Origin of the sequence: Promicromonospora sukumoe 327MFSha3.1 (genome assembly GCF_000385135.1) — a bacterium.
GTDB lineage: Bacteria > Actinomycetota > Actinomycetes > Actinomycetales > Cellulomonadaceae > Promicromonospora > Promicromonospora sukumoe_B.
Window position 1 is genome coordinate 690,327 of sequence record NZ_ARQM01000011.1, and the last position, 55,537, is coordinate 745,863.

Annotated in this window: 52 protein-coding genes (1 of these 52 running past the window's edge); 23 read left to right on the forward strand and 29 right to left on the reverse strand. The window is 72.4% G+C overall.

What is annotated here, in order from left to right; translation table 11 throughout:
• Positions 1–259, reverse strand: partial view of a hypothetical protein gene (locus H291_RS0116815; protein ID WP_020016173.1) — the 5' end (the start) only. 464 nt of this gene lie to the left of the window's left edge; the window shows 259 of its 723 coding nt (coding positions 1–259); the start codon lies at positions 257–259; its stop codon lies off the left edge, out of view.
• A 103-nt stretch (positions 260–362) separates the two neighbouring features.
• Entirely contained in the window at positions 363–1,406 is a 1,044-nt protein-coding gene (tsaD, locus tag H291_RS0116820) for a tRNA (adenosine(37)-N6)-threonylcarbamoyltransferase complex transferase subunit TsaD (RefSeq protein WP_026365843.1), read from the reverse strand.
• Between the two features lie 122 nt (positions 1,407–1,528).
• On the opposite strand from tsaD, the gene H291_RS0116825 reads away from it, so the two are divergent.
• Entirely contained in the window at positions 1,529–2,146 is a 618-nt protein-coding gene (locus H291_RS0116825) for a malonic semialdehyde reductase (RefSeq protein WP_020016175.1), read from the forward strand.
• Between the two features lie 22 nt (positions 2,147–2,168).
• Here H291_RS0116825 and H291_RS0116830 read toward each other — a convergent pair whose 3' ends face one another.
• Positions 2,169–3,344 (reverse strand): glutamate--cysteine ligase, encoded by a 1,176-nt coding sequence (locus H291_RS0116830; RefSeq protein ID WP_020016176.1) that lies wholly within the window; start codon positions 3,342–3,344, stop codon positions 2,169–2,171.
• Positions 3,341–4,606, reverse strand: coding sequence for a class I SAM-dependent methyltransferase (locus H291_RS0116835; protein WP_026365844.1), 1,266 nt, complete (start codon positions 4,604–4,606; stop codon positions 3,341–3,343). Before H291_RS0116835 ends, H291_RS0116830 begins: the two co-directional genes overlap by 4 nt.
• A 333-nt stretch (positions 4,607–4,939) precedes the next feature.
• Between H291_RS0116835 and groES the strand changes: the two genes are divergently transcribed.
• On the forward strand, positions 4,940–5,236 hold the full coding sequence (groES, locus tag H291_RS0116840; RefSeq protein ID WP_020016178.1) for a co-chaperone GroES: 297 nt from the start codon (positions 4,940–4,942) through the stop codon (positions 5,234–5,236).
• A gap of 248 nt (positions 5,237–5,484) precedes the next feature.
• On the opposite strand, the gene H291_RS0116845 is transcribed toward groES, so the two are convergent.
• Positions 5,485–5,772 (reverse strand): WhiB family transcriptional regulator, encoded by a 288-nt coding sequence (locus tag H291_RS0116845; protein WP_020016179.1) that lies wholly within the window; start codon positions 5,770–5,772, stop codon positions 5,485–5,487.
• A 191-nt stretch (positions 5,773–5,963) separates the two neighbouring features.
• Here H291_RS0116845 and H291_RS0116850 point away from each other — a divergent pair, with 191 nt between their 5' ends.
• Positions 5,964–7,247: a MerR family transcriptional regulator gene (locus tag H291_RS0116850; RefSeq protein ID WP_026365845.1), complete on the forward strand. Its 1,284-nt coding sequence runs from the start codon at positions 5,964–5,966 to the stop codon at positions 7,245–7,247.
• A 67-nt stretch (positions 7,248–7,314) separates the two neighbouring features.
• On the forward strand, positions 7,315–8,829 hold the full coding sequence (guaB, locus tag H291_RS0116855; protein ID WP_020016180.1) for an IMP dehydrogenase: 1,515 nt from the start codon (positions 7,315–7,317) through the stop codon (positions 8,827–8,829).
• An 87-nt stretch (positions 8,830–8,916) separates the two neighbouring features.
• On the opposite strand, the gene H291_RS0116860 is transcribed toward guaB, so the two are convergent.
• Complete coding sequence (locus tag H291_RS0116860; protein ID WP_020016181.1) at positions 8,917–10,530, reverse strand: flavin monoamine oxidase family protein; 1,614 nt, start codon at positions 10,528–10,530, stop codon at positions 8,917–8,919.
• A gap of 351 nt (positions 10,531–10,881) precedes the next feature.
• Here H291_RS0116860 and H291_RS0116865 point away from each other — a divergent pair, with 351 nt between their 5' ends.
• On the forward strand, positions 10,882–11,520 hold the full coding sequence (locus H291_RS0116865) for a Rid family hydrolase (RefSeq protein ID WP_020016182.1): 639 nt from the start codon (positions 10,882–10,884) through the stop codon (positions 11,518–11,520).
• A gap of 60 nt (positions 11,521–11,580) precedes the next feature.
• Here H291_RS0116865 and H291_RS0116870 read toward each other — a convergent pair whose 3' ends face one another.
• Entirely contained in the window at positions 11,581–12,303 is a 723-nt protein-coding gene (locus H291_RS0116870) for an exonuclease domain-containing protein (protein WP_020016183.1), read from the reverse strand.
• Positions 12,304–12,443: 140 nt separating this feature from the next.
• Here H291_RS0116870 and H291_RS0116875 point away from each other — a divergent pair, with 140 nt between their 5' ends.
• The 4 genes from H291_RS0116875 to H291_RS0116890 all read left to right on the forward strand — a co-directional run bounded on the left by H291_RS0116875 (position 12,444) and on the right by H291_RS0116890 (position 16,349).
• Complete coding sequence (locus tag H291_RS0116875; RefSeq protein WP_020016184.1) at positions 12,444–13,568, forward strand: GuaB3 family IMP dehydrogenase-related protein; 1,125 nt, start codon at positions 12,444–12,446, stop codon at positions 13,566–13,568.
• Positions 13,565–14,044 carry a GNAT family acetyltransferase gene (locus tag H291_RS0116880; protein WP_020016185.1) on the forward strand — a complete coding sequence of 160 codons (480 nt, stop codon included), beginning with the start codon at positions 13,565–13,567 and terminating at the stop codon, positions 14,042–14,044. The genes H291_RS0116875 and H291_RS0116880 overlap by 4 nt, the downstream gene beginning before the upstream one ends.
• Positions 14,045–14,159: 115 nt before the next feature.
• On the forward strand, positions 14,160–15,794 hold the full coding sequence (locus H291_RS0116885) for a succinic semialdehyde dehydrogenase (RefSeq protein ID WP_020016186.1): 1,635 nt from the start codon (positions 14,160–14,162) through the stop codon (positions 15,792–15,794).
• Between the two features lie 72 nt (positions 15,795–15,866).
• Positions 15,867–16,349 (forward strand): hotdog fold domain-containing protein, encoded by a 483-nt coding sequence (locus tag H291_RS0116890; protein WP_020016187.1) that lies wholly within the window; start codon positions 15,867–15,869, stop codon positions 16,347–16,349.
• Position 16,350: 1 nt separating this feature from the next.
• Here the strand turns inward: H291_RS0116890 and H291_RS30515 are convergent, their stop codons facing one another.
• Together H291_RS30515 and H291_RS0116900 are read right to left on the reverse strand one after the other, a co-directional pair.
• On the reverse strand, positions 16,351–16,974 hold the full coding sequence (locus H291_RS30515) for a SanA/YdcF family protein (protein WP_020016188.1): 624 nt from the start codon (positions 16,972–16,974) through the stop codon (positions 16,351–16,353).
• A 155-nt stretch (positions 16,975–17,129) separates the two neighbouring features.
• The gene (locus tag H291_RS0116900) at positions 17,130–18,041 is read right to left on the reverse strand and encodes a DUF4031 domain-containing protein (RefSeq protein WP_020016189.1); all 912 of its coding nucleotides are present in this window, start codon (positions 18,039–18,041) and stop codon (positions 17,130–17,132) included.
• Between the two features lie 336 nt (positions 18,042–18,377).
• On the opposite strand from H291_RS0116900, the gene H291_RS0116905 reads away from it, so the two are divergent.
• Positions 18,378–18,755: a hypothetical protein gene (locus tag H291_RS0116905; protein ID WP_157237108.1), complete on the forward strand. Its 378-nt coding sequence runs from the start codon at positions 18,378–18,380 to the stop codon at positions 18,753–18,755.
• A 149-nt stretch (positions 18,756–18,904) separates the two neighbouring features.
• On the opposite strand, the gene H291_RS0116910 is transcribed toward H291_RS0116905, so the two are convergent.
• The 3 genes from H291_RS0116910 to H291_RS0116920 are packed head-to-tail and all read right to left on the reverse strand — an operon-like array spanning position 18,905 to position 21,113.
• A complete protein-coding gene (locus H291_RS0116910) occupies positions 18,905–19,357 on the reverse strand; it encodes a GNAT family N-acetyltransferase (protein WP_020016191.1) in 453 nt (150 codons plus the stop codon).
• Positions 19,354–20,019, reverse strand: coding sequence for an NADPH-dependent F420 reductase (locus H291_RS0116915; protein WP_020016192.1), 666 nt, complete (start codon positions 20,017–20,019; stop codon positions 19,354–19,356). The genes H291_RS0116910 and H291_RS0116915 overlap by 4 nt, the downstream gene beginning before the upstream one ends.
• Positions 20,016–21,113, reverse strand: coding sequence for an LLM class flavin-dependent oxidoreductase (locus H291_RS0116920; protein WP_020016193.1), 1,098 nt, complete (start codon positions 21,111–21,113; stop codon positions 20,016–20,018). Before H291_RS0116920 ends, H291_RS0116915 begins: the two co-directional genes overlap by 4 nt.
• Before the next feature lie 65 nt (positions 21,114–21,178).
• Between H291_RS0116920 and H291_RS30520 the strand changes: the two genes are divergently transcribed.
• A complete protein-coding gene (locus H291_RS30520) occupies positions 21,179–21,685 on the forward strand; it encodes a MarR family winged helix-turn-helix transcriptional regulator (protein ID WP_020016194.1) in 507 nt (168 codons plus the stop codon).
• Here the strand turns inward: H291_RS30520 and H291_RS0116930 are convergent.
• The 3 genes from H291_RS0116930 to H291_RS0116940 are packed head-to-tail and all read right to left on the reverse strand — an operon-like array spanning position 21,682 to position 27,636.
• On the reverse strand, positions 21,682–22,941 hold the full coding sequence (locus H291_RS0116930) for an acetate/propionate family kinase (RefSeq protein WP_020016195.1): 1,260 nt from the start codon (positions 22,939–22,941) through the stop codon (positions 21,682–21,684). The two genes, H291_RS30520 and H291_RS0116930, sit on opposite strands and share 4 nt — an antisense overlap.
• Positions 22,938–25,112 carry a phosphate acetyltransferase gene (pta, locus tag H291_RS0116935; RefSeq protein ID WP_157237109.1) on the reverse strand — a complete coding sequence of 725 codons (2,175 nt, stop codon included), beginning with the start codon at positions 25,110–25,112 and terminating at the stop codon, positions 22,938–22,940. The genes H291_RS0116930 and pta overlap by 4 nt, the downstream gene beginning before the upstream one ends.
• Positions 25,113–25,146: 34 nt before the next feature.
• Positions 25,147–27,636, reverse strand: a complete 2,490-nt coding sequence (locus tag H291_RS0116940) for a phosphoketolase family protein (RefSeq protein ID WP_020016197.1) — start codon at positions 27,634–27,636, stop codon at positions 25,147–25,149.
• A 198-nt stretch (positions 27,637–27,834) separates the two neighbouring features.
• Between H291_RS0116940 and H291_RS0116945 the strand changes: the two genes are divergently transcribed.
• Positions 27,835–28,737, forward strand: coding sequence for an SURF1 family protein (locus H291_RS0116945; protein WP_157237111.1), 903 nt, complete (start codon positions 27,835–27,837; stop codon positions 28,735–28,737).
• A gap of 79 nt (positions 28,738–28,816) precedes the next feature.
• On the opposite strand, the gene H291_RS0116950 is transcribed toward H291_RS0116945, so the two are convergent.
• The 3 genes from H291_RS0116950 to H291_RS0116960 all read right to left on the reverse strand — a co-directional run bounded on the left by H291_RS0116950 (position 28,817) and on the right by H291_RS0116960 (position 31,206).
• Complete coding sequence (locus tag H291_RS0116950; protein WP_020016199.1) at positions 28,817–29,983, reverse strand: MalY/PatB family protein; 1,167 nt, start codon at positions 29,981–29,983, stop codon at positions 28,817–28,819.
• 93 nt (positions 29,984–30,076) lie between these two features.
• Positions 30,077–30,757 (reverse strand): YceI family protein, encoded by a 681-nt coding sequence (locus H291_RS0116955; RefSeq protein WP_020016200.1) that lies wholly within the window; start codon positions 30,755–30,757, stop codon positions 30,077–30,079.
• 35 nt (positions 30,758–30,792) lie between these two features.
• Positions 30,793–31,206 carry a DUF3817 domain-containing protein gene (locus tag H291_RS0116960; protein WP_033326968.1) on the reverse strand — a complete coding sequence of 138 codons (414 nt, stop codon included), beginning with the start codon at positions 31,204–31,206 and terminating at the stop codon, positions 30,793–30,795.
• A 55-nt stretch (positions 31,207–31,261) separates the two neighbouring features.
• On the opposite strand from H291_RS0116960, the gene H291_RS0116965 reads away from it, so the two are divergent.
• Positions 31,262–33,121 carry an ABC transporter ATP-binding protein gene (locus tag H291_RS0116965; RefSeq protein WP_033326970.1) on the forward strand — a complete coding sequence of 620 codons (1,860 nt, stop codon included), beginning with the start codon at positions 31,262–31,264 and terminating at the stop codon, positions 33,119–33,121.
• Positions 33,118–34,863, forward strand: a complete 1,746-nt coding sequence (locus H291_RS0116970; RefSeq protein WP_020016203.1) for an ABC transporter ATP-binding protein — start codon at positions 33,118–33,120, stop codon at positions 34,861–34,863. The genes H291_RS0116965 and H291_RS0116970 overlap by 4 nt, the downstream gene beginning before the upstream one ends.
• Before the next feature lie 188 nt (positions 34,864–35,051).
• On the opposite strand, the gene H291_RS0116975 is transcribed toward H291_RS0116970, so the two are convergent.
• Positions 35,052–35,825, reverse strand: coding sequence for an IclR family transcriptional regulator (locus tag H291_RS0116975; RefSeq protein ID WP_020016204.1), 774 nt, complete (start codon positions 35,823–35,825; stop codon positions 35,052–35,054).
• A gap of 68 nt (positions 35,826–35,893) precedes the next feature.
• On the opposite strand from H291_RS0116975, the gene H291_RS0116980 reads away from it, so the two are divergent.
• The 4 genes from H291_RS0116980 to guaA are packed head-to-tail and all read left to right on the forward strand — an operon-like array spanning position 35,894 to position 40,356.
• Positions 35,894–36,919, forward strand: coding sequence for a 2-dehydro-3-deoxygalactonokinase (locus H291_RS0116980; RefSeq protein WP_020016205.1), 1,026 nt, complete (start codon positions 35,894–35,896; stop codon positions 36,917–36,919).
• Positions 36,916–37,542: a 2-dehydro-3-deoxy-6-phosphogalactonate aldolase gene (locus H291_RS0116985; RefSeq protein WP_020016206.1), complete on the forward strand. Its 627-nt coding sequence runs from the start codon at positions 36,916–36,918 to the stop codon at positions 37,540–37,542. Before H291_RS0116980 ends, H291_RS0116985 begins: the two co-directional genes overlap by 4 nt.
• Before the next feature lie 34 nt (positions 37,543–37,576).
• Positions 37,577–38,710, forward strand: a complete 1,134-nt coding sequence (gene dgoD, locus H291_RS0116990; RefSeq protein WP_232216090.1) for a galactonate dehydratase — start codon at positions 37,577–37,579, stop codon at positions 38,708–38,710.
• A gap of 53 nt (positions 38,711–38,763) precedes the next feature.
• On the forward strand, positions 38,764–40,356 hold the full coding sequence (guaA, locus tag H291_RS0116995) for a glutamine-hydrolyzing GMP synthase (RefSeq protein WP_020016208.1): 1,593 nt from the start codon (positions 38,764–38,766) through the stop codon (positions 40,354–40,356).
• A gap of 68 nt (positions 40,357–40,424) precedes the next feature.
• On the opposite strand, the gene H291_RS0117000 is transcribed toward guaA, so the two are convergent.
• From H291_RS0117000 to H291_RS0117010, 3 genes are all read right to left on the reverse strand, one after another.
• Complete coding sequence (locus H291_RS0117000) at positions 40,425–40,988, reverse strand: hypothetical protein (protein WP_157237115.1); 564 nt, start codon at positions 40,986–40,988, stop codon at positions 40,425–40,427.
• 174 nt (positions 40,989–41,162) lie between these two features.
• A complete protein-coding gene (locus H291_RS30525) occupies positions 41,163–41,786 on the reverse strand; it encodes a prepilin peptidase (protein ID WP_020016210.1) in 624 nt (207 codons plus the stop codon).
• A 319-nt stretch (positions 41,787–42,105) separates the two neighbouring features.
• Positions 42,106–43,272 carry a glycosyltransferase family 4 protein gene (locus H291_RS0117010; protein WP_020016211.1) on the reverse strand — a complete coding sequence of 389 codons (1,167 nt, stop codon included), beginning with the start codon at positions 43,270–43,272 and terminating at the stop codon, positions 42,106–42,108.
• On the opposite strand from H291_RS0117010, the gene H291_RS30530 reads away from it, so the two are divergent.
• Positions 43,258–43,479 carry a hypothetical protein gene (locus H291_RS30530; protein WP_020016212.1) on the forward strand — a complete coding sequence of 74 codons (222 nt, stop codon included), beginning with the start codon at positions 43,258–43,260 and terminating at the stop codon, positions 43,477–43,479. The genes H291_RS0117010 and H291_RS30530 overlap by 15 nt on opposite strands.
• Here H291_RS30530 and H291_RS0117020 read toward each other — a convergent pair.
• Positions 43,476–44,150 (reverse strand): MFS transporter, encoded by a 675-nt coding sequence (locus H291_RS0117020; RefSeq protein WP_026365847.1) that lies wholly within the window; start codon positions 44,148–44,150, stop codon positions 43,476–43,478. The two genes, H291_RS30530 and H291_RS0117020, sit on opposite strands and share 4 nt — an antisense overlap.
• Positions 44,151–44,161: 11 nt before the next feature.
• On the reverse strand, positions 44,162–45,808 hold the full coding sequence (locus H291_RS32690; protein WP_020016213.1) for a PspC domain-containing protein: 1,647 nt from the start codon (positions 45,806–45,808) through the stop codon (positions 44,162–44,164).
• Positions 45,809–45,944: 136 nt separating this feature from the next.
• On the opposite strand from H291_RS32690, the gene H291_RS0117030 reads away from it, so the two are divergent.
• Complete coding sequence (locus tag H291_RS0117030; protein WP_020016214.1) at positions 45,945–47,426, forward strand: ATP-binding protein; 1,482 nt, start codon at positions 45,945–45,947, stop codon at positions 47,424–47,426.
• Positions 47,423–48,118: a LuxR C-terminal-related transcriptional regulator gene (locus H291_RS0117035; RefSeq protein WP_020016215.1), complete on the forward strand. Its 696-nt coding sequence runs from the start codon at positions 47,423–47,425 to the stop codon at positions 48,116–48,118. Before H291_RS0117030 ends, H291_RS0117035 begins: the two co-directional genes overlap by 4 nt.
• Positions 48,119–48,294: 176 nt before the next feature.
• Here H291_RS0117035 and cobA read toward each other — a convergent pair whose 3' ends face one another.
• Genes cobA through H291_RS0117050 form a run of 3 tightly spaced genes read right to left on the reverse strand, consistent with a single transcriptional unit; the run spans position 48,295 to position 52,251 of the window.
• Positions 48,295–49,656 (reverse strand): uroporphyrinogen-III C-methyltransferase, encoded by a 1,362-nt coding sequence (cobA, locus tag H291_RS0117040; RefSeq protein WP_020016216.1) that lies wholly within the window; start codon positions 49,654–49,656, stop codon positions 48,295–48,297.
• Entirely contained in the window at positions 49,649–50,509 is an 861-nt protein-coding gene (locus H291_RS0117045; RefSeq protein ID WP_020016217.1) for a phosphoadenylyl-sulfate reductase, read from the reverse strand. The genes cobA and H291_RS0117045 overlap by 8 nt, the downstream gene beginning before the upstream one ends.
• Positions 50,506–52,251: a nitrite/sulfite reductase gene (locus H291_RS0117050; protein ID WP_020016218.1), complete on the reverse strand. Its 1,746-nt coding sequence runs from the start codon at positions 52,249–52,251 to the stop codon at positions 50,506–50,508. The genes H291_RS0117045 and H291_RS0117050 overlap by 4 nt, the downstream gene beginning before the upstream one ends.
• 797 nt (positions 52,252–53,048) lie before the next feature.
• On the opposite strand from H291_RS0117050, the gene H291_RS0117060 reads away from it, so the two are divergent.
• Positions 53,049–53,402, forward strand: a complete 354-nt coding sequence (locus tag H291_RS0117060; protein ID WP_020016220.1) for a hypothetical protein — start codon at positions 53,049–53,051, stop codon at positions 53,400–53,402.
• Positions 53,403–53,412: 10 nt separating this feature from the next.
• Here H291_RS0117060 and H291_RS30540 read toward each other — a convergent pair whose 3' ends face one another.
• Positions 53,413–54,264 carry an arylamine N-acetyltransferase family protein gene (locus H291_RS30540; RefSeq protein ID WP_020016221.1) on the reverse strand — a complete coding sequence of 284 codons (852 nt, stop codon included), beginning with the start codon at positions 54,262–54,264 and terminating at the stop codon, positions 53,413–53,415.
• A gap of 61 nt (positions 54,265–54,325) precedes the next feature.
• Here H291_RS30540 and H291_RS0117070 point away from each other — a divergent pair, with 61 nt between their 5' ends.
• Complete coding sequence (locus H291_RS0117070; protein WP_020016222.1) at positions 54,326–54,808, forward strand: DUF456 domain-containing protein; 483 nt, start codon at positions 54,326–54,328, stop codon at positions 54,806–54,808.
• A 160-nt stretch (positions 54,809–54,968) separates the two neighbouring features.
• On the opposite strand, the gene H291_RS0117075 is transcribed toward H291_RS0117070, so the two are convergent.
• Positions 54,969–55,517, reverse strand: coding sequence for a PaaI family thioesterase (locus H291_RS0117075; RefSeq protein ID WP_020016223.1), 549 nt, complete (start codon positions 55,515–55,517; stop codon positions 54,969–54,971).
• Positions 55,518–55,537: the final 20 nt, after the last annotated feature.

Genomic DNA, 55,537 nt, shown 5'->3' on the forward strand with positions numbered 1-55,537 from the left:
CCTCCACGGCGAAGCCGAACGCGACCAGGGCGACGAGCACCACGAGGGCGATCAGGATGCGCGAGCCGGCCTGCACCAGACGGCTACGACGCCGGGTCCCGGCGGAGGTGTCCGCGACCTGCTCGGTGAGGGCCACGAGCTCCTGGGCCACGAGGTGGATGCCGCGGTCGGGGAACCGCGCGCCGATGCGGTCGCGCAGCCGCCGGGCAGTGTCGATGACAGGGACGGGCTCGAGCTTCTCCAGTGTTCTGACCCACACGGAAGGCAGCGTAGAGCCCCTGGCCCTCGCTGAGTGCGGGATATCCGCCCTTTTCGGCGGGGCATTAGGGGCGAATTCCCGCACTCGGCGGGCGTTGCCGGGCTCAGACCGTGATGGTCGTGAGCGGCATCGACGAGTCCACCGGGATGTCCAGGTTGCTCGGTGCCACCCCGGCCCGCACGACGGCGGAGCCGAGCGCCGCGATCATCGCGCCGTTGTCCGTGCAGTAGCGGATGGGCGGGATGCGCAGGTCGATCCCGGCCTCGGCGCACCGCTTGGCCGCCATCTCGCGCAGCTGGCTGTTGGCGGAGAACCCGCCGCCCACCACCAGCGTGTCGACGCCGTGCTTGTGGCACGCGGCGATGGTCTTGGCCGTGAGCACGTCGGCGACGGCCTCGGCGAACGACGCCGCGACGTCGTGCACGGGGATCTCCTGCCCGGCGTCCGTGCGGGCCTCGACCCAGCGGGCCACCGCCGTCTTGAGACCCGAGAAGGAGAAGTCGTAGGCGTGCTTGGCCTGGTCCTTCGCGGCGGTGAGGCCGCGGGGGAACCGGATGGCCGTCGGGTCGCCCTCGCGTGCGAGCCGGTCGATGTGCGGCCCGCCGGGGTAGGGGAGGCCGAGCAGGCGGCCGACCTTGTCGAAGGCCTCGCCCGCGGCGTCGTCCAGGGTGGAGCCGAGCTCGGTGACGTTCGTGGCGATGTCGTCGACCAGCAGCAGCGAGCTGTGCCCGCCGCTGACCACGAGCGCCATCGCCCGCTCCGGCAGGGGCCCGTCCACGAGCTGGTCCACGCAGGCGTGCCCGATCACGTGGTTCACGCCGTACAGCGGCTTGTTCAGGCCGATGGACAGGGCCTTCGCGGCGGACGCGCCGATCGTGAGCGGCCCGACGAGGCCAGGGCCGGCGGTGACCGCGATCGCGTCGACCTGCGACAGGTCGACGTCCGCCTCGCCCAGCGCCTTCTGGATGGTGGGGATCATCGCCTCGAGGTGGGCGCGGCTGGCGACCTCGGGGATGATGCCGCCGTAGCGGGCGTGCTCCTCCATCGAGCTGGCGACGGCGTCGACCAGCAGGTCGTTTCCGCGGACCAGCGCGACGCCGGTCTCGTCGCAGGAGGTCTCGATACCGAGCACCAGTGGATCTGCCATGTGCTCCAGCCTAGTTCCCCGGCGGCGGTGAGCGTGGAACCGGCTGGGATGTGACACGCGGACGTGCGGGACGTCACGGTTGAATCTGGAACTATCGCTCGGAGCAACTTGTTCCACTGCGCATGACACAAGCACTTGAGGCCACCGCACCGCTCGCCATCGACGACGCGACCGCGGACCGCCTGTTCCGTACCGCGCGCACCGTGACGACCTTCGCGGAGTCGGAGGTCACCGACGAGCAGCTCACCGCCGTCTACGACCTCATCAAGTGGGGCCCGACGATGATGAACACGAGCCCGCTGCGGATGCTCGTCGTCCGCACGCCGGAGGCCCGGCAGCGGCTCGTCGGCCACATGCCCGAGAACAACAAGGAGCGCGTGGCCAAGGCCCCCGTCACGCTCGTGCTCGCCTCCGACCCCGACTTCCACGAGCGGCTCGACGTGCTGATCCCGCACAACCCCGGTGCCCGCGAGATGTTCGCCGGCGACGCCGCGATGCGCGCCGGGGCGGCGCGTACCAGCGCCCTGCTCCAGGCCGGGTACCTGCTCGTGGGCCTGCGCGCCGCGGGACTCGCTGTCGGCCCGATGAACGGCGACTACGCCGGGATCGACGCGGAGTTCTTCGCCGAGAGCGGCTGGAAGGGCTTCCTCGTGGTCAACGTCAGCGCGGCCGACGGCGCCGACACCACCCGCCCCCGCGCCCCGCGCCTGAGCTTCGACGACGCCGCGCAGGTCGTCTGACCCCGGCGCGGCGCCGTCGTCGTCAGCCGGCCAGCGGCCGGCCGGCGCGCATCTCCGCGATCATGGCGCGCACCACAGGCACCAGGTCGCCGTCGTGCGCCGCGGCCACCTCCTGCTGGCGCCGGTAGGACGGGCCCGTGCGGATGATGTCCCGCACGCCCGCCAGCTCCGCGGCGCAGCCCAGGCGGTGTGCCACGGGCTCGAGCTCGACCAGCAGCTTGCCGATCGCGTCGACGACGTGGCCCTGGTTGCCGTGCGCGTCCAGGATCACCGTGGCGTCCAGCCCGTACCGGGCCGAGCGGAACTTGTTCTCGGTCACGTACCAGGGCGGCAGCTCGACCAGGTCCCGGCCCTGGTCGAGCTGCGTGGACAGGTGCTCGACCAGGCAGTGCACCAGCGCGGACAGCGCCAGGGCCTCCGTGAGGTTGGTCGGGCCGTCGCAGACCCGCACCTCGAGCGTGCCGAACGTCGGCGACGGACGGATGTCCCAGTGCACCTCGTTGAACACCTCGACCGCGCCCACGTGCATCATGTCGCCCGCGTACGCCTCCAGCTCCTGCCAGGTCCGGAACGCGAACGGCAGGCCCGAGCTCGGGATCTGCTGGAACAGCAGCGACCGGTTCGACGCGTAGCCCGAGTGCTCACCCGCCCAGTACGGCGAGGCGGCCGACAGCGCCTGCAGGTGCGGGAAGTACTTCAGCATCCCCCGCATCAGCGGCAGCGCCTTCTCCCGGTCCTCGATGCCGACGTGGACGTGCAGCCCCCAGATGATCAGCTGCGTGCCCCACACCCCAGTGCGCTCACGGATCCGGGCGTAGCGCTCCTTGTCGCCGATCTCCTGGTCGGCGCCCCGGGCGAACGGGTGGGTGCCGCCGCCCATGAGCTCCAGGCCCATCGGGTCGGTCACCGTGCGCACGCGCTCGAGCGTGCGGGTGAGGTCGGCCCCGGCGTCGGCCACGGTCCTGCCCACGCCCGAGACCAGCTCGATCGTGTTCTTCATGTACTCGCCCGTGACGTGCGGGGCCAGCCCGTAGGGGCCGTGCTGCCGGTTGCCGCCGTCGCGCGCGAGGGCCTCGAGCACCTCCGGACCTGCCTGACACAGGTCGGCGGTGCCGGGCTCCACGAGCCCGATCTCCCACTCGATCCCCACGGTCGACCGCGGGGACTCACCGAAACCGAGCTGGGCCGGCGAGCTCATACGGCTCCCAGGGGTTCGACGAGCAGTATCTGTTGGTTGCCTGCAACACGGGTGAGCACGATCGTCGCCTCCTCGGTTCCGGTGAGCACGAGCTGCTTGCGAAGTTGTTCAGGCACCACGGCGGTGCCCCGCTTCTTGATCGTGACGCGCCCGACGTTCCGGTCGCGCAGGTAGGACTTGAGCCGCTTCAGGCCGAACGGCATGGTGTCGAGCACGCGGTATCCGGTCGCGACCGGGGCCTGCGCCCCGGCAGGGTCGGCGGGTCGGGCCGGCGGCAGAGCGGCGGGCTCGTCCGTGGTCACGTACGCGATGGTCGGGTCGACGAGGCGCCCGCCCAGCTCGGCGGCGGCCTGACCCACCAGCCCCGCGCGGATGACGGCGCCGTCGGGTTCGTAGAGGAACTGGCCGACGCCGCCGACGTCCGGCTCGACGTCGTCGCCGCGCACCGTGCGGCTGAGGGTGTGCTCCTTGCCGTCGTCGGTGAAGGTGCGCAGCACGAGGGCCGAGCGGCCGGGGCCGTCGGGCGCGAGCGGGCCGAACCACAGCCCGGCCTCGACCACGTCGCCGTTCACGGAGACCCACTGGGTCTCGGCGTCGGCGGGCAGTCCCTCGTGCGCGATGCCCGGGCCCACCTTGATGCCGACGGCCGGCACGGTCTCGCGCAGCGACCAGACCGAGTCGAGCGGGGGCTCGTAGGCGTGCGGGTCGAAGATGCGGCGGCTGCGGCCACCCGACCCGCCGCGCACGCGCCGGGCGGGGTCGGCGTAGACGCCCTCGATGCCCTCGGCGCGCAGGTCGAGCGTCAGGCCGTCGGCGTGCCGCACCTCCGCCTCGGGGAAGTGGCGCAGGTTCCACTGCGCGATGGCGGCCGTGCACTCGTCGAGATCGGTCGCGACGACGCGCAGGCCGGTACCGGCGAACGCGAGGGAGTCGGCGCCGATCCCGCAGGTGAGGTCGGCGAGCGCGGTGATGTCCGCGTCGAGGTACCGCCGGGCGTGCAGCGCCGCGACGACGAGCCGCGTGGCCTGCTCCAGGCCGTCCGCGGTGAACAGCATGCCGTCGGCGAAGTCGCCGAACTTGGCCCTGGCCCGCGTGCGGAGCCGGGACTGGGTGACCACGGCGGCGGCGAGGTCCGCCGCGACCCCCTGGGAGCGCAGGGCGGAGACGGTGCGCATCGCGTCGCGCTCGTCGTACGGCGGTAGTGCCGCAAGCAGGGCCCAGCCGTCAGGGCTGAGGAGTTTGCTCAGAATCGCCGCATCCATGGGAAGATCTTTCCACGTTTGTCCTGGTCATGACGAGTAGCCGGGCGCAACCTTTTGGTGGAGATGACGAGATTTCGACGTCCTGGCGGCGAGTCGGCCCCCGGGCGTGTGAGCGACTCCACGCGATTGGCACTCGCCTTGACCGAGTGCTAGCGCCGACCTAGATTTGGGGTTGTTCACCGCCGCGGAACCCGTTAGCGGGCCTCGCGGCGGAGGACCCAGACGTTCGTGCCCGCCGGCACCCGCGACGACGGCGGACCGTCGAACGTTCGAGCCCCTTAAGTCAACCACGCAGCTGATCACCCGATCCGCTCACGAAAGAGGAGGTCCGACGTGTCGGTCCCCATCAAGCCGCTCGAGGACCGGATCGTCGTCAAGGCTCTCGAAGCCGAGACCACGACCGCTTCCGGCCTGGTCATCCCGGACACCGCCAAGGAGAAGCCCCAGGAGGGCGAGGTGCTGGCCGTGGGCCAGGGCCGCATCGACGACAACGGCAACCGTGTGCCGCTGGACGTCGCCGTCGGTGACAAGGTGATCTACTCCAAGTACGGCGGCACCGAGGTCAAGTACGCGGGCGAGGAGTACCTGGTGCTCTCGACCCGCGACGTCCTCGCGGTGGTCGTGGGCTGATCCCAGCCCGCGACAGCTAGACGGACGAAGGCCCCGCACCGGTCGGTGCGGGGCCTTCGTCGTGGCGGAGCGTCGGTGCTGTCTGTCCGTGGTGCCGTTCCTGGTGCGCGTGCTGCGTGCCTGGTGCGCGGCCGGGGTGCTTCGGCGCACACCGACCCCGGCGGGGTGCTGCTTCCTCAGGCGTGGTGCCTCAGGTGCCGCGCGACGTCGTGCGGCAAAAGTTGTTCGGCCTGGTCGGGCAGGCTTCGTCAGGCGGAGACGGACTTGCCGGCGAGGATCGCCGACCGCTCGTCCTCGCTGAGCCCGCCCCACACGCCGTACGGCTCGCGCACGCGGAGCGACTGCTCGCGGCACTGCATCATCACCGGGCAGGAGCGGCAGATCGCCTTCGCGGCCTCGGCGCGACGCCGGCGGGTCGATCCGCGCTCACCCTCGGGGTGAAAGAAGAGGGTGTCGTCCGCGTCGCGGCACGCGCCCTGGTACTGCCATTCCCACAGTTCCATCACCGGACCGGGAAGCCTCGAGATCTCCGTCATGGCGAACAACCTACAAGTTGTGCAGAAGTTGTTCAAGGGGCAATTTCGCTTCATCTCGATCGAATCGAGCCAGCCCGAAGCGGTTCGGCCCTGACCGGATTTGTTCCAATCTGGACTGGAATCCACCGAGATCGGCGGCACGCCGGGTTTCGCAGTGGCGCGGAGAGGGTCCGGTCGGCAGAATCGAGTCCATGACTTCTTCGCGACCCGCCCAGAACTCGGGCGGGTCACGTACATCCAGCCCCGGACTGGCTGTCGCCGCGGTAGCCCGGCGCCTCGGGGTCGCTCCCGCGACCCTGCGTACGTGGGACCGCCGCTACGGCCTCGGCCCGTCGGGTCGCACCGCTGGATCGCACCGCCGCTACACGCCGGACGACGTCGCCCGGCTCCTCGTCATGCGCCGGCTGACCCTCGAGGGCGTGGCGCCGGTCGACGCTGCCCGCGCCGCGGTCGAGGCGGGGGACGCGGAGCTCCAGGTGGCCACCAAGACCGCCCCCGCGCTGCCCGCGGTGCAGGTCGAGGGTGACCTGGAGGCCGACGAGACCGACGACGTCGACGACGCCGAGTTCGCCGAGAAGTTCGTCGGCACCGTCGAGGCGCCGGACGAGGACGACGAGCCGGAGCCCGAGGACGAGCCGCAGCTCGAGGACGAGACCGGCGACCCCGCGCCGGCGTCGGACGGCGAGCGTGCCGAGGAGCCGCGCGGCCGCGCGCACCTGCGGGCGCTGCCCGGCGGGGCGTCCGGCGGCGGCGGAGCGGGCGGGGCCGTGGCCCCGGTACCGGCCGGCGGGCCGCGGTCGGCCGCGTCCCCCGCGCCGACGTCGGGCCGGGTGTCCGCGCTGGTCGACGCCGCTCTGGCCTACAGCCGGACCGCCTGCGACAACCTCCTGGTGCTGGGCCCGGACGGCGACCCGGCCACCTGGTGGACCGAGCTCGTGGAGCCGGCCTGGCTCCGGCTGTCCGAGCGCACGGTCCTCGCGGGCCCGGGCGAGATGCCCGAGGTGGTGCTCGCGACGGCGGCCCTGCGCGCGCTGCGTAACTACATCGAGGAGTTCGAGCGCGTCATGGTCGAGGCGGGCGGCCCGCCGGCCAACCACCCGAGCCGGATGCGCAAGATCGTCCTGGTGTTCGCCGCCCCTGACGAGGTGGTCCCGCTCTCGGCGCACGCGCTCGCCGCGGCGCTGGCCGCGCAGGGCTCGATGGCGCGCATCGTCACCGGCCCCGCGAGCACGCACCGCTCGGTCGAGCTGGTCACCATGGTCCGGCCGACGGCGGTGGTCCTGGCCACCACGCAGAACAAGCCGGACCTCGACGTCGTGCACGCGGTGAACGAGAGCTACCCGGAGCTGCCGATCTTCGTGGGCCTGCGGGCCGACGCGGCCGCCACCGAGCTGCCGTTCGGGCCCACGGTGCAGCGGGTGCGCTCGTTCACCGGCCTGCTCCACGAGGTGCTGGCCGTCATCAAGGCGAGGTGACGCACGCCTCTGGCCGGTACCACGGCCCGGCCGAGATTCGTGGTCGCGGCGGTCGTAGACTTGCTGCATGACGGACCAGACCTCGCCGGGCGACCCGTTCGGTTTCCTCGGGCTCACCTATGACGACGTCCTGCTGCTGCCGGGTTACTCCGACCTGGCGCCGTCGGACATCGACACGACGTCTCGCCTGACGCGCGAGATCTCGCTCAAGATCCCGCTGATGTCAGCGGCGATGGACACGGTCACCGAGTCGGCCATGGCGATCGCCATGGCGCGCCAGGGTGGCCTCGGCGTACTGCACCGCAACCTCTCCATCGAGGACCAGGCCTACCAGGTCGACCTCGTGAAGCGGACGCAGACCGGCATCATCACGAACCCGGTCACGATCGGCCCGGACGCCACGCTCGAGGAGCTCGACACCCTCGCGGGCCAGTTCCGGATCTCCGGCTTCCCGGTGGTCGACGCCGAGAACAAGCTGATCGGCATGGTCACCAACCGCGACCTGCGCTTCACGCCCGTCGCCGAGTGGGCCACCACCAAGGTGGACGAGGTGATGACGCCGCAGCCGCTGATCACCGGCCCGGCCGGCATCTCGCGGGACGACGCCACGAAGCTGCTGCGCAAGCACAAGCTGGAGCGGCTCCCGCTGATCGACCCCGACGGCCGCATCACGGGGCTCATCACCGTCAAGGACTTCGTGAAGTCGGAGCAGTTCCCGGACTCGTCCAAGGACGGCCAGGGCCGCCTCATGGTGGGCGCCGCGATCGGCTACTTCGGCGACGCGTGGCAGCGCGCCACCGCCCTGATCGACGCCGGCGTCGACGTGCTCGTGGCTGATACGGCGCACGGCAACGTCCGCATGCTGATCGACATGGTCAAGCGCCTCAAGACCGACCCGGCCACCAAGGACGTCCAGGTGATCGGCGGCAACGTCGCGACCCGCCAGGGCGCGCAGGCGTTCGTCGACGCCGGGGCCGACGCCGTGAAGGTCGGCGTCGGGCCGGGCTCCATCTGCACCACCCGCGTCGTGACCGGCGTGGGCGTGCCCCAGATCACCGCCGTCTACGAGGCGTCGCTGGCCTGCAAGCCGGCGGGCGTCCCGGTGATCGCCGACGGTGGCCTCAAGCACTCCGGCGAGATCGGCAAGGCCATCGTGGCCGGCGCCGACACCGTGATGCTGGGCTCGCTGTTCGCGGGCTGCGAGGAGACCCCGGGCGACCTGGTGCTCGTCAACGGCAAGCAGTTCAAGACCTACCGCGGCATGGGCTCCATGGGCGCCATGTCCTCGCGCGGCAAGAAGTCCTACTCCAAGGACCGGTACTTCCAGGCCGAGGTCACCAGCGACGACAAGATCGTGCCCGAGGGCATCGAGGGTCAGGTGGCCTACAAGGGTCCGCTGGCCACCGTCGCGCACCAGCTCATCGGCGGTCTGCACCAGACGATGTTCTACACCGGTTCGCGGACCGTCCCGGAGCTGCAGGCCGAGGGCAAGTTCATCCGCATCACGTCGGCCTCCCTCAAGGAGAGCCACCCGCACGACGTGCAGATGACGGTCGAGTCGCCGAACTACAGCGGCTTCTGACCTCTTCGCCGGTCGAGCTTCCTCTCCGCCGGTCGAGCTTGTCGAGACCTCGCCAGGTCTCGACAAGCTCGACCGACGGGTGGCCCGTCAGCTCGCCATGACGCGGGCGTGCAGGGCCTGCACCGCGTAGCGGGCCGACCAGAACGCGCCGTGCTGCCACGCGGAGACCTCGGACATCCAGTCGCCCGCGAAGTACACGTTGCCCGCCCCCTGCTGCAGGAGCCGGAAGCCGGCGGAGCTGGTGTTCGGGTAGGCCCAGGCGCCCTCGATGTAGGGCACCTTGTGCCAGGCGATCGAGAACGACGTGTCCAGCTCACTGCGGTACTTCTGCCCGTGGATCTTCACGCCCTGCTCGACGGCGCGCAGCTCCCGCTGCTTCGGGGTCATGTCGGCGTACGTGCGGGCGTTGGTGCCGGTGTTGTAGTACCCGACGACCAGGCCCTTGCGCTCCCCGTACCCGTAGGACGGGTACCAGATGTGGGCGAGGTCCATGTCGGTCTCGGTGATCCCGCCGAAGATCCGGTGGTCGTCCTCCCAGAACCGGGACCGGTACTGGAGGCCGATCTTGCCGGCGGGGGAGCCCACCGCGAACTCGCCGAGCGCCGCGTCGACCTGCGGCCCCCAGTTGGTGTCCCACCGCCGCATCAGGCCGGCCGGCGCCGCGACGACCGCGAAGTCCGCCTCGATCTGCCGCTCCCGCCCGTTCGCGGGCGTGTAGGTGACCTTGACCCCGCGGCTCGTGTTCTCCACGCCCGTGACGGGGGAGCGGAAGTGCACGTTCTGGCTGCCGATGGCCCGCACCAGGTACTGGTAGGTCGTGTCCATGCCGCCCTTGGGCTGGAACATGAGCATCGACTGCTCCCAGTTGATCTCGAACGGGAAGTACTGGCCCACCTTCGAGGCCAGCACCTCGGAGACCGTGCCGGGTCCGGACAGCGGCGTGCCGTGCTCGTTCCAGGCCGACGGGTAGACCTCGAAGCCGCGGTTGCTGCCGCCGGCGTAGGTGCCGTCCGGCTTGAGCGAACCCCAGCTGCGCAGGAACGTGCGCAGGTTGTCCTTGTCCTCCGCGGTCAGCTTCTGGTCCAGGGCGCCCTGGTCGGTGGCGTGGTGCAGCAGCTCGGACGTGTAGCCGAAGACGTCTGCCTTGGCGGTGCGGTAGCGCACCGGGTTGCCCGGCGTCGCGCCGGTCCGCTCGTTGTAGAGGTAGGCGTCGGCGTTCGCGTTGGTGAAGACCTCGTACGGCACGCCCAGCTCGCGGATGTAGTCCATGGTGACCATCCACTGCGCGATGCGGCCCGCCCCGGCGTTCATGTAGATGCCGTCGGCGAACCGCGCGGTCTGCTTGACGCCGTTGACGTCGGTCTCGCTGTCGCCGCCGCGGATCGTCAGGGTCCGCCCGCCGGGCCGGTGCCGCGCCTCGAGCACGGTCACGCGGTAGCCGGCCTTCTGCAGCTCGTACGCGGTCGCGAGACCGGCGGGACCCGCGCCGACGACGACGACCTTCTTCGTGGACCGGCCGGTCAGCGTGAAGTCGCCGGCCTTCGGGGGGACCCAGGACTCGGCCCTCGGCTGCGCCGCGGCGCTGGGGGCCAGACCCATCGCGCCCATCGTCGCGAACATGACACCGGCGCTGGAGCCGGCGCCGACGGCCTGCAGGAAGTTACGGCGGGAGACACCTGGGGTGCTCTTCTCGGTGACCACGGTCCCTACCTCTCGTGTCGACAGGCCTGACGCACGCGAACCTCGGCCGGGAAGCCGGGGGCCGCCGTCAGCACCGCGCCGGACGCTATGGACCGCAGGTCACCGCTGCGAGTCTCCGCCGTTACTGCGCAGTTGCGCGTAGTAACCATGTTGTTTCCGGATTCTGCCGCAGGTCAGCGTTTCCGCAGGAACGATTCGAACCGGGCGCTGGAGCCGTTCCCGACGCGACCCAAAGCGGACATCCCACTGAAACTCCCCGTGGCTAGCGTCCGCGCCACCCGGTGCCGTCCGCCGGGCCACACCGCATCCGGGCGCCCACGCGGCCCCGGCCCGGCCAGATGGAGGAGCACCATGAAGAACCGTGCCGCGCTGATCACCGCCGTCGTCGTCACCGCGGCGATCGCGGTCCCCGGGACCGCCTTCGCCGCCGCCCACGCCTTCCGGCCCGACCCCACACGCGCCCACTCGTTCATCACCGGGGACACCCCGCTCATCGCCGACGGCGTGGCCATCGGCAAGAACGTGTCCTGGTACAAGTCCTCCGGCCTCGGCCCGGCTGCCCGGAACACCACGCCCGGGGCGAGCGCCGAGGAGCGGTACATCCCCACCGACGTGTTCCCCGGCGGGGAGCTGCCCGCGGGCGTCAGCCTCACCGAGGCCCAGGGCATCAACGCTCTCATGCGGATCGGCGAGAACCTGGAGAAGGCGGGGCTGTCGTACGACGACGTCGTCTCGATGCGCGTGTTCCTGCAGAACCCCAGGGGTGCCGAGAAGATGGACTTCGCCGGGTGGAACCGTGCCTACCGCCAGTTCTTCGCGAACACGAACCTGGCCACCGGTGAGGTGCTGGACGTGCAGCTCGGTTCGGCGACGACCGAGCCCATGGTCGTGAACGAGGCGCGGCCGTCGCGCTTCGCGCTGGAGGTCGAGAACCTGCCGGTGGACGGCTGGCTCGTCGAGGTGGAGGTCGACGCGGTGTACTCGCGCTGAGCGGTGCCGAGCAGGGCCGCGCTCCCGGATACCCCCGGGGCGCGGCCACCCGCCGCCCGGTCAGGCGCTCGTCGCGTGCTGCACCGGCCAGGCGCCCGACGCGTCGGGGCCGGTCAGGCCCTGCTCGCGGCGCCACTCGTTGAAGCTGACCGCCCACTGGCGGTGCGCGCCGATCTGCTGCTGGTGCAGGTCGGCCAGCGACATGCGGGACAGCTGCGGGAACCGCCGCGCCAGGGCCTCCAGCACGTCGAGCGTCGCCAGCACGTCGACCTCGGCGGTGTGCAGGTCGCCGTCGGAGGTGACGCCGTACCACTGCGACAGGTCGCCCAGGCGGCGCTTGCCCGGCCGGTACCGGTCCAGCCAGCGGTCGATGACCAGCGGGTCGACGACCGGCTCGACGGGCCGGCCCAGGCGCTGGGGCAGGGTCTTGAGCCCGTGGCGCTGCAGCTCGGAGTCGAGCAGCGAGAGGTCGAAGGCCGCGTTGTAGGCGACCACGGGCACGCCCTCGGCGAGCTGCTCGGCGAGGGCGGCGGCGATCTCCTCCAGCGCCTCCCGGGGCGCCACGCCGTGGGCGCGGGCGTGCTCGGTGGAGATGCCGTGGATGGCGGCGGCCTCCTGCGGGATCTCCACACCCGGGTCCATCAGCCAGGTGCGCACCTCGGTGCCGGCGCCGGGCGTACGCAGCACGAGGGCCGCGGTGACGATGCGGTCGCCCGTGACGTCCACCCCCGTGGTCTCCGTGTCGAAGCCCAGCAGCGGCCTGTGGATCCAGGTCTCGTTCATGATGTCCTCCCTGCTCGTCCGGGTTCACCGGTGCGTCCAGGGAGAACCCTGCCACCGCTCACTGACACTGTGGTTCGTGCCACCCCGCACATCACCGAGACACTGCGCGCCGGGTCAGCAGCGATGGGTAGGCTTGGCGGGTGAGCAACGAGATCGAGATCGGACGCGGCAAGCGTGGGCGGCGCGCCTATTCCTTCGACGACATCGCGGTGGTGCCCTCCCGGCGCACACGCGACCCGAAGGACGTCTCGGTCGGCTGGCAGATCGACGCGTACCACTTCGACCTGCCGATCGTCGCGGCCCCGATGGACTCGGTGATGACCCCGGACAGCGCGGTCGCGCTGGGCCGGTTCGGGGGCCTTGGCGTGCTCGACCTCGAGGGCCTCTGGACCCGCTACGAGTCGCCCGAGCCGCTGCTCGCGGAGATCGCGGCCCTGCCCGTCGGCGAGGCGACGCACCGCATGCAGGAGATCTACTCCGAGCCGATCAAGCCGGAGCTCATCACGCAGCGCCTCAAGGAGATCCGCTCGGCCGGCGTCACCGTCGCCGGCGCGCTGACCCCGCAGCGCACCCAGGAGTTCTACAAGACGGTGGTCGACGCCGGCGTCGACCTGTTCGTCATCCGCGGCACCACGGTCTCGGCCGAGCACGTCTCGGGCAACGCCGAGCCGCTCAACCTCAAGCGCTTCATCTACGAGCTCGACGTGCCCGTCGTCGTCGGCGGGGCCTCGACCTACACGGCCGCGCTGCACCTGATGCGCACGGGCGCCGCCGGAGTGCTCGTCGGTTTCGGCGGCGGCGCCGCCCACACCACGCGCGTCAGCCTGGGCATCCACGCGCCCATGGCCACCTCCGTCGCCGACGTCGCCGCGGCCCGCCGCGACTACCTCGACGAGTCGGGCGGCCGGTACGTGCACGTCATCGCCGACGGCGGGGTGGGCCACTCGGGCGACATCGTCAAGGCCGTGGCCTGCGGCGCGGACGCCGTCATGCTCGGCGCCGCGCTCGCACGGGCCGGCGAGGCCCCCGGCAAGGGCTTCCACTGGGGCCCCGAGGCGCACCACCCGCAGCTGCCGCGCGGCGAGCGCGTCGAGGTGGGCACGGTCGGCACGCTGGAGGAGATCCTCTTCGGGCCGGGCAAGCAGGCCGACGGCACCCTCAACCTCGTGGGTGCCCTCCGCCGTGCGATGGCGACCACCGGCTACTCCGACCTCAAGGAGTTCCAGCGGGTCGAGGTCGTCGTCTCCCCGTACCAGCCTCGGTGACCGCCGCGCCGAGCGGTGAGTCGCTCGCCCCTGTCCTGGCCGCGGCGCCCGCGGCCGACGGCGAGTTCGTCGAGATCACGGACACCGACGTCGACCAGGTGGTCGAGCTGTGGCGGGAGTGCGGCCTGACCCGGCCGTGGAACGACCCGCACCTCGACATCGCCGACGCCCGCGCGGGCAGCACCTCGACGGTGCTGGTCGCCCGGGCCGACGGCCGCGTGGCGGCGTCCGCCATGGCCGGGCTCGACGGGCATCGTGGCTGGCTGTACTACGTGGCGGTCGCGCCCGGGCTGCAGGGCACGGGCCTGGGCCGGGCCGCCGTCGTCGCGGCCGAGGCGTGGCTGGTGGCGCGCGGCGCGCGCAAGATCCAGCTCATGGTGCGCACCACCAACGACGCCGTGATCGGCTTCTACGAGCGGCTCGGCTACGCCGACCAGGAGACCACCGTGCTCGGCCGCTGGGTCGAGCCGAGCTGACCCTGCGCCGTCCCGCCTGAGGCGAGATCGCGGCCGTTACCACGAAGCGATACGAAAGTCAGTTTCACACATCTATCAATACGTGGTGCAGGGTTTTGCGCGTAGGGTGGCCGCCATGATCGACGACACAGCAGCCGACGCAGCCGCGAGTGGTGCCGTCGGCGGGGTGCTCGACCCCGAGCATCCGCAGGGAACCTTCGTTCTCGAGCCCGGCGTGATGGCGCCGCTCGTGGCTCGGATCGCGACCTCCGAGGCTTCCGGCACGCACCGCTCGATGTGTCCGTTCACGGGTGCTCCCCTCGTGACCTTCCCGGTCTCCTCCGCCGACGACGTGGCCGCCAGCGTGGTCCGCGCGCGGGTGGCGCAGCGCGGCTGGGCGCGCCTCCCGGTGCGTGACCGCGCCGGGGTGCTCCAGCGGCTCGGCCGGATCGTCCTGGAGAGACAGTCCGAGGCGCTCGACCTGATCCAGCTCGAGACCGGCAAGTCGCGGCGCGCCGCGTTCGAGGAGATCGCGGACATCGCGCAGGTCGCGCGGCACTACGCCGTGCGCGGTGAGCGCTACCTGGCCTCGCGTCGCGTGCGCGGCATGGTCCCGCTGCTGGCCGGTGTGCAGGTGCACCGCCGGCCCGTCGGCGTCGTCGGCGCGATCGCGCCCTGGAACTTCCCGCTGGTGCTCGCGCTGTCCGAGGCCCTGCCCGCGCTGCTGGCCGGCAACGCCGTGGTGCTCAAGCCGGACCCGCAGACCACCCTCACCGCCCTGTGGGCCGCCGAGGCCCTGGACGACGCCGGCCTGCCGGCGGGCCTGTTCCAGGTGGTCGCGGGCGGCCCGGACGTGGGCGAGGCGCTGATCGAGCACGTCGACCATGTCGCGTTCACGGGCTCGACCGCCACGGGCCGCAAGGTCGCCGCCCGCGCGGGGGAGCGCCTCATCGGGGCGACGCTCGAGCTCGGCGGCAAGAACGCGCTGTACGTCGCGGAGGACGTCGACGTCGACGCGGCCGTCCCGGGCATCGTTCGGGCCTGCTTCTCGAACGCCGGGCAGCTGTGCGTGTCCGTCGAACGACTGGTGGTGCACGAGGCGATCGCCGACGAGTTCGTGGCCAAGTTCGTGCGTGCCGTGCGCAACCTGCGGCTCAGCCCGGCGCTGGACTACTCGGCCGACATCGGCTCGCTCACCTCCGCCGCGCAGCTCGACAAGGTGACCGCGCACGTGGACGACGCGCTGGCGCGCGGCGCCCGGGTGCTCGCCGGTGGCGTGCACCGCGCCGACGTCGGCCCCTACTTCTACGCGCCGACCGTGCTCGACGACGTGCCGGCCCAGGCCGTCGTGGCGCGCGAGGAGACGTTCGGGCCCGTCGTCACGATCACCCGGGTCGACTGCGACGAGGACGCCGTCACCGTCATCAACGACACCGAGTACGGGCTGCACTCCGCCGTCTGGACCCGGGACGTCGCGCGGGCGCGGCGCCTGGCCGCGCGCCTGGAGTGCGGGTCGGTCGCGATCAACGACGGGTACACGCTGACCTGGGGCTCGGTCTCCGCGCCGCTCGGCGGCTGGAAGTCGTCGGGGCTCGGCGGGCGGCACGGGGCGGCGTCGATCACCGGCCTGACCCGGCAGCAGACCGTGGTGACGTCGCGCGGCGCCCGGATCGGGGCGACGCTCGACAGCCTCTACGGCCTCGGCGGGGACACCCCGAGCCGGGTGCTGACCACGGCCCTGGGAGCGATGCGCAAGCTGCGCCTGTCCTGAGGTGCGGGGCCGCGGCCGAACTGGTCGTCGAAGGAGTGAACGGTCGTCACCGGGGCGAGTACGCTCACCCGCATGACGACGCAGCTCCATGCCTTCTGGAAGTCCGCCAACTCGCTGCCGGTGGTCGGCGGCCTGCTCGGGAAGCGGATCTTCAGCCTGGCGTACAGCCTCAAGGCCCCGTACTTCGGCACCATCGCCCCGCGCGTGGTCGACATGCGACCGAACTACGGCGAGGTCGTCGTGCCCAACCGGTGGCGCAACCGCAACCACATCGGCACGGTGCACGCGATCGCCGTCTGCAACGGGCTCGAGATGGCCATGGGCTCGCTCGCCGAGGCCACCGTGCCGGACGACAAGCGGTGGCTGCCCAAGGGCATGGAGGTCTCCTACCTCGCGAAGTCGACCGGTGACGTCACCTGCGTCGCCGAGACCGACCAGGCGCAGTGGGACGGCGACGACAAGGACCTGCCCGTGCGCGTGCGCGGCGTGCTGGCCGACGGCACCGTGGTGGTCGAGGGCACGATCCACCTGTGGGTCACGCCGAAGAAGAAGTGAGTCAGCGGGGGCGGCGCCTCGCGAGGGAGCGGACCGCGGCCTTCCAGCTCGCCGGCAGCTCGCGCACGTGCCACCAGGCCCACTGCGCCGGCTGGACGCTCGCGGCGCTGACGCCGACACCCACGGCGTCGAGCCCGGCCTCTACGCAGGAGTAGAGGGTGCGGCGCAGGTGGTAGTCCTGCGTGACGACGACGGCGGTGCGCACGCCGTACAGGTCGTACGCGCGGCGGCACGTGGCCGTGGTGTTGAAGCCCTCGCGGTCCAGCACGATCGCGTCGTCGGGGACGCCGAGGTCGTTGTCCAGGAGCCAGGCGCGCATCGAGCCGGGCTCGTCGTAGCGGGTGCCGTCGGGGTTGTCGTGGGCGTCGCCGCTCAGGATCACCGTGGGCGCCACGCCTGCGCGGTACAGCTCGGCGCCGCCCTCGACGCGGCGGCGCAGGTAGGTCGACGGGGTTCCGTCGCTGCGGAGCCCGGCGCCCAGGACGATGACGGCGTCGGCCTTCTCGATCTCGCTCGCGCCGTTGCGCACGCGGGCGTTGCCGGTGGCCTGAACTGCGACGACGGGGACGGTGAAGGCGACGGCGAGCGCGCCCGCGACGATGGCGGAGACCTTGAGGGGAGTCACGACGGGAACGCTACCGCGTGCGGGGCGGTGGGCTGTCGCTTGGCTCGGCTGGGCGCGGCCGCGGGTGGGTGGTCGGCAGAATGTCAGGTGGTCGGCATTCTGAGGAACCGACCACCTGACATTCTGCCGACCACCCGACGTCCTGCCGACCGGGCTCAGGCCGCCAGCAGGGTTAGCTCGGCGCGCAGGTTGGCTACTGCGGCGTCCTGCCAGCGGGCGGTGCCCGGGGTGGTGCGGAACAGCGGGCCGCCCGCCAGCAGGGTGCGGAGCACCTCGGAGCGGCCGGCCCGGAACAGGGGGTCGGGGACCTCGCAGTACTCGGCGCGAACCTGGTGCGTGTACCGCGTGTAGACGGCGGGGCTGCCGCCGAGCACGGCCAGGTCGGCGTCGCTGACCAGGCCGCCGACGACATCGTCGGGCGCCGGGTCGTGGGCGGCCGTGACCATGACGAGGCGTGCGGTCTCGTCGATGTCCTCGGGGGTGACGCCGGCGTTTGTCAGCGGACCGAGCAGCTCGGCGACGAGGTCGGCGGACCGCTCCTCGTCCTGCTGGGCGACGCCGTCGTGCACCGCGTCGTGGAACCAGAGCGCGAGGCGGGCGTGCCAGAGACCGCGGTCGTCGATGCGGCTCTCGTCCGCGACGACGTCGAGGGCGTCCAGGGCCGCTGCCAGGTGGAACGTCGTGTGGTAGACCCGGTGCGGTTCGCGCCAGCGGTCGACCAGGTCCGTGCCGGCGTCGCGGGCCAGGCTCGGGTCGGCCCACAGCTCGTCCCACCGGCTCAGGAGCGCGGCGCGCTTGGCGCGGTTCCGCTCGGCACCGGAGACGCGCAACCCTGAGCCCGCCAGCCGCCGGGCCAGGTCGCCGCCGTCGACGGGCACGGCGCCCGCCGCGACCAGGTCGTCGTACCGCTCGGCGGGGACGTCGTAGTGGTCGAGGTCGAGCGCGCGGTCGGGGACACCGGCGGCGCGGGCGAAGAGGCGGAGCTCGTGCAGCGACCCGTCCGAGACCAGGTGGGAGAAGAGCGTCCCGTGCGCGGGCCAGGCCGGCGGGTCGATGAAGAGGGTCACGGGGTGAGGCTAGCGCTCCTGGCAGGGTCGGACGGTCGGTCGGTGCGGGCGTGGGCTCGTCGACCGGCTGGCGTCTGGCTGCTGACGGCGCTCCGAAGATCACCCGCTCGCGCGGCAGAAGTAGTCAACGGGTCCGCTTTTCGTCCCCTAGATTTCTGGTCGGCCGAGCAGCGTCGCCCGGCCGGCTCCAACTGGGCGTGAGGACACCGTGGTGAAGGCGCCGATGGCGCATGAACAAGCCAGTCACGCCCGCTCACCAGCGTCAAAGGAACAGGTATGTCAGAAGAGCGCGTTGTATTTCTTACCATTGTCATCAGTATTGTCCTCGCCGGCTTCGTGGCGCGGTGGCTCTTCGGCCGGGCGGCGGTCAAGCGGTCCGGCTCCGGCGTCGTGCAGGTCATCGTCTGGGCGCGCTCCGGGAAGGTCCCTGGCCTGGCGCGGCAGAAGAAGTGGGTCAAGGCCAAGGTCAGTGCCGACGAGGTCGGGCGCCTGGTGTGGGTCAAGCCCGCCGGAGAGCCCGTGGAGCTGACGCTGCGGAGCCGGGAGCCCCGGCCGCGCAACAAGTCCGATCTCTTCTTCCTGGACCCGGGCACTCCCGTCTGGGAAGCGACCACTCCGGACGGCCAGGAGATCGGGATCGTCATCCCGCAGGCGCGAGAGCACTCGTTCGTCGAGCAGCTTCCGGTAGCGGAGCACGCGGAACCTCAGGCCTAGTTGAAGGGTGGGCGTCGAACACGCCCGCTGATTGCAGCGTTCCGCTGCCTCCACCTCGTCGCCGCAATTGCGGCGACGAGGCCGGCGCGTTTCACGTGGATCTGGGTCTGCGTCCGCGGCGCGAAGCCGAGATGTCCGCCGCGAACGGCCTACTCGCCCGCCCGCCGAGCCTCCCGAGCCGCCGCCCGCTGCGCCTTCACGGCCTCGGTGACCTGCGCGATGTCGTCCCTGGTCGGCTGGCGGATCGCCCCGCCCGCCGCCACGTACTCGTCCCCGTGCTTCGCCAGGTGCGCCGCGAACAGTGGGCACACCGGCACGACCACGATGTTCTTGCGGATGCTGTCGGCGAGGGCCTCGCGCACCAGGATGCCCGCGAGCCCGCGACCGCCGTACTCCTCGTCGACCTCGGTGTGGAAGAAGACCCGGTCGCCACCGCCCGCGGCGTCGTCATCACCGGCAGAGCCACCGGAAACACCCGAAGCCCCGTCCACGAAGTCGGCCCGCCCGACCACGGGCGAGTCGTCGACCTGCACGGCGTACGCCCCGATCGGGCGACCCGTGTTCAGCGTGACGGTGACGGGCGCACCGGTCCGGTCCTTCATGAGGCCTCCAGAACGATCGTGGGCGCGGGCGTATCGGTCAGCGTACGGAGTTCGTCGAGGCCCACGTTCGCGCCGAACGCCGGGGTGCCGGGTTCGAGCCGGACACCTTCGGCGAGGTCGCCGATCACCAGCGGGTCGAACCCGAGAGCGTCGACGACTCCAGCGACAAGGGAGACGTCGTCGGGGGAGTCCCCGGCCAGCGCGATCGACTTCCGCCCGACGGCGCCCGCGGGGCGGGCACCGTCCTCGAGGTCGTGGTACCCCATGTGGTTGAAGGCCTTTACGACGCGTGCGCCCGGCAGCAGCCGCGCCACGAACTCGCTCGACGAGAGGTCGCCCGGGAGGATCCCCTCGCGCGGGCCGTCGATCTCCCACCAGTGGTTCATCGCGTCGACGACGAGCCTGCCCGTCAGCTCCGCGACCGGCAGCCCCTGGTGCTTGCCGAGCGGCAGGGCCAGCACGACGACGTCGGCGGACGCGGCCTCGGCGGGCCACACCGCCGTCGCGCCGGGGGTGAGCACCTCGATGGTCAGCGCGATCTTCTCCGGGTCGCCCGACCCAGAGATCAGCACGCGGTAGCCGGCGGCGACGGCCAGTCGCGCCAGGACGGTGCCGACCTTGCCTGCGCCGAGGATCCCGATGGTCGTCCCAGCGGGGATCAAAGAGCCACCGCCCCGGCCTTGCTGGGCTGTTCGGCGAGCAGCTCGCGCACCCGCGGGATCACCTGGGTGCCGTACAGCTCGACCGAGCGCAGCCGCGCGTCGGCCGACACCGCGCCGGCCGAGGAGTAGATCATGTCGAACCGGCCGACGTCGAGGACGCGGATCGCCCGCGCCATCTTGCGCGCGACCGTGTCGACCGACCCGACGTACAGCGAGCCCTGCTCGACGTCGGCCTCGAACTCGTCCCGGCGCAGGGGCGGCCAGCCGCGCAGCGCGCCGATACGGTCGCGGATCTCGCGGTAACCCGGGTAGAACAGCTCCTTCGCCTCCTCGTCGGTGGCGGCGACGAAGCCCGGCGAGTGCATGCCCACGGGCCCAGGCGTGGTGCCGAGCTTCTCGTGCGCGCGCCGGTAGAGCTCCACGTACTGCGCGAACCGGTCGGGCGGGCCGCCGATGATGGCGAGCATGAGACCGAACCCGTAGTAGGCGGTGCGGAGCACCGACTGCGGCGTCCCGCCCACGCCGACCCAGGTCGTGAGCCGCCCGGACTCGGTCTTCGGGAAGACGTCGGCCTCGTGGAGCGAGGCGCGCATGGTGCCCTCCCACGTGACCGGCTTCTCGTCGAGGAGGTGGCTGAAGAGGTCGATCTTCTCCTCGAACAGCGTGTCGTAGTCCTTCAGGTCGTACCCGAACAGCGGGAACGACTCCGTGAAGGACCCACGGCCGAGGATCACCTCGGCGCGCCCGTTCGAGAGCGCGTCGACGGTCGCGAACCGCTGGAAGACCCGGACCGGGTCGTCCGACGACAGCACCGTCACGCCCGACGCGAGCTTGATGCGCTTCGTCGCCGTCGCGATGCCCGCGAGGACGGTCTCCGGGCTCGAGATCGCGTACTCGGGGCGGTGGTGCTCGCCCAGCGCGATGACGTCGATGCCCACCTGGTCCGCCAGGACCGCCTCGGCGACGACGGCCCGGATCGCCTCCGGGTGCGAGACGACGTCGCCGTCCGCGTTGCGCGGCAGGTCGCCGAAGCTGTCGATACCGAACTCGATCTGCGAGACATCCACCATGACCAGCCCCTTCTGGGTGCCCATTTGATTGACACGTGAATCATCGCTCCATATAGTTCACATGTCAATAACCCACGGAGGAGGGGACGATGGCGACGTCGAAGCGCCGGAGCATGCCTACGCGACGCGAGCTCGCGATCTGGCGGGGGTACATCGAGACCTACGACATCCTCCGCAACCGCCTCGAGGCACGGCTGCACCAGGACTCGGAGCTCTCCAACGGCGACTACCGGGTGCTGCTGGCGCTCAGCGAGGCGGAGGAGCACACGCTCCGCTCGTCGGCCCTGGCCGCGCACATCGAGTGGGAGCGCAGCAGGCTCTCGGGCCACCTGGGCCGGATGGAGAAGCGCGGGCTGGTGCGCCGCGAGCCGTGTGCCGAGGACGCCCGCGGGTCGCAGGTGGTGCTCACCGAGGATGGGGCGCGCGCGTTTCGCGCGAGCACCGTGCCGCACCTCCAGGCGATCAAGGAGACCTTCCTCGACGCGTTCACCGACGAGCAGCTCGACGTGCTGGGCGAGGCGACGACGGCGTTGCGCGCGCACCTCGGGCTTCCTCCGGTCACTGCTGCCGGGGGAAGCCCGAGGGCTGGGGTCTAGCCGGCGGCGACCAGCGCGGCCGCCTGCCGGGCGATCGCCAGCTCCTCGTTGGTGGGGACGACCATGACGAGGGGGGTCTCGACGGGCTCGGCCTGCGAGGTCTCGACAGGCTCGACCACCGGGTTGGGCTGCACCGAGATCACTCGTGCCTCGCCCGACGGCGCTTCGTTGGCAGCCGGGTCGATCGTGAGCCCCAGGAACTTGAGCTCCCGCACCACGCCCGACCGGACGGTGTGGTCGTTCTCGCCCACGCCCGCGGTGAACGTCAGCACGTCGATGCCGCCGAGCACCGCCGCGTACGCGCCCACGTACTTGCGCAGCCGGTGCAGGTAGACGTCCCGCGCGAGGCGCGCGTCGGCGTCACCCTCGGCCACGAGGCGGCGCAGCTCGCGCATGTCGCTGACGCCGGACAGCCCGAGCACGCCGGACTGCTTGTTCAGCAGGGTGTCGACGTCGGCGCCGGACAGCCCGCCGCGCATGAGGTGGAAGACGACGCCCGGGTCGATGTCGCCCGAGCGCGTTCCCATGACCAGGCCTTCGAGCGGCGTCAGGCCCATCGAGGTGTCCATGGGCCGCCCGCCCAGGACGGCCGACGCCGACGCGCCGTTGCCCAGGTGCAGCACCACCTGCCGCAGCGTCTCCGGGCCGCGGCCCTCGGCCGCCAGCTTGGCGACGACGGCGGGGTGCGCGGCGACGGCGTCCGACACGAACTGGTGCGACGTGCCGTGGAAGCCGTACCGGCGCACGCCGTACTCCGCGGCGACCTTGCGGTCCAGGGCGTACGTCGACGCGGCGGCCGGCAGGTCCGCGAAGAACGCGGTGTCGAACACGGCGACGTGCGGCACGTGCAGCAGCTCGCGCGCCACCTCGATGCCCGTCACGTTGGCCGGGTTGTGCAGCGGCGCCAGGGGGATGAGGTCGCGGATGCCGGCCACGACGTCGTCGTCGACCAGGGTGGGGGCGGAGAAGATCTCGCCGCCGTGCACCACCCGGTGGCCGACGGCGATCACGTCGGCGTCCGCGAGCGTGGGCCCCACCTCGTCGAACATGCCCTTGACGACGCGCAGCGCCTCCGCGTGGTCCGGCACGTCGAGGTCACGGACGACCTTCTCGCCGCCCGTCTCGTGCTTGACCGTGCCCGAGGTCTGGCCGATGCGGTCGACGATTCCGCCCGCGACGGACTCGCCCGACTCGGGGTCGACGAGCTGGTACTTCAGCGACGAGGAGCCGGAGTTGAGGACGAGGACGGTGCTCATTCGGACTCCTTGGTCTCGACAGGCTCGACCCGCGGGGTGGTCTCGACAGGCTCGACCCGCGGGGCATCAGGCTCGACCTGCGACGTCTGCGCCTGGATGGCCGTGATCGCCACGGTGTTCACGATGTCCTGCACCAGCGCCCCGCGCGACAGGTCGTTGACGGGCTTGTTCAGGCCTTGCAGCACCGGGCCCACCGCCACGGCACCGGCCGACCGCTGCACCGCCTTGTAGGTGTTGTTACCCGTGTTCAGGTCGGGGAAGACGAACACGGTGGCGCGCCCGGCGACGTCGGACCCGGGGAGCTTGGACGCCGCGACCGAGGCGTCCACGGCGGCGTCGTACTGGATGGGGCCCTCGACGTCGAGCTCCGGGGTGCGCTCGCGCACCAGGCCCGTCGCGGTGCGCACCTTGTCGACGTCGGCGCCCGTGCCGGACTCGCCCGTCGAGTAGGACAGCATCGCGATGCGCGGCTCGACGCCGAACTGGCGGGCCGTCGCGGCCGAGGAGACGGCGATGTCGGCGAGCTCCTCCGACGTCGGGTCGGGGATGACGGCGCAGTCGCCGTACACGAGCACCCGGTCCTCCAGGCACATGAGGAACACGGACGAGACCGACGACGTGCCCGGCTTGGTCTTGATGATCTCGAACGACGGCCGGATGGTGTGCGCCGTCGAGTGGGCGGCACCCGAGACCATGCCGTCGGCGAGGCCCAGGTGCACCATCATCGTGCCGAAGTAGGAGACGTCGGTGACGATCTCGCGCGCCCGCTCGACCGTCATGCCCTTGTGGGCGCGCAGCCGCGCGTACTCGGCGGAGAACTTCTCGACGTACTCCGGGTCGTGCGGGGACAGCACGCGCGCCGCCTCGATGTCGAGGCCCAGCTCGGCGGCGCGGGCCCGGATCGGCTCTTCGTCGCCCAGGATCGTCAGGTTCGCGATCCGCCGGGCCAGCACCGTGGAGGCGGCGCGCAGGATCCGGTCGTCCGAGCCCTCGGGCAGCACGATGTGCCGCCGGTCCGCGCGTGCCCGCTCTATGAGCTGGTACTCGAACATGAGGGGCGTGACCACCTGCGGCCGCGGCAGGTCGAGCCGCGCGGCCAGTGCGGCGGAGTCGACGTTGCGCTCGAACAGGGCGCGCGCCGTCTCGACCTTGCGCACCGAGCCCTTGTCCACGCGCCCGCGGGTGGTCGCCGCGGCACGCGCCGTGCGGTACGTGCCGAGCTCCGTCGTGATGATCGGCAGCTTGGGGCGCATGGCCTCCAGCAGCTGCGCGGGCCGGCCCTGCGGGTAGAACCCGCCGTTCAGGATGATCCCGGCCAGCGACGGGAACGACGGCGTCATGTGCGTCGCGAGCAGCCCGATCAGCAGGTCGGTGCGGTCGCCCGGCGTGATGACGACGCCGCCGTCGGTCAGCCGCTCCAGCAGGTGCTCGAAGCTCATGGCCCCCACCTGCACGTCGAGCGCCTCGCGGCCCAGCAGCTCCGGGTCGCCCAGCACGAGCGTGCCGTCCACGGCCTCCAGGAGCTGGCCCACCGTCGGGGCCGTCAGGAACGGCTCCTCGGGGATGGTCCACACGGGCAGGTCGGGCTGCGCCTCGGTCAGCACCGTCCGGATCTCGCGCGCGCTGTGGGTGTCCGCGCGGTTGACGACCAGGCCGATCGCCTGCGCGTGGTGCGCCGCCAGCTCGGCGATGCTCACGTCTACCAGTGCCCGCACACCGTCCGGGGTGCGCTCGCGGCCCGAGACGACCAGCAGCACCGGTGCGCCCAGGTTCGCGGCGATGCGCGCGTTGAACGAGAGCTCGGTGGGCCCGGCGACGTCGGTGTAGTCGGTCCCGAGGATCACCACCGAGTCGCAGCGCGCGGCCAGGTCGTGGAATCGCGCCACGATGCGGCTCAGCGCGTCCTCGGGGTCGTTGTGCAGGTCGGCGTAGGTCACGCCGACGGCGTCGTCGTAGGAGATGTCGACGCCGTCGTGCTCCAGGAGGAGCTCCAGGACGTGGTCGCGCTCGCCTGCGGAGTCCTCGGTCTCGCTCGCGCGCGAGACGGGCCGGTAGACCCCGACCCGCTGGCCCTTGCGGACCAGCAGGTCGAGGACGCCGAGCGCGACCGTCGACTTTCCGCTCTCGCCCTCCGGGCTCGCGATGACGATGCTGCGGGTTGCGCCGGTCACGTGTCGCTCCGTGTTCACTTCGTGGGATTTGCTGCTACTCGTTGTCTCCACCGGTGTCGAGCGTAGCGGCAACCTGACCGTTGTCGGACTGGTCCTGCGCGTCCGGCCACACCCAGTCGCGGACCTCGGGGATGTCGTCGCCGTGCTCGCGGGTCCATGCACGCGCACGAAGTCGCGCGTCCTGCATGCGCTGGCGCAGCCCCGCCTGCGCGCTGCCGAGCGACGGGACCCGGTCGATGACATCGATCACAAGGTGGTACCGGTCCAGGTCGTTGAGCATGACCATGTCGAACGGCGTCGTCGTGGTGCCCTCCTCCTTGTACCCGCGCACGTGGATGTTGGGGTGGCCCGCGCGACGGTACGTGAGGCGGTGAATGAGCCACGGGTAGCCGTGGTACGCGAAGATGATCGGCCGGTCGGTGGTGAACAGGCCGTTGAACTCCGAGTCGGTCAGGCCGTGCGGGTGCTCCTTGGCGTCCTGCAGCCGCATGAGGTCCACGACGTTGACCACGCGCACCTTCAGGTCGGGCAGCTCCTGGCGCAGGATGTCGGCCGCGGCGAGCACCTCCATCGTGGGCACGTCGCCCGCGCAGCCCAGGACGACGTCGGGCTGCTCGCCCGCGACCTCCGAGCCGGCCCACTCCCAGATGCCGAGCCCGCGCGTGCAGTGCTCGATCGCCGTCGGCATGTCCAGGAAGTTCGGCGCGGGCTGCTTGCCGGAGACCACCACGTTGACGTACTGCCGGCTGCGCAGGCAGTGGTCGTAGGTGGACAGCAGGGTGTTGGCGTCCGGCGGGAGGTAGACCCGCACGATCTCCGCCTTCTTGTTGACCACGTGGTCGATGAACCCGGGGTCCTGGTGGCTGAACCCGTTGTGGTCCTGCCGCCAGACGTGGCTGGACAGCAGGTAGTTCAGCGACGCGATGGGCCGCCGCCACGGGATGTCGTTGGTGACCTTGAGCCACTTGGCGTGCTGGTTGAACATCGAGTCGATGATGTGGATGAACGCCTCGTAGCTGGTCAGCAGCCCGTGCCGGCCCGTCAGGAGGTAGCCCTCCAGCCAGCCCTGCACCTGGTGCTCGCTCAGCATCTCCATGACGCGGCCCGCGCGGGCCATGTGCTCGTCCACCTCGGGCCCGATGTACTCGGCGTTCCACTGCTTGTCCGTCACCTCGTACACGGCCTGCAGCCGGTTCGACGCCGTCTCGTCCGGGCCGAAGATGCGGAAGTTGTCGGGGTTGAGCCGGATGACGTCGGTGAGCCACTGGCCCAGCACGCGCGGTGCCTCCGACGTCGACCCGCCGGGCACCGGGACGTCCACCGCGTAGTCGCGGAAGTCCGGCAGCCGCAGGTCCTTGAGCAGCAGCCCGCCGTTCGCGTGCGGGGTGGCGCTCATCCGCAGCGTGCCGCGCGGCGCCAGGTCGCCGATCTCGGCCAGCACGCGGCCGTCGTCGTCGAACAGCTCCTCGGGGCGGTAGGACCGCAGCCAGGTCTCCAGCACCTGGAGGTGCTCCGGGGTGTCCCGGGCGTTCGCGAGCGGCACCTGGTGCGCGCGCCACGAACCCGTCGTCTTCTTGCCGTCGATCTCGGCCGGGCCGCTCCACCCCTTGGGGGTGCGGAACACGATCATGGGCCACATCGGGCGGCTCAGGTCGCCCTTGGCGGCCCGCGCCTTGATCGTCGCGATCTCGTCCAGGACCTCGTCGAGCAGCACCGCGAACCGGCGGTGCGTGTCCAGCGGCGACTCGTTCTCGTCGTACCCGCCGTCGAAGAAGTACGGCTTATGGCCGTAGCCGACCATGAGGTCGTTCAGCTCCTGCTGCGAGATGCGCGCCAGGACCGTCGGGTTCGCGATCTTGTAGCCGTTCAGGTGCAGGATCGGCAGCACGACGCCGTCCTGGGCCGGGTTGACGAACTTGTTCGAGTGCCAGGACGTCGCCAGCGGGCCGGTCTCGGCCTCGCCGTCGCCCACCACGGCCGCGACCAGCAGGTCCGGGTTGTCGAAGGCGGCGCCGTAGGCGTGGCTCAGGGCGTAGCCGAGCTCGCCGCCCTCGTGGATCGACCCCGGCGTCTCGGGCGCGACGTGGCTCGGGATGCCGCCCGGGAACGAGAACTGCCGGAACAGGCGCCTGACGCCCTCGGTGTCCTGCGTGATGTCGCTGTACACCTCGGAGTAGGTGCCGTCCAGGTAGGCGGAGGCCACCAGGCCCGGACCGCCGTGGCCCGGCCCCGTCACGTAGACCGTCTCCTGCTCCCGCTCCTTGATGGCGCGGTTCAGGTGCGCGTACAGGAAGTTCAGGCCCGGCGTGGTGCCCCAGTGGCCCAGCAGCCGCGGCTTGACGTGGTCCGCGGTCAGGGGCTCGCGCAGGAGCGGGTTGTCCAGGAGGTAGATCTGGCCGACCGAGAGGTAGTTGGCAGCGCGCCACCACGCGTCGATGCGCTCCAGGTCGGCGGGGGCCGGTTCGGCGACACCGGTGGTGCGCCATCTGGTGGCCGGGGAGTCGGGGACTGTGGTCGTCGTCATCACTCACGCTCCTACTGCGGTCTGCGTGTGAACCCTGCGGTTACGTGTGGATCCGTGCCGGTCTGCTGCCCGTTCATTCGAACGCAGAACCGCCGTACACGCGAGACGACCGCACCGTCCGCCGATCTGTGACGCGTGCGACAGATCGGAGCGGCGACCTGTGCCGCTGACGCGCCGGCGGCGGCTACCGTTGAGGTTATGCCTGTCAGTGCCCCCAGCACATCCCCGTCGAAGGTGATCGACGTCGACACCACCGCGCAGCGCCGCACCTTTCTCCAGGTCGCCAAGCAGCCCCGGATGATCGGCCTGCTGCTCGTGTTCGTGCTGGCGGCATTCGTGTGCGGGCGGCTGGGCGCCTGGCAGCTCGACCGCGCCTACGAGCGGGCGGAGCTTGCCGCGCAGCAGGAGGCGGCCGAGGCCGTCGCGGCCGGGCCCGCCTGGCTGGGCGACGTGCTCGCGCCGCAGGAGAGCTTCCTCGGCGAGCTGGTCGGCCGCGAGGTCCGCGTGACCGGCGAGTACGACCCGTCCGGCACCCTCCTGGTCCCGGGCCGCGCCCTGGAGGGGCGCGTCGGCTACCTCGTGCTGACCCCCTTCCGCGTGTCCGACGACGGCACTGGCGGCGCGTCCTGGGCCGACCTGTCCGGCCCGCCCGTCCTGGCGCTCGTCCAGGGCTGGGTGGCCGAACCCGCCGACGTCGCCGCGCTGACGCTGCCCCAGGGCGAGGTCACGGTGACGGGCTGGCTCCAGGCGGGCGAGTCGACGTCGGGCAGCGCCGCCGTCGTGGACGGGCAGACCGACCACATCGCTCTGAGCGCGCTCGTCAACGAGTGGGGCGGCCCCATCTACACCGGGTACGCCGTGCTGACGTCCGGGCCGGGCTCGCCCGAGGAGGGCGGGGTCGCGGCCCTGCCGCGTCCCACCATCGACGGCGGCTCCGGGGCCAACCTGCAGAACATCTTCTACGCGCTGCAGTGGTGGCTGTTCGGCGGGTTCGCCGTGCTGCTGTGGCTGCGCCTGGTCCGTGACGAGATGGCCGGCGGGCGCCGCGGCGGCGCCCCGACCGACGCCGACACGGGAATCGCGGGGCTGCCGGCGGCGTGACCCTCCCTTTCGAGGCCTAGGTTTCTTCGCTTTCAGACAGTCGAAAGCGAAGAAACCTAGGCCTCGAAGGAGAGGGGGCTCAGCGGTTGAGCGCCGCCAGCATCCGGGCCGCCGCCTCCTCCACCAGGGGGCGCGGCATGCCCGCGTTGAACCGCACGAAACCGCGGCCCGCGTCCCCGCACTCGGCCCCGTCGACCAGCACCACGCCCGCGTGCTCCTGGAACCAGGCGGCGGCGCTCGCGGGCTCGCCCGGCAGGTCCAGGCCCCGGCAGTCCAGCCAGGCCAGGTACGTCCCCTCGGGGGCGCGGTAGCCGATGCCCGTCCCGTCGAGCAGCTCGCCGAGCCGCGTGACGTTGCCGCGCACGTAGGCGACGACGTCGTCCAGCCAGTCGCGGCCGTCGTCGTACGCGACCTGGTTGGCCAGGATGCCGAGCGTCGAGGGGCCCTCCTCGACGCGCTCGCCGACCTGGTGCCACAGCCGCGCGTCGGCCTCGTTCGAGAGCACGAGCTGGGCGCACTTCAGGCCCGGCAGGTTCCACGCCTTCGACGCGGACGTGGCGGTGACGGTGTGCCCCGCCGTCGTCTCGTTCAGCGAGGCGTAGGGCACGTGCCGGCGGCCCGGGTGCACCAGCGGGGCGTGGATCTCGTCGGCGAAGACGCGGCCGCCGTGCCGGTCGACCACCTCGGCGATCTCGAGCATCTCGGCAGGCTCCAGCACCCGGCCGATCGGGTTGTGCGGGTTGCACAGGATCATCAGGTGCCCGCCCGCGGCGAACGCGGCGTCCAGGGCGTCGAGGTCGTAGGCGTACCGGCCGTCGTCGTCCCGCAGCATCGGGACCTGGATCACCTTGCGGCCCAGCTCGCCCGGCAGGGTGTGGAACGGCATGTACGACGGCGTGGGCACGATCACCGACGAACCGGGCCGGGAGAAGTGCTTGATGACCTCGTCCAGCGCGGTCAGCACGTCGGAGACCGGCCGGACCCGCGCCGGGTCCACGGTCCAGGAGTAGCGGTCGGCGGCGAACCGCGCGTACGCCTCGGACATCCCCGTCACGAGCGCGGGCGGGAGGTAGCCGAGCAGGCCGCGGTCCACGGCGTCGTGCAGCGCGGCGGCGATCGGGGGCGCGACCTGGAAGTCCATCTCCGCGACCCAGGCGCCGATGGTGCCCGGGAAGGCCGTCCACTTCAGGCTGCCGTTCGCGCGGAGGCGGTCGGCGGTGAGGGCGTCGAAAGCGTGGTCGTTCACGCTCGCATTGAAGCAGGTGCGGGCCGGGGGCCGGTACGGGTGTTCATGCCCGGGATCCCGGGCTGCTCAGGGCAGCTCGGTGCCCGGGGACGCTCAGCGGGACAGGGTCAGCTCGGCCTCGACGAAGCCCGTGTCCTCGACCGTGACGAAGCCGAGGTCGGGGGCCTGGACGCCGTAGTCCGCGAACGTGACGGGCACGGTGGCCGCGAGCTCGGCGACGACGTCGCCGCCGTCGTCCGCCAGCCGGATCTCCAGGCCGGCGGTGACGTCGCGGGTGGTGCCCTTGATGGTCATCGAGCCGGGCGCGTCCACGGTGACGGTCTCGCCGTCGGCCACCGCCGCGACGTCCACGGGGGCCGTGAGCTCGAAGGTGGCCGTGGGGAAGGTGCGGGTGTCGAGGATGCCCTGGAACTGGCCGTCCCGCGCGGACTCGTCGGTGGTGATGCTGGCCAGGTCCACCTCGACGGTCGCGGCGGTGAGCTCGCCGTCGGCCACCGTTCCCGAGCCCGTCACGTGCTCCGTGCGGCCCACGACCGTGACGTCCTGCCCGGACAGCACCTCGTCGACGCGGTATCCGGCCTCGGACCCGTCGGCCACGGTCCAGTCGCCGTCGAGGTCCGCGACGGCGGCCGTGGCCGCGGGTGCGGACGAGCCGACGGCGGGGGCCGGGACGTCGTCGCCGGTCTGCATCGAGGCGTAGATGCGCGTGGCGAGGAACCCGAGGGCGGCCAGGACGACGAGCATGCCCAGCGCGATCACGATCTTGCGGCCCATGGATCCTCCGGTCCCAGGAGAGCGTCAGAGAGGCCTCAGGAGAGGTAGCGCGCCTCGAGCGTGGCGAGCTTCGCCTCGGCCTCGGTGTGCACCTTCTTCTCCAGCACGAACGACATCACCGGGATCACGCCGGCGATCACCATGGTGACGAGGCGGCCGAAGCCCCAGCGCATCTTGGACCACAGGTCGGCCACGGTGACCAGGTACACCACGTAGATCCAGCCGTGCGCGAACGGCACCCAGGCGATGAACGGCATGACGCCGTCGACGTCGACCAGCGCGCCGAGGCCGTACTTGATGCCCAGCTCGACACAGAGGATCAGGAGCATGACACCGGTGACCAGAGCCATGAAGCGGTAGCGGGACATAGCACCGCGGGCCTTGCGGATGGCGGTGGCGGCGGCCTCGGTAGAGATCTCGGGCGTGGTCTGCGGGGTGCTCACAAGCATCGAGGATATGCCGTCCACGGGGTGCCGTTCGACGCTGTGGATAAAGCGTGGATGAATGTCAGTGGTGCTCCGTACGGTGGTTGTCGTGCGCTCCCTCCCCTTCGCCGATCCCGGCACCCCGCCGCTGCGCGGTCCGCTCACCCTGCTGCTGTGGCTCGCCCGCAAGCAGATCCGGGTGCTCCTCGTCGCCATGTTCTTCGGCGTGCTCTCGTTCACCTGCAGCGCGTTCCAGCCGTTCCTGCTGGGCCGGATCATCGACAGCGCCACCGACTCCGGGCTGAGCCGGGACACGTGGACGTGGGCCGGCATCATGATGGCCGTCGGTCTCGTCTGGATCGCCTCGAACGCCATCGGGCACCGGTGGGACATCACCGCCTGGATGCACGCGGCGTTCCGAACCTCACAGCTCGTGACGCGCACCGTGGCCCGCTCCGGGCACAACATCACCAAGGAGCTGCCCACCGGCGAGGTCGTCTCGTCGGTCGCGAACGACACCATGCGCATCGGCGAGGTCTTCGGCATCGCGGCCCAGACCATCGGCAGCGTCGCCACCTACGGCATCGTCGTGGTGCTGATGCTCGACCAGTCGCTCCGGCTGGGGCTCGTGATCGCGCTCGGCCTGCCGGTCGTCGCGGCGATCCTCGCGCTGCTGGTCAAGCCGCTGCAGAAGCACCAGAAGAACCAGCGCGACGCGCAGGGCCGGCTCACCACGCTCGGCGCGGACACCGTCTCCGGCCTGCGCATCCTGCGCGGGATCGGCGGCGAGAAGGTCTTCACCGGCCGCTACCAGGTGCAGTCGCAGAAGGTGCGGGAGGCAGGCGTGGCCGTCGCGGGCACGCAGTCGGTGCTCGACGCGCTGCAGATCCTCCTGCCGGGCCTGTTCATCGCGCTGGTGGTCTACCTCGGCGCGGCCGAGGCCATCGCCGGGCGCATCTCCACGGGTCAGCTCGTCGCGTTCTACGGGTACGCGTCGTTCCTGTCCTGGCCGGTGCACCTGCTGGTGCAGTCGGTCAACGTGGTCACCAAGGCGCACGTCGCGGCGGGCAAGGTGGTCAAGGTGCTGCAGGTCGTGCCCGCCACCGGCGCCGAGGGGTCCACCGCGCAGATGCCGCCCGCCGGTGTCCCGCTGGTCGACGAGACCACGGGCGTCACGCTGCCGCCCGGCCGCGTGGTCGCGCTGGTCAGCGCCGACCCGGACGAGTCGGCGCAGGTCGCGATCCGGATGGGCCGGTTCGACGACGACGCGGAGGCCGGGACCCCGGTCATGCTCGGCGGCGTCCGGCTGGCCGACCTCGACAAGCAGGAGCTGCGGGAACGCATCGTCGTCGCGGACGCGACCCCGGCGCTGTTCTCCGGCCGCCTCGCGGGCGAGCTCGACGTGCGCGACTCCGCGAACGCCGAGGCGCTAATGCGGGCCATGCACATCGCCGACGCCCACGACGTGCTGGAGTCGCTGCCCGACGGCATCGAGGGCGAGATCCCCGAGAAGGGGCGCTCGCTGTCGGGCGGGCAGCGGCAGCGGGTGGCGCTCGCCCGAGCGCTGCTCACCGACCCGGAGATCCTGGTGCTGATCGAGCCCACCTCCGCGGTCGACGCCCACACCGAGGCGCGCATCGCGCAGCGGCTCACCGGGTGGCGCCAGGGCCGGACCACGCTGATCGTCACCGCGAGCCCGCTGGTGCTCGACCACGTGGACGACGTGATCTTCCTGGACGGCGGGACCGTGGTCACCCACGGCACCCATCGCGAGCTGCTCGACCTGCCCACCCATGCCGAGGGCGGGCGCGAGGCCGCCCGCTACCGCAAGGTGGTGGGCCGCTCGATGGACGACGACGACCTGGACGCCGAGCTCGACGAGCTGCTGCGCGCCACCAACGCAGGGCCCACCAACGCAGGGGAAGGAGGCAAGGCATGAGCACCGGAAAGATCCTGCCGATCGCCGACGCCGCCGAGACCTGGCGCTACACGCGCACGCTGCTCGGCCGGCACCGCAGGCCGCTGATCATCATCACCGTGGCGAACACGGTGGCCGCCGTCGCGGGCCTGGCCGGCCCGTTCGTGCTGGGCAAGCTCGTCGACGCCGTGACCGACGGCTCCACCCTCGAGGTGGCGCGCAACCTCGTGCTCGTGGCGGTCGCCGCGGTGGTCGTGCAGTCCCTGATCACCCGGTTCGCCCAGCGCCGCGCCATGGTGTTCGGCGAGACGGTGTTCGCCGACATGCGTGAGGAGTTCGTCGACACGGTCACGGCCCTGCCCCTGTCCACGGTCGAGACCGCGGGCACCGGCGACCTCATCGCGCGGACCACGCGCGACGTCAGCCGCATCCAGAACGCGGTGCGCTTCGGTGTGCCGCGGCTGGTGATCGCGGTCGTGACGCTCGTGCTGACGTCGGCGGCCAGCCTGGTGGTCTCGCCCCTCGTGGCGATCGCCATGTTCGTCGGCGTGCCCGTGCTGGTGTGGGTAGCCCGCTGGTACCTGAAGCGGGCCACGCCCGCCTACCAGCGGGAGTCCGCGGCGTACGCGCTGCTCGACGGCACCGTCACCGAGTCGGTCGAGGGCGCGCGCACCATCGACGCGCTCAAGATCGGCCGGCGGCGCACCGACCGTGGTGACGAGGACCTGCACGAGGCGTTCCAGGCCGAGCGCGGCACGCTCAACCTGCGGACCGTGCTGTTCCCGGGCGTGGACTTCGCGTTCATGATCGCGCCGATCTCCGTGCTGGTGTGGGGCTGCTACCTGGCCTCCGAGGGCACGGTGACCATCGGCATGGTCGCCACGATCGTCATGTACACCTACCAGCTCCAGGGGCCGGTCTGGGAGCTCATCTTCTGGCTGGACGAGATCCAGGTCGCCGCGACGTCCCTGTCGCGCATCATCGGCGTGCGGCTCGTGCCGATGGACCGCACGGCGAGCGACGCCGAGCCCGACGACGAGGAGGTGCGCGGCACCGACGTGCGCTACGCCTACCGCGCGGGCACGGACGTGCTGCACGGCATCGACCTCGACCTCAAGGTGGGGGAGCGGCTGGCGATCGTGGGGCCGTCCGGGTCGGGCAAGTCGACGCTGGGCCGCATGCTGGCCGGCATCCACCCGCCCACGGGCGGCCGGGTCGAGGTCGGCGGCGTGCCGCTGGTGGACCTGCCGCTGGAGGACCTGCGCAAGCACGTCGCGCTCGTGACCCAGGAGCACCACGTGTTCGTGGGGTCGCTGGCGGACAACCTGCGGCTGGCCAAGATAGAGGCAGACGACGCCGAACTGATGGACGCGCTGCGCGCCGTCGACGCGCACGGCTGGGTGGAGGCGCTGGAGGACGGCCTCGCCACCGAGGTCGGCTCCGGCGGGTACAAGCTCACGCCCGCACAGGCGCAGCAGATCGCGCTCGCCCGGCTCGTGCTGCTCGACCCGCACACGCTCGTGCTCGACGAGGCGACGTCCCTGCTGGACCCGCGCGCGGCCCGGCACCTGGAGCGCTCGCTCAACGCGGTGCTCGACGGGCGCACCGTCGTGGCGATCGCGCACCGGCTGCACACCGCGCACGACGCCGACCGGGTGGCGGTGCTCGACGGCGGCCGCATCACGGAGATCGGCCCGCACGATGAGCTGGTCGCAGCGGGCGGCGACTACGCCAAGCTCTGGCAGAGCTGGCAGCACGAGTAGCCGGCCCGGGTCCACGCCGGCTGCGGCTGGTCCGGCGTTCGGCAGTCTGCGTTCGGTAGTTCGCATTCGGCAGTTGGCATCGAGATCGGCACGGCCCTGAGCCGATCTCGATGCCAACTGCCGAATCTGCGTGTGGACTGCCGAATGCCGACTGAGCGCCCCTCCCGAGTCACGCGTCTGCCGGGGCCCTATGCCGGGCGCCGGCCCAGGCCCGCCGAGATGCGGGCCGCCGCGTCGCGGACCACCGGGGTCAGGGTGTCCAGGCGTTCGGGTGGCATGTACGGGCGCGTCGCCGTGACGCTGATCGCGGCGACGATCCCGCCCGACGTGTCGCGCACCGGCGCCGCGACGCAGAGGATGCCCGGCTCGTTCTCCTCCAGGTCGAAGGTCACGCCGCGCTCCGCCGACGTCGCCATGACGCGCACGAACTCCTCGGCCGTGAGCACGTCGTGCTCCAGGCCCTGCCCCGCGCCGGCGGGCCGCTCGGCCAGGAACTGCTCGCTCCAGCGCCCCGGCTCGTCGAGCAGCAGCGCCTTGCCGATGCCGGTGCGGGTCAGCGGCATGCGGTGCCCGATCTGAGAGCGCATCACCGCCCCGCGCGTGCCCGGGATCTTGTCGAGGTACAGCACCTGCCCGCGGTCCTCGATGGCGAGGTGCACGGTGTCGTGCACGCGCTCGGCCAGGGCCCGCAGCACCGGCGCGGCCACCCCGGTCACGGGGTTCTCCTGCAGCGCCTGGTAGCCGAGCTCGATCAGCGCGGGCCCGAGCGCGTAGGCGCCGTCGTCGAGCTGGCGAAGGTAGCCGGTGGCGAGCAGGAGCTGGAGCAGGCGGTGGGTGGTGCTGCGCCCGACCCCGGTCTCCTCCGAGATCTCGCGCAGGCGCGTGCGGCCCCGGGAGACGGCGTTCACCACTGCGATGCCCCGCGCGAGGGTCTGCGTGCCCGGAGGAGCGGCGGCGGTCATCGGCCCACCGTATCCCGATAATAGGGATGCGGTTCGAACTATCGGGACCAGCGACTAGCGTCCAGCACATGGCTGACGACGCACCGAGGCGCGACGCCGCGCTGGTGGCCCTCGACTGGGGTTCGACGACGTTCCGCGCCTGGCTCCTGGACGCCACCGGCGAGGTACTCGACGAGGTCCGGTCGGCGGACGGTGCGCTCACCCTGTCGCAGCGCGCGGACTCCGCCCGGGCGCGGGCCGCCGCGTTCGAGGCGACCTTTGGCCGGCTGTGCCGCCCGTGGCTCGACGAGCACCCCGGCATCCCCGTCCTCTGCTCGGGCATGGCGGGCTCGAACCACGGCTGGGCCGAGGCCGGGTACCTGGACGTGCCGGCGGAGCTGGGCGCGCTCGCCTACCGGCTGACGGTGGTGCCCGCCGGCGACTCCGTGGTCCACCTGGTGCCCGGGCTGCGGGCCACCGGCTCCCACCCCGACGTCATGCGGGGCGAGGAGGTGCAGCTCGTCGGCGCGCTGGCCGCGACCGCGCTGGAGCACGGCACCGCGCCCGGGCACGGCACCCCCGACCGCAGGCAGACCGTGGTGCTCCCCGGGACGCACTCGAAGTGGGTGCGCCTGGACGGCGGCCGGGTCACGGGCTTCACCACCGCCATGACCGGCGAGCTCTACGGCCTCCTGATGGGCGACAGCATCCTCGCCCGGCTCGCGGAGGGGGAGGCCGGGACCGAGGCGTCCGAAGCCTTCACCTGGGGGCTCCGGGCGGAGGCCGAGCAGGGCGACGAGCGCGGCCTGCCGGCGCTGCTGTTCACGGCCCGCACCCTCGTGCTGGCCGGCCGCCTCGCCGGCACCGAGGTCGCCGACTACGTCTCCGGCCTGCTGATCGGCGCCGAGGTGCGGCACGCGCTGCGCGCCGACCCGGCCGACCCCGTCACCCTGTGCGGGTCGGCGGCCACCACGCACCGCTACCGCGTCGCGCTGGAGCGGTGCGGCGTCGCGGTCCGCACCGTCGGCGAGGACGCCACCGCCCGCGGCCTCTGGCGCGTCGCCCTCGACGCCGGCCTGGCCCCGCTCGCACCCACCCAGGAGCAGCTCGCATGAACCAGCCCACCACCGGACTCGTCGCCATCCTGCGCGGCGTGACGCCCGACGACGCGGTCGCCGTCGCGGAGGCCGTCCTCGCGGCGGGGTTCGACGCCGTCGAGGTGCCGCTCAACTCCCCGGACCCGCTGGAGTCCGTGCGCCGGATCCGCGCGGCCGGCCCGGCCGACCGCCGGGTCGGGGCGGGCACCGTGCTCACCCCGGAGGACGTGCGGCGCGCGGCCGACGCCGGGGCGTCGCTCGTCGTGTCGCCGAACACCCGGCCCGACGTGATCGCCGAGACGGTGCGGCTCGGCCTGGAGAGCTGCCCCGGGGCGGCGACGCCGACCGAGGCCTTCGTGGCGCTCGACGCGGGCGCCACGGCGATCAAGCTGTTCCCGGGCTCCACCATCGGCATCGACGGCATGCGTGCGTGGGCCGCCGTCCTGCCGGCGGGCACCGCGCTCCTCCCGGTGGGCGGCGTCGACGTGAACAACCTCGCCGACTGGGCGCGTGCGGGCGCGGCCGGCGCGGGGATCGGCACGTCCCTGTACCGCCCGGGCGACCAGCCCGACGTGGTGGCCGCCCGCGCGGCTCGCCTGGTGGAGATCTGGAGCTCGGCGACGCAGGCACCGAACCGATGAAGATGATGAGAGGCATGCCGTGAAGATCACGTCGATGACGACATTCGTCCTGCCGCCGCGGTGGCTCTTCCTCAAGATCGAGACCGACGAGGGGATCGTCGGCTGGGGCGAGCCGGTCCTGGAGGGGCGCGCGGCCAGCGTCGCCGCCGCCGTCGAGGAGCTGTCCGACTACCTGATCGGCAAGGACCCCCGCCGGATCGAGGAGCACTGGACGGTGCTGTACCGCTCCGGGTTCTACCGCGGCGGCGGCATCCACATGAGCGCCCTGGCCGGCATCGACCAGGCGCTGTGGGACATCAAGGGCAAGGCGCTCGGCGTGCCCGTGCACGACCTGCTCGGCGGGCGGCTGCGCGACCGGATCAAGGTCTACTCGTGGATCGGCGGCGACCGGCCCGCCGAGACCGCGGCCCAGGCCAAGGAGGCCGTCGAGCGGGGCTTCACCGCGGTCAAGATGAACGGCCCGGAGGAGCTGCAGTACCTCGACTCGCGCGACAAGGTGGAGAAGGTGGTCGCCAACGTCGCGGCCGTCCGCGACGCCGTCGGGCCGGACATCGGCATCGGCGTCGACTTCCACGGGCGCGTGCACCGCCCGATGGCGCGCGTGCTGCTCGACGCGCTGGCGCCCTACCACCTGATGTTCGTCGAGGAGCCCGTGCTCTCCGAGCACGTGGACGGGATCGCCGACGTGCTGCGCAGCTCGACGACGCCGATCGCGCTCGGCGAGCGGCTGTACTCCCGGTGGGACTTCAAGAACGTCATCACCACGGGCGTCGTCGACATCATCCAGCCCGACCTGTCCCACGCGGGCGGCATCACCGAGGTGCGCAAGATCGCCGCGATGGCCGAGGCGTACGACATCGCCGTCGCCCCGCACTGCCCGCTCGGCCCGATCGCGCTGGCCGCCTGCCTGCAGCTCGACGCCGTCGCGTACAACGCCGTCATCCAGGAGCAGAGCCTGGGCATCCACTACAACAAGGCGAACGACCTGCTGGACTACGTCGTCGACCCCGGTGTCTTCGCCTACGAGGCCGGTTCCGTGGCCATCCCGCAGGGGCCGGGACTGGGCATCGAGGTGAACGAGGACTACGTGCGGGAGCGCGCCGCCGAGGGGCACCGCTGGCGCAACCCGGTCTGGCGGCACGACGACGGGTCGTTCGCCGAGTGGTGAGCCCAACTCCGCCGTGGGGCGCCGGGCCGCCGTCGGGCACATAGACTTGCCGCGTGTCGTCCACTGCCCCTGACAACCAGCCGCAGACCCCCCGCCCGGTCATCGTCGTCGACTTCGGCGCGCAGTACGCCCAGCTGATCGCGCGCCGCGTGCGCGAGGCCCGGGTGTACTCGGAGATCGTGCCGCACACGTTCACGGTCGAGCAGATGCTCGCCAAGAACCCCGTGGCCATCATCCTGTCCGGCGGTCCGTCCTCCGTGTACGCGGCCGGCGCCCCGTTCGTGGACCCCAAGCTGTTCGAGGCCGGCGTGCCGGTCATGGGCATCTGCTACGGGTTCCAGGCGATGGCGCAGGCGCTCGGCGGCGAGGTCGCGCAGACCGGGCTGAGCGAGTTCGGCGGCACCGAGGTCGAGGTGTGCGCCTCGGGCGTGCTGCTCGCCGACACCCCCGAGCACCAGACCGCGTGGATGAGCCACGGCGACGCCGTGCACAAGGCCCCGGTCGGCTTCGAGGTCCTCGCGACGTCGGAGGGCGCGCCCGTCGCCGCCTTCGAGGACACCCGCCGCCGCCTGTTCGGCGTGCAGTGGCACCCCGAGGTGAAGCACTCCGCGCACGGCCAGACGGTGCTGGAGCACTTCCTCTACGAGGGCGCCGGGCTCAAGCCCGACTGGACCCCCGGCAACGTCATCGCCGACCAGGTCGCCGCCATCAAGGCGCAGATCGGCGACGCGCGCGTCATCTGCGCGCTGTCCGGCGGCGTCGACTCCGCCGTCGCGGCCGCGCTCGTGCAGCGCGCCGTGGGCGACCAGCTCACCTGCGTGCACGTGGACCACGGCCTGATGCGGGCCGGCGAGGTCGAGCAGATCGAGACCGACTTCGTCGCCTCGACCGGCGTGAACCTCGTGATCCGCGACGAGAAGGAGCGCTTCCTGACGGCGCTGGCCGGCGTCAGCGACCCGGAGACCAAGCGCAAGATCATCGGTCGCGAGTTCATCCGCGTGTTCGAGGACGCGCAGCGGGAGATCATCGAAGAAGCAGGCGAAGCCGGGGAAGAAGTCAAGTTCCTCGTGCAGGGCACGCTGTACCCGGACGTCGTCGAGTCCGGCGGCGGCGAGGGCGCGGCCAACATCAAGAGCCACCACAACGTGGGCGGCCTGCCCGACGACCTGAACTTCGAGCTCGTCGAGCCCCTGCGCACGCTGTTCAAGGACGAGGTCCGCGCCGTCGGCCGCGAGCTCGGCGTGCCCGAGGAGATCGTCTCGCGCCAGCCGTTCCCGGGCCCGGGCCTGGGCATCCGGATCGTCGGCGAGATCACGGCCGAGCGCCTGGAGATCCTGCGCCGCGCCGACGCGATCGCCCGCGAGGAGCTGACCAAGGCCGGCCTGGACAACGAGATCTGGCAGTGCCCGGTCGTGCTGCTCGCCGACGTCCGCTCGGTGGGCGTCCAGGGCGACGGCCGCACCTACGGCCACCCGATCGTGCTGCGCCCGGTCTCGTCCGAGGACGCCATGACGGCCGACTGGACGCGCCTGCCCTACGACGTGCTGTCGACCATCTCGACCCGCATCACCAACGAGGTGCGTGAGGTCAACCGCGTGGTGCTCGACGTGACGAGCAAGCCGCCGGGCACCATCGAGTGGGAGTGACGTCCCGCGGCCCCGCCCCTCTCGAGGGGCGGGGCCGCGGTCTTTCTGGTGCTCGTCGCCGACGAGGATCAGGAGATGGCGAACGAGTTCGCGCGGTCGTTGAAGGTGCCGAGGTTGTTGTCCCGGTCGATGAACCCGGTCGACGACCCGCTCTTGCCGTTTCCGTCGAAGAGCCGGACGTCGCAGCTGTTGTACGTCTTCACGGAGCTGACCGCGTTCTGGTAGGTGCCGAGGTTGGCGCCACCCTCGTTGTCGCCGGTGCCGCCGCTGCACCCGACGGAGTAGGCCGGGTTGAAGACGACGACGCGCCACCCGCCGAAGTCGGCGTGCTGGAAGAGCTCGGCGACCACGAGCCCGGTGCCCGGGGTGCCGGCCCGGCAGCCGAAGGTGCCGTCGGCGACGGCACAGTAGTACGTCGCCGTGACGGCGGCCGGGGCCGCGGCCAGGTCCTCGACCAGCACGGGCGCCGCGGACCCGACCTGCTGCGTCCGCACCCCCGCGCCGCCCCCGCCGTCGGCCGGCTGCGCCATCGCCGGCCCGGCCGCCCCGAGCGTCACCACCATGAGTGCTCCTGAGACCACGGCGGTCAGCCGGGTCCGGAAACTGCGGGTCGCTGCGTCTGCGTACCTCATGAGTGCTCCTCATGTCTGCCGGCGACGCTGTTGTCGCCGGTCATACATAGGCGAGGATTTCACCCGGTCACTGATACCTGAAAACTAGTTTTCATCGCGTGATCGACCGGTTATGGGACCTTATTCGTGGAAACGGCTTTTGAGGCCGCTTGGCGGTAAGAAGGCGGATTTGGGTCAGCCCACCAGCCGCGCCCAGGTCAGCCCGACCACGGTGCCGAGCAGCAGGTACGGGCCGAACGCGATGCCCGTCTTCCAGCCCGCGCGCCGGCCGAGCACGAGGACGACCGCCACCACGCCGGCCAGCAGGTGCGCGGCGAAGACGCCGATCAGGAGCGTCCCCCACGAGTGCCACGTCAGGACGGCGCCCAGGGTCAGGCTCAGCTTGACGTCGCCGTACCCGATCCCGCCGCGCGGGGAGACCAGGTACAGCACCTGGTAGAGCGCGAAGAACGCGAGCCCGCCCAGCGCGGCCCGGCCGAGGTCGGTCCACGACCCGGTGCCGAGGGCCGCGACCACGAGCAGCACGCCCGTGGCCCAGGTCAGGGGGAACACCAGCGCGTTGGGCAGCCGGTGGGTGCGCCCGTCGATCACCCCGAGCGCCGCGCCCACGACCGCGAGCACGACGTAGGCCGGCGTCAGCCAGCCCGGGCCGCTGGCCCAGCCGGCCCAGACCACGGCCGGCACGGCGACGACGGCGGAGGCGCGCGCGTAGGGCGCCACCTCGTCCCGCGCCCGCCGGTACTGGCGCACGACGAAGGGCTCGGCGGGGCTCGTCGCGGCCGGTTCGGTGGGGCTCACCTCGGGAGGCTAACCGGCGGGACGGGTCGGGCGCAGCAGTTCACAGCCCGGGTGTGGGCGAGGTCTGGTCGCGGTCCGGCATCGGTCCGGCATCGGTCCGGGCCAGGTCGGCCGGGTGCGTTCTCCTTTGAGGCCTAAGTTTCTTCGCTTTGCGGCGGACCAAAGCGAAGAAACTTAGGCCTCAAAGGAGAGGTGACTGGTCCGGTTGCGACGGCCCCGGTCCCAGTCTCGGCCTCGGTCCCGGTCCGGTCAGCCCGGTCCGGTCAGCCCGGTCCGGTCAGCCCGGTCCGGTCAGCCCGGTCCGGTCAGCCCGGTCCGGTCAGCCCCGTTGTCGTCTCGTGGCCAGCGTCGCCGCCTCCGCGTACGTCCGGTCCGTCACGGCCAGCACCTCCGGCCACCCCATGCCCGACGGCGGCGTCGTGGCGGCCGCGAGCAGGCGGTCGAGCAGGCCGGGCTCGGCCGCGAGCCGCACGAGCGCCTCGGCCACCGCGTTGTCGTCGGGCACCAGGAGGCCGGAGGCGCCGTCGACCACGCGCTCGGCCACGCCCGAACGGGAGTGGGCGATCACGGTCAGCCCGGAGGCCTGCGCCTCGAGCGCGGCGATGCCGAAGGCCTCGTCGGAGGAGGGCGCGGCGAACACGTCGGCGCGCGCGTAGAGCCGCTTGAGCTCGGTGGCGCTGAGCCGCCCGGGCAGGGAGACGACGTCGCGCAGGCCGTGCTCCGCGACGAACCGCCGGGCCGCCGTGCGCTGCGGCCCGTCGCCCGCGAGCGTCACGAACAGCGCGCCGTCGGGCAGCCGGTCCACCGCGGAGGCGACGGCGGCCAGCAGCGGCAGCATGCGCTTGCGGGGCGCGAACCGCGCGGCCGCGACGACGTGCACGGCGGAACCCTCGGGCCGGTTCCCGCGCTCGGTCCGCGGTACGCGCCACGACTCCAGGTCCAGGCCGTTGGGCAGGATCGCGACGTCGCCGCCGTCGGGCAGCAGCTGCCGCAGCGGCTCCGCGGTCAGCTCGCTGACCGCGGACCAGCGCACGGGCCAGCGCGACCAGCCCGTGACGACGTCGGCGGCGGCGAACAGGCGCGACGCCCCGCCCCACACGCTGTGCACGGTCAGCACGGCGGGCAGCCCCAGCCGGGTCACCGGCCGCAGCGCGGCCTGGGCGGTGGGGGCGAGCACCCCCATGTGCAGGTGCACGACGTCGGGCCGCTCGCCCCGGGCGATCGCCGCGCGCAGGTGGGTGGTCACGTGGGCGGTGGAGCGGGGGTGGACCGGCCAGCCGCCCGGGACACGGGCGGCGATGCGGTGCACCGTGACGCCGTCCTCGACGGCGGTGCTCACCCCGTGCGCGCCGGGGCGGGCGGGCGTCGTCGTGAGGACCTCGACCCGGTGCCCGGCCGCGACCTGCTGCGCGGCCAGGCGGCTCACCTGGGCCTCGATCCCGCCCAGGAGCGGGAGGTAGGTGTCGGAGACGTGGGTGATGCGCACGCCCGACATCCTCGCACCGGCGGGGCCACCTACGCCGAGCCGGCACAGGACGACCCCGTCCGCGACACCGTGATGGACGCGTCGTTCCTGCGTGCGTCGCTGTTCACCGCGGTGGTCGCGTTCGGGGTCCGTGCCCTCGTGATCGGGCTCGGGATCGTCCTGGGTGTGATCGGGGGAGCACTACGCCGGCTGGCCCGGACCCCCTAGCGCCGTCGGACGCTGGAGATGACCGACCCGGCCACCAGGATCACGCCCGCGGCACCCAGCAGCACGATCAGGGCGACACCCAGGTCGAACACCACCCCGGCCGCGACCGCGAGGATGCCCAGCCCGACCGCGATGACGATCAGGCCCCAGACCGCCGTGCCCACGCGCGGGCCGCGCTTGGGCGCGACCTGCGGCTGGGCCGGCTGCGCCGGCTGGACCTGGGTGGGATGCGCCGGCTGGGCGCCGGGCGCCGGATGGGCCGGCTGCGTGCTCTGCCGCGGCGGCGTGTGCTGCGCGGCCGGGCTCACCGCCGGACCGGCGGCCGGCTGGGCCGGCGCGGCCGGCTCCCGCAGCGGCGCCAGCGGGTCGGAGTCGTCCGCCACGGGTGCGTCGTGGACGCCGCCCGCCGCGGCCCGCTCCTCGGCCTCGACCCGCGCCGCGGCGATGCCGTAGGCGGGGTGCACCTCGCCCTCCGGGACGGAGGTTGTGGCCACCTGCTGGGTGTCGCCCAGCATGATCTGCTGCGTCGGCGGGGTCGCCTGCGCGGGCAGGACCTCGGTGGTGTCCGGGTCCTGCGTGGTCTTCTCGTCCATGTTCTCGCTCGTGTCCTGGGCCTGCGGCCCGCCGTGGGTCTCGGTCCGGTCGTTCCGGTCGTTCGTCTGCTCGGTCATGGCGTGCTCCCTCAGTTGCTCTCGGCGACGATGACCTCGCCCGCCCCGGCCTGGATGTCGAGGCTCAGCACGGCGCCCTTGTCACCCACCTCGTCGCTCGCGAAGTAGTTGTCGGAACCGACGCCGCTCGTGGAACGGCCCTGCTCGTCGACGTTCCACTGCACGACCCCGGCGGCGACGTAGGCGTTCGCCTCGACCGCCGCGTCCTGCGGCACGAGCACCTCGGTCGAGCCGGCGCCGAGCTGGATCGGCACGACGACCGGGTCGCCGGGCTCGACGTCGGACAGGTCGAGCTCGGAGAGGTCGATGGTCGGGTCGCCCCACTGCACGTAGAAGCCCTTCTCGGCCTCGCCCACCGTCGTCACGTTGATCGTGCCCTCGGTGATGGTGGCGGCGTCCGGGTTGTACTTCTCGGTCACGAGACCTTCGATGTGCTGCCCGCTCACGACGGCGTCGTCGGCCCAGCGCGGGCCCGCGGTGCCGGCGATGGCGACGTACCCGAGGCCGAACAGCAGGGCGATGATCGCGAAGAAGCCGAGCGCGCCGCTGGTGCGGCCGCGCAGCGCCGAGACGAGGATCGCGACGCCGAGCGCCACGGTGCCGATGCCCAGCCAGGCGGCCAGGAACGTCGCGCCGCCGTCCAGGAAGTAGCTGGGCTCGCCCAGGCGGTGGGCCGCCAGGAGCAGCGCCCCCGCCAGCAGGATCACGCCCAGCGTGATGCCGACGGCTGCGCCGCCCGGACCGCGTGACGTCCGCACCCGGGGTGCGGTGTAGACCGGCTGCGGCTGGTACGCCGCGTTGGGTGCGGGACGGTACGGGGCCTGCAGCGCCTGGCCCTGGTGCCGGGGCCCGGCGCCGGTCGCGTAGACCAGGCCCTCGGTACGGCGGTAGTCGACCGGCGGCGCCGGCGTGAACGGCGCAGTGGTACCGGTACCGGTTCCGGACGGCGCACCCGGCGCGCCCGGCGTGTGAGTGCCCGGCGCGGGGGTGCCCGGGGCCGGCGTGCCGACCGGGGCGCCCTGGCCCGTGGGGGCGCCGGGGACCTGCCCCTGGCTCCGGGCCACGTTGTTGTCGCGGGCCCGCTGCACGCCCTGCACGATCAGGTAGAGGATGACGCCCAGGACGGCCAGCCAGAAGAGGATGACCAGCCAGTGCCAGCCGCCGTCGTCCCACCAGCCCAGCGGGCCGCCCCACGCGAAGCCGACCAGGAACACGGCGACGGCGCCCAGCATGGCGACGTCGAAGTTGCCGCGGATGGCCTCCTGCAGGTGGATGCGGCCGTCGCGCTCGGGGAGCAGCGCCCAGCCCACGCCGTAGGCGATGAGGCCGAGGCCGCCCAGGAAGAAGCTGACGATCAGCAGGCCGCGGACCAGCAGCGGGTCCCAGCCGATGCGCTCGGCGAGACCGCCGGCCACACCGCCCACCCAGCGCTGGTCGGAGCGGGGGAAGAGGCCCCGGCGGATCGAGGCGAAGAAGCCGGTCTCCGGGTACGGCTGCTGGCCGGGAGCGGCGGGTGCAGGACCGACGTTCGGGTCGGCGGCTGCGTCAGGTGCGGGGTTGGGCGCGGGGTCGACCGGGTCCGGTCCGCCGGACCTGGCGTCGGCCGGGCCGCCCGGCTCGTTCGTGGCGTCCTCGGGACGCGTCTCGTCGGTGCTCATGACAGCAATGCTGGTCGACCGGCGGCGGATCCGGCATCGGGACCTGCCCTGAACCGACCCTGGTTACCCCCGCGCGGCACCCTGAGATCCCGGCCCAGACGTGTTCAGGGGGGCCCTGACGTGTGACGATCAGGGTGTGGACCAAAGACTCACCCTTCGCAGACCCGGCAAGGCCGGGCCGGGCTACAGCGGCCGCTGGCTGGCCGGCGTGGCCGCCGGCCTGGCGGCGCACACCGGCCTGCCCGTGTGGCTGGTCCGGCTCGCGTTCGTCATCCTCACCGGCTTCGCCGGCGCGGGCGCCGTCGCCTACGTCTTCTGGTGGATCACCGTGCCGGCCGGCGTCCCGACCGTGCCCGTGGCCACGGTGCCCACCGACCGGGCCCGGCTCGCGCCACGCCTGACCACCGACGCGGACGCCGACGCCGGCGCGCAGGAACGGAACGCCGCCTCGCTGGCCGAGCGCATGCGCCTGTCCGGGCCGGTGTCCCGCCTCGCCGCCCGCGACATCTGGCTCGGCGTCGCCCTGCTGTCGGGCGCGGCCCTGCTCGTGGCCTACCGCGCGGGCTGGGACCCGGTCGCCTCCTGGGTGCTGCCCGCCCTCATCGGGCTCGGCGGCGTGGCCCTGGCCTGGAGCCAGATCGACGCGACCGACCGGGACCGCTGGGTGGGCGGGTCGGGCACCGGCTCGCTCCTGCGCTCCCGCACCGCGCTGCTCCGGCTCGCCGGGGGCGTGGTGCTGACCATGCTCGGCGTGCTGATGCTCGTGGGCCAGGACACCCCCTTGACCGTGCTGATGCAGGCCACGGTCGCCTCGATCGCCATGGTGGCGGGCCTCGTGCTGGTCTCGGTGCCCTGGTGGATCCGGCTCGTGCGGCAGCTCGGCGACGAGCGCGCGGCCCGCGCCCGGGAGTCCGAGCGCGCTGACATCGCCGCCCACCTGCACGACTCCGTGCTGCAGACCCTCGCCCTGATCCGGTCCCAGGCCGGCGACGCCGAGGCCGTCTCTCGCATGGCCCGCGCCCAGGAGCGCGAGCTGCGCGGCTGGCTCTACGACGACCGGCAGGAGCCCGGCACCTCCGTCGCCGCCGAGCTCAAGGACCTGGTCGCCGAGATCGAGGACGCCGTCGCGCCGCTGACCGTCGAGACCGTCGTCGTCGGCGACTGCCCGCCCACCGAGTGCACCGCCGCGCTGCTGCAGGCCGCGCGCGAGGCCCTGCTCAACGCGTTCAAGCACGGCAGGCCGCCCGTGTCGGTGTACCTGGAGGTCACCGACTCCGTGGCCGAGGTGTTCGTGCGCGACCGTGGCGAGGGGTTCGACCTCGACGAGATCGCCGTCGACCGGTTCGGGGTCCGGGAGTCGATCCTGGGCCGTGTCCGACGGCGCGGCGGCACCGCCGAGGTGGTCAGCCGGGCCGGCTGGGGCACCGAGGTGCGGCTGCGGATGCCGCTGGACAAGCCCGCGAACGGTGACCGCAAGGCGGCCAACGGCGACCGGAAGCCGGGCAACGGCGACAAGAAGCCGGCGAACGGCGACAAGAAGACCGAGAAGAACGGCCGGGCGCGGGCCGCGACGACCCCCGCCGCCGTACCCACCACAGCGGAAGGCGCGACCAGATGACAACCCAGGCGACGGCGTCCGGCGGCGGGCTCGTGCCGCTCCCGGTACCGGTGGTGCTCGTGGACGACCACCACCTGTTCCGCACGGGCGTGCGCGCCTCGCTCGACGACCGCGTCACCGTGGTCGGCGAGGCCTCCGACGTCGACAGCGCCGTGGCGCAGGTGCACGAGCACCGGCCGCCCGTGGTGCTGCTGGACGTGCACCTGCCCGGGGGCAACGGCGGCGGCGGTGCCGAGGTGGTGCAGCGCTGCGCCGACCTGCTGACCGAGGGCACGCGGTTCCTGGCGCTGTCCGTGTCGGACGCCGCCGAGGACGTCGTCTCCGTGATCCGCGCCGGGGCGCGGGGGTACGTCACGAAGAACATCGCGCCGTCGGAGCTGTCGTCCGCGGTGGTGCAGGTGGCGGGCGGCGACGCCGTCTTCTCGCCGCGCCTGGCCGGGTTCGTGCTGGACGCGTTCGGCGCGTCCGCCAACGACATCGCCGTGGCCGACGACGAGCTCGACCGGCTCTCGAAGCGCGAGCAGGAGGTCATGCGGCTCATCGCGCGCGGGTACTCGTACCGCGAGGTGGCGAGCGAGCTGTTCATCTCGATCAAGACGGTCGAGACGCACGTGAGCGCGGTGCTGCGCAAGCTGCAGCTGAGCTCGCGCTACGAGCTGACGCGCTGGGCGGTGGCTCGCCGGCTGCTCTGAGGCTCTCTTTCGGAGTTGGCTGCGACTTCGGTCGGTTGCCTTGAGACCGGTCCATCGATGGACCGGTCTCAATGCAACCGACCGAAGTCATTTGTGTGCCGGGGCGAGCAGAGAGTTCCGTTGAGTGCTGGGTGTCGGCCCGGTTGGTGGCCTTCGCGCGGGCGGACACCCAGCACTCAACGAGCTTGGTGGGCCTGCCAGGCCGGGGAGAGGCGGACGACGTCGCCCACCACGATGATCGCGGGCGGCTTGACTCCCGCCGCCGCGGCGCGGGACGAGATGGTCTCCAGGGTGCCGACCGTGACGCGTTGGCGCGGGCCGTAGCCGTCCTCGACCACGGCGGCCGGGGTGTCGGCCGGGCGGTCGTCGGTGACCAGGGCGGACGCCGTGTCGGCCAGGTGGGTCACGCCCATGAGCAGCACGAGCGTGTGGTCGGGGCCACCGGGCACCTGGGCGGCGCCGTCGTGCCCGGTCAGCACGCTGAAGCCGCGCGCCACGCCGCGGTGCGTCACCGGGATGCCCACGGCCGCCGGCACGGAGACCGCCGACGTCACGCCCGCGACCACCTCGACCTCGATGCCCGCGTCGTGGCAGGCGGCGAGCTCCTCGCCGCCGCGGCCGAACACGTACGGGTCGCCGCCCTTGAGCCGGACGACGTCGCGCCCCGCCCGGGCGTGCTGCACCAGCAGCGCGTTGATCTCGTGCTGCGGCACCGGGTGGTTGCCGCTGGTCTTGCCGACGTCGACGATCTCGACGTCGGGGGCCAGCTCCTCCAGCAGCGCGCGCGGGCCGAGCCGGTCCACGACGACGACGTCGGCCTGGGCCAGGACGCTGCGGCCCCGGGCGGTGATGAGGCCGGTGTCGCCGGGGCCGCCGCCGACGAGCCAGACGCGGCCTGGGGTAACGGGGGTTGAGCTTGTCGAAACCGGGGTCTCGACAAGCTCGACCGGCGATTGCTTGCGCGGGCGGTGGCGGCGGAGCGGGAGCGCGCCCGTGGCCAGGTCGGCGGCGACCGCGTCCCGGATCGCCCGCGCGCGCCGCGGGTCCCGGCCGGCGGTCACAGCGACGGTCACCTCGGCGTCGTCGGTCAGGGTGGTGCGGGCGACCGCGGGGACCCAGGCGCTGCCCACGGACGCGTCGCCCGCGGTGACGCAGAAGATGCGGGCGCGCTCGGCGTCGCCGGCCACCTGCTGGTCGGCCGCGGCCGACCCGGTCGCGGTGTGCGCGAGCCAGGCCCCGTCGAGGTCGCCCGCGCGGTACTCGCGCCGGACCCACTGCACGGTCCCGGGCTCGGGCTCGCCTGTGACGGGCTCGCCGCCCGAGGGTTCCGGTACGACGGCGGCGCCCTGCTCCGCGAGCACGGAGTGCGGCGCGACGACGCGCACCCGCGCGCCGGCGTCCACCAGGGAGCGGACGCGCCGGGCCGCGACCGGCCCGCCGCCGACCACGACGACGAGCCGGCCCGCGACCTGGAGCCCCAGCGGATAGATCTGGCCTGCGGCGGAGCGTGCGGCGTCAGACTGTGCGGCGTCAGACATGGAGACCGCACTCGTCCTTGTCGCGGCCGGCCCAGCGGCCGGAGCGCGCGTCCTGACCCGGCAGCGGGCGCGCGGTGCAGGGCTCGCAGCCGACCGACGGGTAGCCGTCGGCCAGGAGCGGGTTCGCCACGAGGCCGTGCCGGGCGGCGTAGTCGGCGACCTGCTCGTCGGACCACGCCGCGATCGGGTTGATCTTGACTACGCCGTTGCGCTCGTCCCAGGTGATGAGCGGAGCGTTGGCGCGGGCCGCCGTCTCGCTGCGGCGTACACCGGTGGCCCACGCCTCGTAGCCCTCCAGGGCCTTCTTCATCGGGGCGACCTTGCGCATCGCGCAGCACGCCTCGGGGTCGCGGTCGTGCAGCCTCGGCCCGTACGCGGTGTCCTGCTCGGCGACGGTCAGCTCGGGGCGCACGTCCACGACGTTCACGTCCAGCTCCAGGTCGACGGCGCCGCGCGTGCCGAGCGTCTCCGCGAAGTGGTAGCCCGTGTCGCCGAACAGCACGTCGACGAACGGGAGCTGCTGCGCCACGAGGTGCGACAGCACGGTGTCCTGCATCGAGGAGGCCACGGTCAGCCACGGCCCGAACTCGCGCACGGCCCAGGCGATGACCGCCTCGGCGTCCGCCTCGGGGGTGCCGGCCGACGCGTGGAGCTGGGCCTGCCCGCGCTCGACGACCGCCCGCAGCTCCTCCGGCGTCCGACGGCGGCGCGTGGCCCGGGCGTCCCGGCGCGCGTCGCGGATGCTCTCGCGGGCGGCGGCCCGGGCGCGGACCCGCGCGAGGCGCGGGTTCTCGCCGGCGCCGACCCGGGAGAGCGCGACGGACGACGTCGGCGCCTCGTTGAGGGCCGTCATCGGAGGGCCTCCTCGTCGGCGCGGTGCGCCCACTGCGCGAACGTTTCCTCGCCGTCGTGGTCGGCGTCGTACCGGCGCACGACCCGCTCCACGTAGTCGCCGATGCCGTCGGCGGTCACCTTGAGCCCGCGCACGGTGCGCCCGAGGCCGGCGTCGTCCCGCTCCTCCGAGGTCAGGCCGCCGCCGAGGTGCACCTGGAAGCCGGGTACCTGGTTGCCGTCGTCGTCCATGACGAGCTGACCCTTGAGGCCGATGTCGGCGGTCTGGATCCGCGCGCACGAGTTGGGGCAGCCGTTGACGTGCAGGCTCAGCGGCTTGAGGTTGGTCAGGTCGCCCAGGCGCTCCTCGAGCTGCGTGATCGCCGCGGCCGACGTCGCCTTGGTCTCGACGATCGCGAGCTTGCAGTACTCGATGCCGGTGCACGCGATGGTGTTGCGGCGGAACGGGCTGGGCCGGGCCTGGAGGCCGAGCCCGGCCAGGCCGGTGATCAGGGATTCGACCTGCTCCTGCGCGACGTCGAGCACCAGCAGCTTCTGGTGCGGCGTCAGGCGCACCCGGCTGCTGCCGTGCGCCTCGGCGAGGTCGGCGAGCTCGGCCAAGGTCTCGCCCGAGATCCGGCCGACGGTCGGCGCGGCGCCCACGTAGAAGCGGCCGTCGTGCTGCTCGTACACGCCCACGTGGTCGCCGCGCTCGTCCAGGCCCAGCGAGGCGGGCGTGGGCGGGGCGACGCCGTCGGGCAGGGCGTAGCCCAGGTACTCGTCCTGGAGCACCTGACGGAACTTCTCGGTGCCCCAGTCGGCGAGCAGGAACTTCAGGCGCGCCTTGTTGCGCAGGCGGCGGTAGCCGTAGTCGCGGAAGATCCGGATCACGCCGTGCCAGACGTCGGGCGCCTCCTCCTCCGTGACGAACACGCCCAGGCGCTCCGCGAGCCGCGGCGCCGTCGACAGGCCGCCGCCCACCCACAGGTCGTAGCCGATGCCGAGCTCCGGGTGGTCGACGGCGACGAACGAGATGTCGTTGATCTCGTGCACCACGTCCAGGCTCGGGTGGCCGGTGATGGCCGACTTGAACTTGCGCGGCAGGTTGGCCAGGGCGGGATCGCCGATGAAGCGCTCCTGGATCTGCTCGATCACGGGCGTCGGGTCGATCAGCTCGTCCTTGGCGACGCCCGCGACGGGGCTGCCGAGGATGACGCGCGGCACGTCGCCGCAGGCCTCGGTGGTGCTCAGGCCCACGGCCTCCAGCCGGCGCCAGATCTCCGGCACCGACTCGACCTCGATCCAGTGCAGCTGGAGGTTCTGCCGGTCGGTGATGTCCGCCGACCCGCGGCCGAACTCCGTGCTGATGCCCGCGATGGTGCGCAGCTGCTCGGTGGTCAGGGCGCCGCCGTCGATCCGCACGCGCAGCATGAAGTACTTGTCCTCGAGCTCGTGCGGCTCGAGCTGGGCGGTGCGGCCGCCGTCGATCCCGGGCTTGCGCTGGGTGTACAGGCCCCACCAGCGGAACCGGCCGTGCAGGTCGTCACCGGGGATCGCGTCGAAGCCCTCACGTGCGTAGATGCGCTCGATGCGGTCGCGCACCTCCAGCGGGTCCGACTCCTGCTTGAACTCCTCGTTGTGGTTCAGCGGCGCGGTGCCGTCGACCTTCCACTGGCCGTTCGGCCGGGCGGGGCGCTTCGACGTCGTCGGCGTGCGTCGTGCCGGGGTGCGGGTCTCGGGCGGGGTGGGAGCCGTGTTCACCATGTGCGGGGTCCTGTTCGGTGCGGGGCGCGCGGGCGTGGAGCGTTGCTGGGGGAGTGGTGCGCGTCGTGCGGGCACAGGAAGCCGGTTCCCGGGGATGACCAGGGACTCAGCGCTGCGGGCCGGCGGCGCGCGCTGACCTTGCAGAGGGCGAGGGGCGCGTCAGGGCTGACAGCTGCGACAGCGGTCGCAGGCACAGGTCGGCATGGCACACATGGGCATCTCGTGACGGTGTGCCACGAGGGAGATGCGCGCTGCCTTGGTCATGGCGAAGACGGTAACTGCGGCTCCGAACGGGCGGAAGACCATGTCCATATAGTGGATGTCTATTGGGTGCATCAATGTTGCCTATATATTTCCCTACCCAAACGGTCGGGAAACTGGCGGGCGGTTGGCACCAACGTTCGGCAGTTGGCATCGAGCTCGGCACAGGCCTGGACCGATCTCAATGCCAACTGCCGAGTCTGCTGTGCAAACTGCCGCGCGGAGGGTGCCCCGTGCGGCGAGCGTTGGTCGACGCCGGTCGACGCCGCGGTCGACGCCGGTCGCTGCGCGCCGTCCGCCGTCCGCTGTCCGCTGCTGGCCTGGCGGCGTCGTGGCGATCTCCTTTGAGGCCTAAGTTTCTTCGCTTTGCGGTGGCTCAAAGCGAAGAAACTTAGGCCTCGAAGGAGGGGGTGTGTTCGGGGGTGGGTGGGGGGCGCCCCCGGGCGCGTCCCCCGGGCTCGTGAAAATTGTCACTAATGGCCCGGACGTGCGGTTTTCAGGCGCTCCGCACCCTCGCCGCGGCTAGGCTGCCGAGCATGGAATTCCTCTACAACGTCTTCGTGTTCCTGCACTTCGCGAGCTGGGCGCTCGTGTTCGGCGGCGCGATCGCGTCGCTGCGCACCAAGGCCCTCTACAAGGGTGTCTCGCACGGTGCCATGGGTGCCGTCGTCGCGGGCGTCATCATGGTCGGCGTCGCGGAGATGGGCGGCCTCTGGGACGACGGCGGCCCGTCGATGGCCAAGATCGGCGTCAAGCTGATCATCGCGCTCGCCGTCGCCGTGCTCGCGGTGCTCGCGGTCCGCAAGGGTGACCAGGTGTCGCAGGGCCTCAAGGGCTCCGTGCTCGGCCTGACCCTGGTGAACATCGGGGTCGCGGTCTTCTGGAACTGACCCTCCCGGGTCAGGACGGCTGGCGGGACGCCACCCACTGGTGGTGCTGGGCCAGACTGCGGTCGAACAGGCCGCGCAGGGCGTCGCCGTCGACGCCCCGCAGCGAGATCCCCAGCGCCCGGAGCGCGTCCCGCCAGTCGTCGTACGCCGTCAGCCCGACCCGTTCGGGGCGCGCCCCGGTCCGGGTGAACTGGCACCCGCGCAGCGTCTCCGCTGCGTCGGGCAGACGGCGCTGCACCACCAGCCTGCGCGCGTAGGCGCCGCCGTCCGGCGCGGTGAGCTTCCGGTGCGCGCCGCGCTCCTGCTCCGGCGTGAGCACCTCGTCGAAGAGGTCCACCGCGCCGAAGCTGCCCTGCGGGTCGTGGTGGAAGGTCCAGCCGTCGTGGCGCACCTCCAGCCGGTAGGTGAACGGGCCCTGCCGGTAGGTGCCGGCGACCAACGGCAGGGGTTCGTGCAGGCCGTCGCCGCAGCCGACGTCGGGCCACCAGACGCCGCCCGGGTTCTCCGCGCTGGGCAGCCCCCGCACGGTCAGCGCCAGGTGCCCCACGTACACGTCGGCGCGCTCGGCCGCGGAGTCCCAGTTGTGCCCCCACGCCGGGACGACGTCGAAGCCGAGCGACCGCAGCGCCGCCGTCAGCACGCCGTTGTGGTGGAAGCAGTAGCCGGCGTTGCCGCCCGCCGCGACGCGCGCCAGGGTCGACGGCACGTCGACGGCGGGCGGGCTGCCGAGCATGGTGTGCAGGTTCTCGTACGGGATGCGCTCGGCGTGCCGCCGGTGGATCTCGAACAGGGTCGCGACGGTCGCCGGCGGCCGCTCGTCGAGGCCCAGCCGGGCGAGGTATCCGGCCGCCGCGTGCGTCATGGCGAGCAGGATATCCGCCGGGCCCGGTGTCCGATTTGCACCAGCAGGCTAGTGTGCGGCCGTGGACGTTTGGGCAGAGGTACTCGTCGGTGTCGCAATCCTGGTCGGACTGATCGGCATCGTCGTCCAGGTGTTGCCGGGCGCCGTGCTCGTGCTGGGCGGCATCCTCGTGTGGGCGATCTTCACGGGCGGCGTCGAGGCGTGGGTCGTGTTCGGCATCGCCGCGGCCGCCATCGCGATCGCCGAGGTGGCCCAGTGGTTGATCGCGGGCAAGCACCTGCGCAAGGCGAACGTGCCGTGGCTGACCCTGGCCGTGGGCGGCATCGCCGGCATCATCGGCTTCTTCGTGATCCCGGTGATCGGCCTGTTCCTGTTCTTCGTCGGCGCGATCTTCCTGATGGAGTGGGCGCGGCACCGCGAGGTCCCGGCGGCGTGGGCCTCCACCAAGGCCGCCGTCCAGGCCACCCTCATCACGATCGGCGTGCAGCTCGTGGGCTCGCTGTTCGCGGCGGGCACCTGGGTCGTGGGCCTCTTCTTCACCTGACGCCGCCGGGCCACGGCAGCGCCGCGAGAGTGCGCTTCTACCCAGTCATTAGGCCCGGAAACAGCGTGATTCCGGGCCCAATGACTGGGTAGAAGCGCACCTTCGCGCGGGGCGCGAGCGCGAGCGCGCGCGCCGACGGCGGCAGGCGTCAGGCGCGCCGCTACGGCGTCGGCAGGTCGAAGATCAGCAGGGTGCTCGACGCCGTCGCGACCACCGCGCCCGTCGCGTCCCGCACCACTCCCTCGGTGAAGCCGACCCGGGAGCCGGCCTTGACCACGGTGCCCTCCGCGCTGAGCGGTCCGCCGCCGCCGCGCACGGCCTTGACGTAGCTCACCTTGATCTCGATCGACGTGTAGCCCTTGCCCTGCGGCAGCACCGACTGGATGGCGCAGCCGCACACCGTGTCCAGCAGGGTGCAGAGCACGCCACCGTGGATCGTGCCGATCGGGTTGTAGCCGGACTCGTCGGGCGTGCACCGGAAGGTCACGCGCCCCTCCTCGACCTCGTCGATGTCGAGGCCGAAGTGCGCGGCGATCGGCGGCGGCGGGATGACGCCCTCGCGCATCCGGCGCAGGAACTCCACCCCGGTCATCAGCGGCGCCTGTGCCGCGGTCTGGATGGGGTCGTACCAGGTCAGCTCGCGGGTCCGCGGCTCGCCCCAGGCCTCGTGAGCACTCGCGGGGGAGTCGGTCTGCTGTGTTTCGGACATGTTCGCAAGGGTAGTGTCCG

Excerpts from the sequence above, each read along its gene's own strand:
- tsaD (WP_026365843.1), bottom strand. The coding sequence starts at position 1,406 with ATGGCAGATCCACTGGTGCTCGGTATCGAGACCTCCTGCGACGAGACC.
- H291_RS0116825 (WP_020016175.1), top strand. The coding sequence starts at position 1,529 with ATGACACAAGCACTTGAGGCCACCGCACCGCTCGCCATCGACGACGCG.
- H291_RS0116830 (WP_020016176.1), bottom strand. The coding sequence starts at position 3,344 with ATGAGCTCGCCGGCCCAGCTCGGTTTCGGTGAGTCCCCGCGGTCGACC.
- H291_RS0116835 (WP_026365844.1), bottom strand. The coding sequence starts at position 4,606 with ATGGATGCGGCGATTCTGAGCAAACTCCTCAGCCCTGACGGCTGGGCC.
- H291_RS0116845 (WP_020016179.1), bottom strand. The coding sequence starts at position 5,772 with ATGACGGAGATCTCGAGGCTTCCCGGTCCGGTGATGGAACTGTGGGAA.
- H291_RS0116850 (WP_026365845.1), top strand. The coding sequence starts at position 5,964 with ATGACTTCTTCGCGACCCGCCCAGAACTCGGGCGGGTCACGTACATCC.
- guaB (WP_020016180.1), top strand. The coding sequence starts at position 7,315 with ATGACGGACCAGACCTCGCCGGGCGACCCGTTCGGTTTCCTCGGGCTC.
- H291_RS0116865 (WP_020016182.1), top strand. The coding sequence starts at position 10,882 with ATGAAGAACCGTGCCGCGCTGATCACCGCCGTCGTCGTCACCGCGGCG.
- H291_RS0116870 (WP_020016183.1), bottom strand. The coding sequence starts at position 12,303 with ATGAACGAGACCTGGATCCACAGGCCGCTGCTGGGCTTCGACACGGAG.
- H291_RS0116885 (WP_020016186.1), top strand. The coding sequence starts at position 14,160 with ATGATCGACGACACAGCAGCCGACGCAGCCGCGAGTGGTGCCGTCGGC.
- H291_RS0116890 (WP_020016187.1), top strand. The coding sequence starts at position 15,867 with ATGACGACGCAGCTCCATGCCTTCTGGAAGTCCGCCAACTCGCTGCCG.
- H291_RS0116910 (WP_020016191.1), bottom strand. The coding sequence starts at position 19,357 with ATGAAGGACCGGACCGGTGCGCCCGTCACCGTCACGCTGAACACGGGT.
- H291_RS0116920 (WP_020016193.1), bottom strand. The coding sequence starts at position 21,113 with ATGGGCACCCAGAAGGGGCTGGTCATGGTGGATGTCTCGCAGATCGAG.
- H291_RS30520 (WP_020016194.1), top strand. The coding sequence starts at position 21,179 with ATGGCGACGTCGAAGCGCCGGAGCATGCCTACGCGACGCGAGCTCGCG.
- H291_RS0116930 (WP_020016195.1), bottom strand. The coding sequence starts at position 22,941 with ATGAGCACCGTCCTCGTCCTCAACTCCGGCTCCTCGTCGCTGAAGTAC.
- H291_RS0116940 (WP_020016197.1), bottom strand. The coding sequence starts at position 27,636 with ATGACGACGACCACAGTCCCCGACTCCCCGGCCACCAGATGGCGCACC.
- H291_RS0116945 (WP_157237111.1), top strand. The coding sequence starts at position 27,835 with ATGCCTGTCAGTGCCCCCAGCACATCCCCGTCGAAGGTGATCGACGTC.
- H291_RS0116955 (WP_020016200.1), bottom strand. The coding sequence starts at position 30,757 with ATGGGCCGCAAGATCGTGATCGCGCTGGGCATGCTCGTCGTCCTGGCC.
- H291_RS0116960 (WP_033326968.1), bottom strand. The coding sequence starts at position 31,206 with ATGCTTGTGAGCACCCCGCAGACCACGCCCGAGATCTCTACCGAGGCC.
- H291_RS0116965 (WP_033326970.1), top strand. The coding sequence starts at position 31,262 with ATGTCAGTGGTGCTCCGTACGGTGGTTGTCGTGCGCTCCCTCCCCTTC.
- H291_RS0116970 (WP_020016203.1), top strand. The coding sequence starts at position 33,118 with ATGAGCACCGGAAAGATCCTGCCGATCGCCGACGCCGCCGAGACCTGG.
- H291_RS0116975 (WP_020016204.1), bottom strand. The coding sequence starts at position 35,825 with ATGACCGCCGCCGCTCCTCCGGGCACGCAGACCCTCGCGCGGGGCATC.
- H291_RS0116980 (WP_020016205.1), top strand. The coding sequence starts at position 35,894 with ATGGCTGACGACGCACCGAGGCGCGACGCCGCGCTGGTGGCCCTCGAC.
- H291_RS0116985 (WP_020016206.1), top strand. The coding sequence starts at position 36,916 with ATGAACCAGCCCACCACCGGACTCGTCGCCATCCTGCGCGGCGTGACG.
- dgoD (WP_232216090.1), top strand. The coding sequence starts at position 37,577 with ATGACGACATTCGTCCTGCCGCCGCGGTGGCTCTTCCTCAAGATCGAG.
- H291_RS0117000 (WP_157237115.1), bottom strand. The coding sequence starts at position 40,988 with ATGAGGTACGCAGACGCAGCGACCCGCAGTTTCCGGACCCGGCTGACC.
- H291_RS0117020 (WP_026365847.1), bottom strand. The coding sequence starts at position 44,150 with ATGACCGAGCAGACGAACGACCGGAACGACCGGACCGAGACCCACGGC.
- H291_RS32690 (WP_020016213.1), bottom strand. The coding sequence starts at position 45,808 with ATGAGCACCGACGAGACGCGTCCCGAGGACGCCACGAACGAGCCGGGC.
- H291_RS0117035 (WP_020016215.1), top strand. The coding sequence starts at position 47,423 with ATGACAACCCAGGCGACGGCGTCCGGCGGCGGGCTCGTGCCGCTCCCG.
- cobA (WP_020016216.1), bottom strand. The coding sequence starts at position 49,656 with ATGTCTGACGCCGCACAGTCTGACGCCGCACGCTCCGCCGCAGGCCAG.
- H291_RS0117045 (WP_020016217.1), bottom strand. The coding sequence starts at position 50,509 with ATGACGGCCCTCAACGAGGCGCCGACGTCGTCCGTCGCGCTCTCCCGG.
- H291_RS0117050 (WP_020016218.1), bottom strand. The coding sequence starts at position 52,251 with ATGGTGAACACGGCTCCCACCCCGCCCGAGACCCGCACCCCGGCACGA.
- H291_RS0117060 (WP_020016220.1), top strand. The coding sequence starts at position 53,049 with ATGGAATTCCTCTACAACGTCTTCGTGTTCCTGCACTTCGCGAGCTGG.
- H291_RS30540 (WP_020016221.1), bottom strand. The coding sequence starts at position 54,264 with ATGACGCACGCGGCGGCCGGATACCTCGCCCGGCTGGGCCTCGACGAG.
- H291_RS0117075 (WP_020016223.1), bottom strand. The coding sequence starts at position 55,517 with ATGTCCGAAACACAGCAGACCGACTCCCCCGCGAGTGCTCACGAGGCC.